This is a genomic window from Meiothermus cerbereus, assembly GCF_051297115.1.
GTDB classification, from domain to species: Bacteria; Deinococcota; Deinococci; order Deinococcales; family Thermaceae; genus Meiothermus; species Meiothermus cerbereus_A.
This window is the reverse complement of sequence record NZ_JBEVAL010000019.1, coordinates 1-45,183: the sequence shown is the minus strand read 5'-3', so window position 1 is coordinate 45,183 and position 45,183 is coordinate 1. Positions and strand designations below refer to the sequence as shown.

Annotated in this window: 45 protein-coding genes and 1 tRNA gene; 25 read left to right on the top strand and 21 right to left on the bottom strand. The window is 59.8% G+C overall.

Translation table 11 applies throughout. The features are described from left to right. Nucleotides 1-137: 137 nt before the first annotated feature. The 6 genes from rpmG (at nt 138) to ABWU19_RS05835 (ending at nt 3,860) form a co-directional block, all read left to right on the top strand. Complete coding sequence (gene rpmG / locus ABWU19_RS05860; protein WP_013013465.1) at nt 138-302, top strand: 50S ribosomal protein L33; 165 nt, start codon at nt 138-140, stop codon at nt 300-302. Nucleotides 303-311: 9 nt separating this feature from the next. After that, a complete protein-coding gene (gene secE / locus ABWU19_RS05855) occupies nt 312-530 on the top strand; it encodes a preprotein translocase subunit SecE (protein WP_435900816.1) in 219 nt (72 codons plus the stop codon). A gap of 17 nt (nt 531-547) precedes the next feature. Continuing rightward, complete coding sequence (nusG, locus tag ABWU19_RS05850; RefSeq protein WP_027877191.1) at nt 548-1,105, top strand: transcription termination/antitermination protein NusG; 558 nt, start codon at nt 548-550, stop codon at nt 1,103-1,105. A 150-nt stretch (nt 1,106-1,255) separates the two neighbouring features. After that, a complete protein-coding gene (gene rplK, locus ABWU19_RS05845) occupies nt 1,256-1,690 on the top strand; it encodes a 50S ribosomal protein L11 (protein ID WP_314136818.1) in 435 nt (144 codons plus the stop codon). After that, nucleotides 1,683-2,384 carry a 50S ribosomal protein L1 gene (gene rplA / locus ABWU19_RS05840; protein ID WP_435900815.1) on the top strand — a complete coding sequence of 234 codons (702 nt, stop codon included), beginning with the start codon at nt 1,683-1,685 and terminating at the stop codon, nt 2,382-2,384. Before rplK ends, rplA begins: the two co-directional genes overlap by 8 nt. A gap of 573 nt (nt 2,385-2,957) precedes the next feature. After that, nucleotides 2,958-3,860: a cation diffusion facilitator family transporter gene (locus ABWU19_RS05835; protein WP_435900814.1), complete on the top strand. Its 903-nt coding sequence runs from the start codon at nt 2,958-2,960 to the stop codon at nt 3,858-3,860. 204 nt (nt 3,861-4,064) lie between these two features. On the opposite strand, the gene ABWU19_RS05830 is transcribed toward ABWU19_RS05835, so the two are convergent. Continuing rightward, the gene (locus ABWU19_RS05830) at nt 4,065-4,832 is read right to left on the bottom strand and encodes a TatD family hydrolase (protein ID WP_435900813.1); all 768 of its coding nucleotides are present in this window, start codon (nt 4,830-4,832) and stop codon (nt 4,065-4,067) included. Between the two features lie 74 nt (nt 4,833-4,906). Between ABWU19_RS05830 and ABWU19_RS05825 the strand changes: the two genes are divergently transcribed. Then, the gene (locus ABWU19_RS05825; RefSeq protein WP_435900812.1) at nt 4,907-5,977 is read left to right on the top strand and encodes a lipocalin family protein; all 1,071 of its coding nucleotides are present in this window, start codon (nt 4,907-4,909) and stop codon (nt 5,975-5,977) included. 47 nt (nt 5,978-6,024) lie between these two features. Here ABWU19_RS05825 and rplL read toward each other — a convergent pair whose 3' ends face one another. Next, complete coding sequence (gene rplL, locus ABWU19_RS05820) at nt 6,025-6,402, bottom strand: 50S ribosomal protein L7/L12 (protein ID WP_435900811.1); 378 nt, start codon at nt 6,400-6,402, stop codon at nt 6,025-6,027. 19 nt (nt 6,403-6,421) lie between these two features. Then, on the bottom strand, nt 6,422-6,946 hold the full coding sequence (rplJ, locus tag ABWU19_RS05815) for a 50S ribosomal protein L10 (protein ID WP_435900810.1): 525 nt from the start codon (nt 6,944-6,946) through the stop codon (nt 6,422-6,424). A 301-nt stretch (nt 6,947-7,247) separates the two neighbouring features. On the opposite strand from rplJ, the gene ABWU19_RS05810 reads away from it, so the two are divergent. The 4 genes from ABWU19_RS05810 to ABWU19_RS05795 all read left to right on the top strand — a co-directional run bounded on the left by ABWU19_RS05810 (nt 7,248) and on the right by ABWU19_RS05795 (nt 10,624). Continuing rightward, nucleotides 7,248-7,916 carry a Rad52/Rad22 family DNA repair protein gene (locus ABWU19_RS05810; protein WP_435900809.1) on the top strand — a complete coding sequence of 223 codons (669 nt, stop codon included), beginning with the start codon at nt 7,248-7,250 and terminating at the stop codon, nt 7,914-7,916. A gap of 16 nt (nt 7,917-7,932) precedes the next feature. Further along, nucleotides 7,933-8,694, top strand: coding sequence for a metallophosphoesterase (locus ABWU19_RS05805; RefSeq protein WP_435900817.1), 762 nt, complete (start codon nt 7,933-7,935; stop codon nt 8,692-8,694). A 90-nt stretch (nt 8,695-8,784) separates the two neighbouring features. Further along, nucleotides 8,785-9,591 (top strand): 16S rRNA (adenine(1518)-N(6)/adenine(1519)-N(6))-dimethyltransferase RsmA, encoded by an 807-nt coding sequence (rsmA, locus tag ABWU19_RS05800; protein ID WP_435900808.1) that lies wholly within the window; start codon nt 8,785-8,787, stop codon nt 9,589-9,591. 115 nt (nt 9,592-9,706) lie between these two features. Further along, nucleotides 9,707-10,624 (top strand): carbohydrate kinase family protein, encoded by a 918-nt coding sequence (locus tag ABWU19_RS05795; protein ID WP_435900807.1) that lies wholly within the window; start codon nt 9,707-9,709, stop codon nt 10,622-10,624. A 142-nt stretch (nt 10,625-10,766) separates the two neighbouring features. On the opposite strand, the gene hisH is transcribed toward ABWU19_RS05795, so the two are convergent. From hisH to ABWU19_RS05780, 3 genes are read right to left on the bottom strand one after another with little or no spacing between them, the layout of a single operon-like run. After that, entirely contained in the window at nt 10,767-11,366 is a 600-nt protein-coding gene (gene hisH / locus ABWU19_RS05790; protein ID WP_435900806.1) for an imidazole glycerol phosphate synthase subunit HisH, read from the bottom strand. Between the two features lie 4 nt (nt 11,367-11,370). Next, nucleotides 11,371-11,955 carry an imidazoleglycerol-phosphate dehydratase HisB gene (gene hisB / locus ABWU19_RS05785; protein ID WP_435900805.1) on the bottom strand — a complete coding sequence of 195 codons (585 nt, stop codon included), beginning with the start codon at nt 11,953-11,955 and terminating at the stop codon, nt 11,371-11,373. Further along, nucleotides 11,948-13,006, bottom strand: a complete 1,059-nt coding sequence (locus ABWU19_RS05780; RefSeq protein ID WP_435900804.1) for a pyridoxal phosphate-dependent aminotransferase — start codon at nt 13,004-13,006, stop codon at nt 11,948-11,950. The genes hisB and ABWU19_RS05780 overlap by 8 nt, the downstream gene beginning before the upstream one ends. Before the next feature lie 143 nt (nt 13,007-13,149). Between ABWU19_RS05780 and bshA the strand changes: the two genes are divergently transcribed. From bshA to ABWU19_RS05755, 5 genes are all read left to right on the top strand, one after another. After that, on the top strand, nt 13,150-14,256 hold the full coding sequence (gene bshA, locus ABWU19_RS05775; protein WP_435900803.1) for an N-acetyl-alpha-D-glucosaminyl L-malate synthase BshA: 1,107 nt from the start codon (nt 13,150-13,152) through the stop codon (nt 14,254-14,256). Nucleotides 14,257-14,363: 107 nt separating this feature from the next. Next, entirely contained in the window at nt 14,364-14,732 is a 369-nt protein-coding gene (gene mscL, locus ABWU19_RS05770) for a large conductance mechanosensitive channel protein MscL (RefSeq protein ID WP_435900802.1), read from the top strand. Nucleotides 14,733-15,196: 464 nt separating this feature from the next. Beyond that, nucleotides 15,197-15,988: a rod shape-determining protein MreC gene (gene mreC / locus ABWU19_RS05765; protein ID WP_435900801.1), complete on the top strand. Its 792-nt coding sequence runs from the start codon at nt 15,197-15,199 to the stop codon at nt 15,986-15,988. A 94-nt stretch (nt 15,989-16,082) separates the two neighbouring features. Beyond that, entirely contained in the window at nt 16,083-16,559 is a 477-nt protein-coding gene (mreD, locus tag ABWU19_RS05760; protein WP_435900800.1) for a rod shape-determining protein MreD, read from the top strand. Between the two features lie 9 nt (nt 16,560-16,568). Continuing rightward, entirely contained in the window at nt 16,569-18,326 is a 1,758-nt protein-coding gene (locus ABWU19_RS05755; protein WP_435900799.1) for a penicillin-binding transpeptidase domain-containing protein, read from the top strand. An 89-nt stretch (nt 18,327-18,415) separates the two neighbouring features. Here the strand turns inward: ABWU19_RS05755 and ABWU19_RS05750 are convergent, their stop codons facing one another. From ABWU19_RS05750 to ABWU19_RS05735, 4 genes are all read right to left on the bottom strand, one after another. Then, the gene (locus tag ABWU19_RS05750; protein ID WP_435900798.1) at nt 18,416-18,913 is read right to left on the bottom strand and encodes a peroxiredoxin; all 498 of its coding nucleotides are present in this window, start codon (nt 18,911-18,913) and stop codon (nt 18,416-18,418) included. Nucleotides 18,914-18,959: 46 nt separating this feature from the next. Beyond that, nucleotides 18,960-19,463 carry a peroxiredoxin gene (locus ABWU19_RS05745; protein WP_435900797.1) on the bottom strand — a complete coding sequence of 168 codons (504 nt, stop codon included), beginning with the start codon at nt 19,461-19,463 and terminating at the stop codon, nt 18,960-18,962. Between the two features lie 148 nt (nt 19,464-19,611). Next, nucleotides 19,612-21,633, bottom strand: a complete 2,022-nt coding sequence (locus ABWU19_RS05740; protein WP_435900796.1) for a protein kinase domain-containing protein — start codon at nt 21,631-21,633, stop codon at nt 19,612-19,614. Further along, a complete protein-coding gene (locus tag ABWU19_RS05735) occupies nt 21,630-22,388 on the bottom strand; it encodes a PP2C family protein-serine/threonine phosphatase (protein WP_027877170.1) in 759 nt (252 codons plus the stop codon). The genes ABWU19_RS05740 and ABWU19_RS05735 overlap by 4 nt, the downstream gene beginning before the upstream one ends. Nucleotides 22,389-22,410: 22 nt before the next feature. Here ABWU19_RS05735 and ABWU19_RS05730 point away from each other — a divergent pair, with 22 nt between their 5' ends. The 7 genes from ABWU19_RS05730 to ABWU19_RS05700 all read left to right on the top strand — a co-directional run bounded on the left by ABWU19_RS05730 (nt 22,411) and on the right by ABWU19_RS05700 (nt 27,680). Further along, on the top strand, nt 22,411-24,207 hold the full coding sequence (locus ABWU19_RS05730) for a hypothetical protein (protein WP_435900795.1): 1,797 nt from the start codon (nt 22,411-22,413) through the stop codon (nt 24,205-24,207). Nucleotides 24,208-24,371: 164 nt separating this feature from the next. Next, nucleotides 24,372-25,571, top strand: coding sequence for an MFS transporter (locus tag ABWU19_RS05725; RefSeq protein WP_435900794.1), 1,200 nt, complete (start codon nt 24,372-24,374; stop codon nt 25,569-25,571). Nucleotides 25,572-25,623: 52 nt separating this feature from the next. Further along, a complete protein-coding gene (locus tag ABWU19_RS05720) occupies nt 25,624-25,938 on the top strand; it encodes a YbaB/EbfC family nucleoid-associated protein (RefSeq protein WP_027877167.1) in 315 nt (104 codons plus the stop codon). Nucleotides 25,939-25,988: 50 nt separating this feature from the next. Beyond that, on the top strand, nt 25,989-26,576 hold the full coding sequence (gene recR / locus ABWU19_RS05715) for a recombination mediator RecR (RefSeq protein WP_314133493.1): 588 nt from the start codon (nt 25,989-25,991) through the stop codon (nt 26,574-26,576). Nucleotides 26,577-26,693: 117 nt separating this feature from the next. Then, nucleotides 26,694-27,026, top strand: coding sequence for a roadblock/LC7 domain-containing protein (locus ABWU19_RS05710; protein WP_027877165.1), 333 nt, complete (start codon nt 26,694-26,696; stop codon nt 27,024-27,026). Nucleotides 27,027-27,036: 10 nt separating this feature from the next. Continuing rightward, the gene (locus tag ABWU19_RS05705) at nt 27,037-27,390 is read left to right on the top strand and encodes a roadblock/LC7 domain-containing protein (RefSeq protein WP_027877164.1); all 354 of its coding nucleotides are present in this window, start codon (nt 27,037-27,039) and stop codon (nt 27,388-27,390) included. A 14-nt stretch (nt 27,391-27,404) separates the two neighbouring features. Next, on the top strand, nt 27,405-27,680 hold the full coding sequence (locus ABWU19_RS05700) for a DUF3467 domain-containing protein (protein ID WP_027877163.1): 276 nt from the start codon (nt 27,405-27,407) through the stop codon (nt 27,678-27,680). 253 nt (nt 27,681-27,933) lie between these two features. On the opposite strand, the gene ABWU19_RS05695 is transcribed toward ABWU19_RS05700, so the two are convergent. From ABWU19_RS05695 to lnt, 10 genes are all read right to left on the bottom strand, one after another. Continuing rightward, complete coding sequence (locus ABWU19_RS05695) at nt 27,934-29,784, bottom strand: S9 family peptidase (RefSeq protein ID WP_435900793.1); 1,851 nt, start codon at nt 29,782-29,784, stop codon at nt 27,934-27,936. 73 nt (nt 29,785-29,857) lie between these two features. Next, nucleotides 29,858-31,084: a DUF4139 domain-containing protein gene (locus ABWU19_RS05690; protein WP_435900792.1), complete on the bottom strand. Its 1,227-nt coding sequence runs from the start codon at nt 31,082-31,084 to the stop codon at nt 29,858-29,860. Between the two features lie 261 nt (nt 31,085-31,345). Further along, complete coding sequence (locus ABWU19_RS05685; RefSeq protein ID WP_027877160.1) at nt 31,346-32,356, bottom strand: ABC transporter ATP-binding protein; 1,011 nt, start codon at nt 32,354-32,356, stop codon at nt 31,346-31,348. Then, entirely contained in the window at nt 32,353-33,381 is a 1,029-nt protein-coding gene (locus tag ABWU19_RS05680; RefSeq protein WP_027877159.1) for an ABC transporter ATP-binding protein, read from the bottom strand. Before ABWU19_RS05680 ends, ABWU19_RS05685 begins: the two co-directional genes overlap by 4 nt. A gap of 156 nt (nt 33,382-33,537) precedes the next feature. Continuing rightward, nucleotides 33,538-35,109 carry an ABC transporter permease gene (locus tag ABWU19_RS05675; RefSeq protein WP_333659676.1) on the bottom strand — a complete coding sequence of 524 codons (1,572 nt, stop codon included), beginning with the start codon at nt 35,107-35,109 and terminating at the stop codon, nt 33,538-33,540. A 10-nt stretch (nt 35,110-35,119) separates the two neighbouring features. Next, nucleotides 35,120-36,316 (bottom strand): ABC transporter permease, encoded by a 1,197-nt coding sequence (locus ABWU19_RS05670; RefSeq protein WP_435900791.1) that lies wholly within the window; start codon nt 36,314-36,316, stop codon nt 35,120-35,122. A 55-nt stretch (nt 36,317-36,371) separates the two neighbouring features. Then, nucleotides 36,372-38,105: an ABC transporter substrate-binding protein gene (locus ABWU19_RS05665; protein WP_435900790.1), complete on the bottom strand. Its 1,734-nt coding sequence runs from the start codon at nt 38,103-38,105 to the stop codon at nt 36,372-36,374. Between the two features lie 481 nt (nt 38,106-38,586). After that, nucleotides 38,587-38,814, bottom strand: coding sequence for a preprotein translocase subunit SecG (secG, locus tag ABWU19_RS05660; protein WP_027877155.1), 228 nt, complete (start codon nt 38,812-38,814; stop codon nt 38,587-38,589). Between the two features lie 29 nt (nt 38,815-38,843). Next, a tRNA-Leu gene (locus tag ABWU19_RS05655) sits at nt 38,844-38,929 on the bottom strand. A gap of 35 nt (nt 38,930-38,964) precedes the next feature. Next, nucleotides 38,965-40,362 (bottom strand): apolipoprotein N-acyltransferase, encoded by a 1,398-nt coding sequence (lnt, locus tag ABWU19_RS05650; RefSeq protein ID WP_435900789.1) that lies wholly within the window; start codon nt 40,360-40,362, stop codon nt 38,965-38,967. Nucleotides 40,363-40,449: 87 nt separating this feature from the next. Between lnt and ABWU19_RS05645 the strand changes: the two genes are divergently transcribed. After that, a complete protein-coding gene (locus tag ABWU19_RS05645) occupies nt 40,450-41,160 on the top strand; it encodes a metallophosphoesterase family protein (RefSeq protein ID WP_314133526.1) in 711 nt (236 codons plus the stop codon). A 15-nt stretch (nt 41,161-41,175) separates the two neighbouring features. On the opposite strand, the gene queG is transcribed toward ABWU19_RS05645, so the two are convergent. Further along, nucleotides 41,176-42,276, bottom strand: a complete 1,101-nt coding sequence (gene queG, locus ABWU19_RS05640) for a tRNA epoxyqueuosine(34) reductase QueG (protein WP_435900788.1) — start codon at nt 42,274-42,276, stop codon at nt 41,176-41,178. A gap of 130 nt (nt 42,277-42,406) precedes the next feature. On the opposite strand from queG, the gene ABWU19_RS05635 reads away from it, so the two are divergent. Next, a partial coding sequence (locus ABWU19_RS05635; RefSeq protein WP_435900787.1) for a homocysteine S-methyltransferase family protein occupies nt 42,407-45,183 on the top strand: 2,777 nt, incomplete at its 3' end.

The following is a 45,183-nucleotide window of genomic DNA, read 5'->3' as shown; positions in this document are numbered from 1 at the left end:
GCCATCCGTGAAGGCGGTCGCACCGTGGGCGCTGGTGTGGTGGCTAAGATCATCGAGTAAAGTGCTACACTAATAGCTTGCTGGCCCGGTCAGGCACTTAAAGGTCTGGCTGGGCCGGAGGCTGAAAGAGGATCAACATGGCAAGCGACGTACGAATCAAGCTACTCCTGGAGTGCACCGAGTGTAAGCGGCGCAACTACGCGACGGAGAAAAACCGCCGCAATACCACTGCCAAGCTCGAGCTCAAGAAGTTCTGCCCCTGGTGCAATAAGCACCTGCCCCACAAGGAAGTAAAGGTTTAAGGCGGACATATGGCCCAAGAGCAGAATGCCGCCCCCCGGCGCCCGCTTGGTGCGCGGATTATTAACTACTTCCGCGAAGCCCGGGCCGAGCTGTCCCGTGTCACCTGGCCTACCCGTCAAGAGGTCATCGAGTCCACCCAGGTTATCCTGGTATTCGCCACCGTAGCGATGATCGTACTGGGCCTGATTGACACCATCTTCCGCTTCATCACGGTGCGCCTACCCTGAATGTATTGGTGCAAGCTATGAGCATTGAATGGTATGCCGTCCACACCTATGTTGGCCACGAGGAGAAGGTCAAACAGAACCTCGAGCAACGGGTAAAAGCCCTCGGGATGCAGGACAAGATTTTCCAGGTCTTGATTCCAACCGAGGAGGTTGTGGAGCACCGCGAGGGGGGCAAAAAAGAAGTGGTGCGCCGTAAACTCTACCCCGGCTATATCTATGTGCTGGTGGATCTAGGCGATACCCCCGGCGAGGTTAACGAAGCCTGGGAAGTGGTGCGCAACACCCCTGGCGTGACGGGCTTTGTGGGCACCGCAACCCATCCAGTACCCCTCACACCAGACGAGGTGCAGCACCTGCTGGAAATCTCCGGACTGGCCGGGAAGAAGGAAGCCCCCAAGCCTCAGGTTACCTTCAAGGAAGGCGACGTGGTGCGGGTTGCCTCAGGCCCCTTCGCCGACTTTACCGGCGTGGTGAGCGAGGTCAACCTCGAGCGCCAGAAAGTCAAGGTACTGGTGTCCATTTTCGGACGCGAAACCCCAGTCGAGCTGGAGTTTTCGCAGGTCGTTCGCGCATAGCGCAAAGGCTTATTGACAGCGGCTGATTGCTGATAGCAAAACCTAAAGCCCCTGGCTAGTTGCTGTCAGCTGTAAGCAAGGCGATACCACCACGAAGTTCGTGGGAGCCAACCCCCGCAATTTGCGGGTTAATGCAAAGGAGGAAAAATAATGAAAAAGATCAACGCTGTGGTCAAGCTGCAGCTTCCGGCCGGTAAGGCCACGCCTGCACCCCCAGTAGGCCCGGCACTGGGTCAACACGGTGCCAACATCATGGAGTTCGTCAAGCAGTTTAACGCGGCCACGGCCAACATGGGCGACGCCATTGTACCCGTGGAGATCACCATCTTCTCCGACCGCTCTTTTACCTTCATCACCAAGACTCCCCCCGCCTCTTACCTGATTCGCAAAGCTGCCGGTATCGAGAAAGGCTCGGGCAAGAGTGGGCGTGAGAAAGTGGGCAAGCTCACCTGGGAGCAGTGCCTGCAGATTGCCAAGCAAAAGATGCCAGATATGAACGCCGGAGATGTAGAGGCGGCAGCCCGCCAGATTGCAGGTTCGGCCCGCTCCATGGGCGTGGAAGTAACGGGGGTGCCCAATGCCTAAGCATGGAAAGCGCTATCGGGCTTTGCTGGAAAAAGTAGACCTGAATAAGGTTTACTCGGTCGAAGAGGCCGCCGCCCTGATTCCTCAGATTAAAAGCGCCAAGTTTGACGAGACCGTAGAGGTGCATGTCAAGCTGGGCATCGACCCCAAAAAGTCGGATCAAAACGTGCGCTCTACGGTAGCCCTGCCACATGGAACGGGCCGCAGCGTGCGCGTGCTGGCGATTGCTAAAGGCGAAAAAATCGCCGAGGCCCAGGCCGCTGGCGCCGACATCGCCGCCGGAGAGGAAATTATCCAGGAAATCCTGGATGGCCGCTCCGACTTCGATGCGGTTGTCGCCACCCCTGACGTAATGGGTGCAGTGGGCTCGAAGCTCGGTCGTATCCTGGGTCCCAAGGGCATGTTGCCCAACCCCAAAGCCGGTACAGTTGGCTTTAACATCGGTGATATGGTGCGCGAAATCAAAGCGGGTCGTATCGAGTTCCGCAACGACAAAACCGGTGTGGTGCATGGCCCTGTGGGCAAGGCCAGCTTTGCTCCCGAGAAAATCGCCGAGAATGTACGGGCTTTTATCAAAGCCGTTGAGAGCGCCAAGCCCGACAGCGCCAAGGGCACCTACCTGCGCTCGATCTACCTCACCACAACCATGGGGCCCAGCATCAAGGTTAGCACCAGCACCGCCCAGCAGTCGTAAGTTAGAGTGCTCTTCACCAATATTGAGCTGCCCACAACTTGGTTGCTTTGTTCTGCACAGCACAGTTGCCTCCCCTCCGGGAGGCAACGTCTGTAAAGACGTGCGATAGAGCGCTCTAGAGAATGGTACAGCCCCGCCTATAAAGAGGGCTGTCTCGGGCTTATTTTTGCAGCTGCAAAAAGGCGAAGGCCGCGATAATCTCGCGCAAAAAGCTCCCCGCAACGGGGGCTTTTTTGTGTGGCTTTCCAACATGCTACCCGCAACCACACTTGAAACCAGCAAGGACTGTCCTGTGCAGGAGGCAGCAATAATGTTGGTAAGAGGTTCAAGGAGTATGAAGAACGCTCTAGTGCAATGGAACTACTATCTTTGTAACGGTATGCGTTTGCTCGAGCAACCCCACCAGCTATACCAGCTTCACAAAGATAGCCTTCACACCCATCAGGGGAAACCCAGTGGCCTCCCGTTGTTCAACAGCCCCTTTAGCGATCTTTCCCGAAGGAGATTGTCCCTGCGGTCGGGAACTGTAGCCTCCCGATGGGAGACTTTTTACCCAAACTTGGTATTGGCCCTATGACCCCAACGTTAGCCCTCACCCTGAGCCTGGTTGTGGCGGTAATCGTATTTGGCTTGAAGTGGCTGGCCTACGCCCTCACCGGTTCGGTAGCCCTGTACTCCGATGCGCTGGAGTCTATTGTAAACATTGTGGCGGCTGGGGCAGCTTTAATTGCGGTGTCGGTCTCGCGGCGCCCAGCTGACAGCAGACATCCGTACGGGCACACCAAGGCCGAATACTTTTCGGCGGTGCTGGAAGGGGTGCTGATTGTGCTGGCCGCCCTGGCCATAGTGCGCGAAGCCTGGCCCAGACTGCTCATGCCAGAACCTATTGCAGGATTGAGCACGGGGCTATTGATTTCGCTGGGGGCTTCGGCAATAAACACCGCACTGGGTTGGTTTCTGATTCGCAGCGGGCGCAAAAGGCGTTCACCTGCGGTTATAGCGGATGGGCAGCACATTCTGACCGACGTGCTAACTTCGGTTGGGGTACTGCTGGGTATCGGGCTGGCCTGGCTAAGCGGTTGGTGGGTGCTCGACCCCTTGCTGGCTATTGCGGTAGCGTTCAATATCTTGTGGGTTGGCTGGCGGCTGGTGCGCGACTCTGTGGGGGGTCTGATGGACGAATCGGTTTCGGAGGCCGAGCTGGCTGACATTCGCAACACACTCAACCATACCCTCGAGGGTCTGGCATCCGAAGGCCGGGTACTGGAAATCCACGACCTGCGTACCCGACGGGCTGGGCCGCGCACCTTTGTGGAGTTTCACCTGGTGGTACCCGGGCATACCTCGGTGGAGCAGGCCCATCAGATCTGTGACCGGCTCGAGAACGCCTTACAGGCCAGCATGGATGGCGTCGCTGCCACCATCCATGTGGAACCCGACCACAAGGCCAAGCATTCAACCTTCAGGATTGGGTAGCGCCCTGGTCGTGTGGCGTAAGAAACCCCTACCCGGACTTCGCTTCTCTCGAGCACCGTGATGCCAAGTTGCGCCAGGGCAGATTGGCAAAACCAGCGGAATGAGTCAATGCATACCTGGCGCAATTCCTAAAGCGAACTTTCGGTACGGCATCTTGCATTTCGCTTATGGAGACACTCCAGAGCTGCGGTAGGTGTGCCTGATTTAGCGGTTGAAGGCAAAACAGGCCTGGGCATTTTGGTCGGTTATCTGCTCCATCTGCTCCAGGCTCAGCCCGCGGATTTCGGCCAGTTTAGCCAGGGTAAACCTAACCAGGGCCGGGTGGTTGCGCTGGCCCCGGTAAGGCTCGGGGGGCAAAAAAGGCGCATCGGTTTCGAGCAGTAATCGTTCAAGGGGAATCTGCCGGGCTGCTTCTCGCAAGGCTGCATTTTTTTTGTAGGTTAGGGGCCCAGCGAAGCCAAAATAGGCCCCAAGCTCCAACCCCACATCTAATAGCCTGGGGTGCCCCCCAAAAGCATGAAGGACAACCCTCGAGGGACGGTTTTGCAGCAGCCACTCCGCAATCTCTTGTTCTGCCCGATCGCTTTCCTTGCTGCGCACGTGAAAAATAAGCGGCAAACCCAGCGATGCCGCTAGCTGGTGCTGAAAGTCCAGCGCCCGGTACTGGGCCTGGCGGGTCTCGGGTGTCCAGTAAAAGTCCAGCCCGGTTTCGCCAACGGCGCGTACCCTCGGGTGCTGGGCCAGATACTTCAGGTCGGCCTCCAGCTCCGGTGAAAGCAGCGGGGCTTCGGTAGGGTGTAGACCTACGGCTGCCCAGATATGGGGGTGCGCTTCCGCTAAGGCCAGTGCATTGCGGTTGCGCACTGGGTTTGTGCCGATGGTTAGGATGGCTTTAAACTCCCTCGAGGCCTGAATAGCAGCCTGGGTCTCTTCGGGTTCCATAAAGTCGAGGTGGCAATGGGTATCGGTCATGCTAAATCCCGCTGAGCTTTAGTTTACGCCCCAGACTACAGCCCAAATAGCCATCGCGTGCATACACTAGCCCTATGCGCTACTGGCTCATGGTACTTTTGCTGGCTCTTACTGGTTGTTTACCCTCACTGCAAGCCGTAGACCCCGACCGCTTGCCCACCCCCGACAACTGGGGACCCAACAATGCCCCTTTGGAGTGGTGGTATGTGTCTGGTTACCTGCCTGAGGAAGGGCTGGCCTTTCACTGGGCGCTGTTCAAAGCCTATGCGCCACAAAACTGGCAGATTGGCTTTATTAACCCGGCCATCTTTTTTCCTGGCCCATACCACGCCTCACACATCGCCGTTACCGACCTTCGTGCCAACCAAAAGTTCTTCGAAGAGCGTTTCGACTTCCGCACTGACCGCCCCCGCGGCGATGCCTTGGTGTTGTTTCCACCTTTGCGTATCGAGCAAGGCGACTGGAAGCTAATCCAGGATGGCAGCAGCTATCAGCTTTCCGCAGGCCCCATCCAGGTGCGCCTGACCCCACTCAAGCCCGCTGTGGTGCACCCGCCAGGGTACTCGGGCACCACCGAAACCGGACGAATGTACTACGTGTCTTTTACCCGCCTGGCCCTGGAAGGCGTCATCGCTGGGCGACCGGTGCGGGGCGAGGCCTGGATGGACCACCAGTGGGGTGACCAGATCGGAAGCCAGGGCGGTAGCTCCACAGCCTTGGGGGCCCTCTGGGACTGGTTTGGGCTGCACCTTTCCAACGGGGTAGACCTGATGCTTTATCGCGTTAAAAATGCCAGAGGCGAGGTTGTACAGCTCGCAGCCACAGCAATTGACCCCCAGGGTCAGGTTCGAGAACTCAAAAACCCGCAGATGACACCGCTTGAAAGCTGGACATCCCCCAGTGGGCGCAACTACAACCTGGTCTGGCAGGTCGAAGCCGAGGGGTTAAGTCTTCGCCTCGAGCCCTTGCGCAAAGACCAGGAGCTTCTGACCTCCTCCACCCGCGTGGCCTACTGGGAAGGCCCGGTGGTGGGCAGTGGAACCTGGCAAGGGCAGGGCGTTTCGGCCAAAGGCATGGGTGAGTTTGTGGCCGGCCCCTACAACCCTCCGGGCAGCACTGGCCCCTTCCCTGCACAGGGGCGATAGGAAGAAAAAACCCCAGCCGCAGGGCTGGGGTTTTCATAGGGACAAGGTTACTTGAGTTCAACCTTGGCGCCCGCATCCTCGAGCTGCTTCTTGATCTTCTCGGCTTCCTCTTTGGAAACGCCTTCCTTGACCACACCGCCCTGCTCGGCCAGGTCTTTGGCTTCTTTGAGGCCCAGACCCGTAATGGCGCGGAGTTCCTTAATGACGTTGAGCTTCTGGGCGCCAGCGTCTTTGAGCACCACGTCAAACTCGGTCTTCTCTTCGACAGCAGGTGCAGCAGCAGCGGCAGCACCGGGCATGGCCACGGCCACCGGAGCAGCAGCAGTTACGCCCCACTCTTCTTTGAGTTCGTCGATGAGTTGCTTGAGTTCCAGCACGGTTGCGCCAGAAAGTTGAGCCTTGATAGAAGCGATATCCAGAGCCATTCTTTTCCTCCTACTTGGCCTAAGCGGCCTCTAGTTTCTGAACCTGGGCATCCAAGATGCCGACGAATTCCTGAGCCTTTGCTCCCAGCACACCCACGAAGTTGGACATGGTAGCCGACAGCACTCCGACGAGTTCGGCCTGCAGTTCCTTCTGGCTGGGAAGGTCGGCCAGGACCTCCACCTGTTGGCCGGTAAGGGCCTGTCCCGAGAGCACGCCCGCTTTAAGAGCAGGAATGCCTTTATCGTTCGTCTTGGCGAACTCCTTAAGGGCTTTGGCAACAGCGGCGGGGTCAGAGAAGACCACCACCGCCGAAGGGCCGCTGAGGCCCTCGATTTCCGGCAGCCCCAGGTCGCTCATGGCTTTGCGGATGAGGGTATTTTTGGCAACGATAATCTCGCCGCCCTTTTCCCGCACCACTTTGCGCAGCTTCCCGGTGGGACCCGCCGCCAACCCTTGGTAGTTCACCACGAAGAACGAGCCTGCCGCTCCTTTCAGGGTAGCGGTAAGCGCCTCGAGGTTTTCGATGTTGCGCTTGCTAGGCAAAGTTCCTCCTGGTTGGGGCTTGTAACGCGGCGTCTGGCGACAGCCAACCCGCATTAACCCCAGCTTGACTTGGGATTAGGGAATTCCCAACGCTTTACCACGAAAACGCTTCCCTACGAGCGCCTCGGCGACATGATTAAGGCCATATGGCCCGTCGCTGTCTTTGGCTGCCTTCACGGTCAATTGCGCGACCGGGGAAGGACACCAAGCAGGAAGTATACAAAAGAACCTGGCCTATTACAAGGTGGTTTTTGGCGGCGCCAGGCATTGAAGCTTTGCCAGGCTGATAGAATGGGGCCCAATGAACGACATCTGGGATATGTTGCATGAGCCCTTTCCACCAGAAGAATTGCAGTGGCGGGTGGAAGCCCTGTCTAAAGACAAGCGAAGGGCCCTGGTAGCTCCTTATGTAAGCCACAAAGCCGTGCTGGATCGGCTTGACGAGGTGGTGGGGGTACAGGGCTGGCAAGACAGCTACGAGGTGCTTCAGACCCCAGCCCAACCAGCCGGCCTTTATGCCGTAAAGTGCAGGCTGACCATAATGGACATTTGCAAAGAAGATGTGGGCGAGGGGGATAGCCTCAAAGCTGCTTTTGCCGAAGCGCTTGTGCGAGCAGCGGTTAAGTTTGGCGTGGGCCGCTTCCTGATTCAGCTCGAGCAACAGTGGGTCGAGCACGACCCTGTTAGTGGAAAGTTCACCCCACCCGTCCTCGGTATGGCTGAGGGCTACATTGAGCCCGCCACCGAAACAAAGCCCTTACAGCGAAGCGCGAGCTCCCCTATTCCCAGCGAGGTTAAGCCTGAGCCACAGGAGCTTATAGACCGTTTGATCGAGCGCCTTAAGCATGCGGGTTTGGGTAAGCAAGCTGCGCTGATCGTGATGAAATATGGGGGGTATGGCAAACATCCCGAGGAAACCCGTAAACTCTACGGCGAGCTTCGGGCTTTGCTGAAAGGTCAGGCCTCTTGAGCGAAGGATACCTGTGATCAAGGTTATTGCGATTGGAGACTTGCACGCCGACTTTCCTAAGATGTGGCGGGCTTTGAGGAATTCCTATGCCGTGGGGGAGGATTGGCTGCCCACCGACCCCTTGAAGCGAGGCACCTACCGCGTGGTTTTGATGGGCGACCTGGTTCATCCGAAGCTCCTGGCCGACTACCGTCGCCTGACTGGCCTCGAGGATTACGACCCCAACAACCCAGACCACCTGCGCACGGCTGCCAGGGCGCAGATTCGCGAATTGGTGCGTATCAAGCGTTTTCAGGAAGCAGCTCCCGACCACATCACCATCCTGATGGGCAACCACGACTATGCTGCTATTTCGGGCGATTTGGTGCTGGGCAACGCCCACCTCGAGCACAAAGAGTTCCACCCCGAGCTTGGCGGGGTAGAGCTGCCCGAAGAGATAAAAAACTGGATACAAACTTTTCCTGCTCAAATCAATCTCTATGGGGTCAATTTTGCCCACGTGGGGCCGGTGCCCTGGCTACAAACCTACGATGAAATGTTTTACAACGGGCGTGAAGCCAAGGAGTGGTGGCTCAGCAATGCCGACTATGTCGAGCGAATGGGTTACCGCTTTGGCGTATACGGGCACACCGTGATGAAAAACGGCATTCTGATCAAGGATAAGCTGGCCCTGATCGATGCGCTCGACCATAATCAGTACCTAGAACTTATTCTCGATGAGAACAGGCTGGACTGGGAAATAGTAGAGATTCCTCCAGTAGGAGCAAGCATCTTTTAGCCAGCCAGCAAATGGCAGAATTACCCGCATGAACAGACAAACATTGCATCTCCCTACCATCCACCGCACCTGTCCTGCTTTACCCAAACCGTGAACCTCACATCGCCCAAGGTTGTTCGGGAATTGCTGGGTCGCTATGGCCTGAGCGCAGATAAACGCTTTGGACAGAACTTCCTGGTCGAGCGGGGCTATTTGCAGAAAATTGTCGGAGCGGTTGGGCTACAGCCTGGCGACACCGTTTATGAGGTGGGGCCTGGACTGGGAACCCTAACCAGGGCTTTAGCAGAGGCTGGCGCAAAGGTAATCAGCATCGAGATGGATCGTCGGCTCGAGGCCGTCTACGCCGAAACCCTGGCCGGTTTGCCAGTACAGATCATCTGGGGCGATGCGCTTGTTTTCGACTGGGCCAGCCTGCCACCACAGAGCTTGTTTGCCGCCAACTTGCCCTACAACATTGCCACGCCTCTTATAACCAGGCTCTTGCTTTCGGGTCGGTTTCGGCGGATTGTTGCGCTCGTGCAAAAAGAGGTGGCACTGCGCATGACCGCCCGGCCCGCCACGCCCGAGTACGGTTTGCTTTCGCTAAGGGTGCAGTACCACGCCCTGGCCCAGCGGATTGTGGATGTGCCCCCGGGCGCTTTCTTTCCCCCGCCCAAGGTAACGAGCTCTGTGGTCTGTTTGGAGCCCAATGGCAGGCCCGACCACCCAGCCCTCTTCCACTTAGCCGAAGCTGCTTTTGCCCAACGGCGCAAAACCCTGGTGAATGCCCTAAAAGCCGCTGGCTATGCGCCAGAAAGGGTGACAAACGCCCTGGAAATGCTTGGCCTTCCCTTGACTGTGCGTGGCGAGGCCCTCAGTTTGCAGCAGTTTGAACGGCTGGTAGATCGCATTGGGTAGCCTCGGCTTGTTAGAGATTTCTCATGGGTCTGGGGTAGCCTAGTACACATCAGTTCAGGATGCCGGTAGACTGTGGTAAATCCTGTAAGTAGGGAGATAAGGCTGGGAGGCCGGAATGCGATTTTTTGTCGTAGGAGATGTATCGGTTGACCTCATCTACTTTCTCGAGCGAATCCCTGAGCCGGGCGAGGAAATTCCCGCTCAACGCGCCGTGATGAAGCCTGGAGGCGCAGGAGGCACCCTGGCGGCCCATCTGGCCAGCTTGGGCAACAAGGTGTACCTGGCCAGCCGGGTAGGGGATGACCCCTTCCGCAGCGTAGCCCTATCGCAGCTCGAAAAAGTAAAGGTTGACCTCAAATATCTGCAAGTAGACCCGGAGCAAACCACCTCTTCGATTCTGATTCTGCTGGTTCCGGGTGGTGAACGCTCCATGATTTCTGCTGGGGGCGCCAGCCGCTTCCTGGATGCAGCCGAGTTTAAGCCCAAAATGCTAGACCAGGTGGACGCAGTTGTTTTCTCAGCCTATGCCTTCGTGGGAGGCCCCCAACGACAATACGCCATCAATGCCCTGGATGCGGCCCGCAAGCGCGAGTTGCCCATCTTTGTCGACCTGGGCACTGGCGCGGTACGGGCTGCTGGAAAAGAACTACTGGACATCCTGCGCGGGGTTCCCTATCTGCTGATGAACCAGGTAGAGTTGCAGGCGCTGACGGGTACTTCCTCTATAAGTGATGGGGTTGCTGAGTTAAAGGGTTGGGGCCACGAAACGGTGGCGGTAAAGGTTGGGGCGATGGGCTCCATCGTGATTACGCCAACCCGCCAGGAACTGATAGAACCCTATCCCCTGGAGGAAGTGGTAGATACCACCGGCTCCGGCGATGCATTCACAGCCACCTTCGCCCATGCCATCCTGCAAGGCAAGGATCCCTTCATCGCCGCCCGTCTGGGGAATCTGGCTGGCTCGCTGGCCGCCACGGCAATTGGCGGACAAGGGCGGCTGATTACCGAGGAAGACCTTATGCAAGCTAGGTAGGCCTTATACCGAGTTTGGATGAACAGCCACTCGAGCGAAGGGACGATCCCCCTCTTCAGGACAGACCGGTGGCGCGGCTGTTCACCTGGAAGTGCATCAGGCTTGACAGGGATGTACCTCATTGAAGAGTTTGAAGCGGGTATTACGGCCCGCAAGTGAAATACTGCCGGATGGCCTCGAGCAACAAAAGCCCCACCGCGCCACTTTTTTCCGGGTGGAACTGTGGGGCCACCATGTTGTCCCACGCGTAAAGCGCAGTAAAGCGGGTTCCACCGTACTCGGTGATGCCAATGCTCCCCTCAACCAAGGGGGCAAAGTAGGAGTGCACAAAATAGAAGTAGCGGCCCGACAGGTGCTCGAAGTGGTCGCTGTACTCCACCGTGTTCCAGCCCACCTGCGGCACCCGCGCGGCCTGGAAGCGGGCCAGCCGACCCCGCACCAGCCCCAGCCCGGCGGTTTCGGGCGCTTCCTCGGAGCCTTCGAATAGGATTTGCATCCCCACGCAAATTCCCAAAAAGGGCTTGCCCATAGCAATGTGCTGCCGCACCCCCTCCTCGAAGCCCGAGGCCTGGAAGGAGCGCATGACCTGGCCAAAGTGGCCCTGTCCGGGCAAAACCAGCAGGTCGTAACGCCCTACCTGGCGGGGGTCGTCCGAGAGCGTAACCTGGTAGCCCGTGGCTTGCAGGGCCTTGGCGGCGCTGTGCAGGTTGCCCGAGCCGTAGTCGATCAGGAGGGTTTTCATGGCGTTACAGAACTTCCTTGGTGCTGGGCAGGTCGGGCCGGCTGAGGCGGGTGGCCTGGTAGAGGGCCCGGGCCAGGGCCTTGAAGGTGGCCTCGAGCACATGGTGGGCTTCGCGCCCCGCCAAGACCCGCACGTGCAGGGTCAGGCCGGCATGGTTGCAAAGCCCCCGCAAAAACTCGCGCAGGTGGTAGGCATTCAGGCCCCCGGCACTCCCTTCAATGTTCAGCGTTTCGGGCACAAAAGCCAGGTGGCTGCGCCCGGACAGATCCAGCACCACCTGCACCAGGGTTTCGTCCATGGGCACGGTGGCCTCGCCGTAGCGCTCGAGGCCCCTGCCCTCCCCCACCGCCTGCCGCAGGGCCATACCCAGCACGATGCCCACGTCTTCCACCAGGTGGTGCACATCCACAGCCAGGTCGCCCTTCGCTTCGATGCTCAAGCCAAACCGCCCGTGCCGCTCTAGGGCCAATAGCATGTGATCGAGAAACCCCAGGCCGGTCGAGATCTGGCCGCCCGGCGCCGCATCGAGGCTCAGGCTCAGTTTGATCTGGGTCTCGGCGGTGTTGCGCTCGATGAAGGCGCTACGCATGGGGCACCTCGGCCAGGGCGAAGGCAGCCTGCAAAAAGCACTGGTTTTCCTGGGGCGTGCCCAGCGAGACCCGGATACACCCCTCCAGGCCAGGGTAATGGTCCTGCCGCCGCACCAGGATGCCCTGGCGCAGAAGCCCGCTGTAGGCGGCGGCGGCATCCGGGGTGCGGATCAGAAGAAAGTTGGTCTGGCTTGGGTACACCTGCCAGGTAGGGTGCTTTTGCAGGGCCTGAAAGAGCTTTTCCCGTTCTGCCACCAGGCTTTGCACAATGTCCTGGACATAGCCGGGCGACTCCAGCAGCGTGAGCAAAATCTGGGCGGTGTGGGCCGGCAGGCCAAAGGGTGGTACAAAGTTCTGCACCACACCCGCCACTTCTGGCGAAGCCAGCAAGTAGCCCGCCCGGATACCCCCCAGACCCCAGGCTTTGGAGAAGGTACGCAGGATAGCCACCTGAGGGTTGGCTCGAGCCAGCGGCGAATGGTCGGTTCCGGAAAACTGATGGTAGGCTTCGTCTAAGACCAGCAACCAGCCCGTTTGCGCAGCTTTTTCGGCCAAAAGGTAAATATCCGCATCAGCAAAAAGCCGGGCCGTGGGCGCGTGGGGGTTGGGCAGAAACAGCACCCCTGGCTCGGCCTCCATGGCCTCGAGCAAAGCCCCGGTCGGTAGGTCAAAGCCAGGGCCCAGGGAAATGGCCCGATAAGGCGTGTCCGCCAGTTTTGCACTGAGCGCGTAGTGAGGAAAAGAAGGCGCAGTATCCAGCACCCGCCCAGCCGCCAGGGCCAGGGCTTGAATGAGCAGGTTGGAGCCCGGAGAAACCACCAGCCCTTCCATGGGCCAGCCCAGATGCGCCGATAGCCTTTCCCGCACATCATCGGCGTGTAGGTGAGGGTAGCGGTTGAAATCCAACGCTTGCAGGCGCTGTAAAACCCGCTCTTTTAGCTCGGCGGGGAGGTCGTAGGGGCTTTCGTTCTGATCAAGCTTGATGGGCGCTTCTACCTTTTTGTAAGGGTAGCTGGGCAGTCCATGTAGGTGGGGCTTAAAGGCCTTCACTCCCCGATTGTCGGCAGTAGCAGGCCGTGCGTCAAGGGTAGCGGCGCAAAGGCTAAAACTGTAGATGCAAAAAAACCCAGGCGAGTCCCCCAACCGTGAACCCCGCACCAATGCAGGCACGGCAGGTTCTTTAGGCTAAGGCCATGCGAATCGGAATGGTGTGTTATCCGGGCCTGGGGGGCAGCGGAATTGTGGCCTCGGAGCTGGCCGATCGGCTGGCCCAGAGGGGTCATACGGTTTATCTGTTTGCCACCGAGCTTCCCATGCGCTTGCCCGCTGGGAGTCCGGTGCGGTTTGTACCGGTGGAGGTGCCTAATTATCCGGTGTTTCCGGCCCCTCTTTACACCCTGGCATTGGCGGGGGCGCTCGAGCGGGCCATTCGTGAAGAACACCTGGAAATACTCCACACCCACTACGCCATCCCCCACGCTGTAGCCGCCGAGCTGGCCGCGGAAGGCCGCATTCCCCTGGTGCACACCCTGCACGGCACCGACGTAACCCTCCTGGGCATAGACCCGGCCTATCAGACTCTGACCGCCAGAGCCCTGCAAAAAGCCGCTGCCGTAACGGCGGTCTCGCATAACCTGGCCCAGCAGGCCCAGCGCACCTTTGGGGTAAGCCCGCAGGTCATTTACAACGCCGTAGATACCGAACGCTTTCGACCCAACCCCCAGGCCAAACGCTTCTATGCAGCCCAGGACGAGTTCCTGCTGGTACACGCCTCCAACTTCCGGGCGGTCAAACGGGTGGGCGATATCGTGCATGTCTTCGCCAAAGTTCGCCAGAAGATAAAGGCCCGGCTGGTTCTGGTGGGCAGCGGGCCCGAGCGGGCCGAGGCCCTCTCGATTGCCCATAACCTGGGGGTAGACGACAGCGTAACATCGCTCGCCACTGCCAAAAACCCCGAAGAGGTCATCGGGGCGGCGGATGTGTTCTTACTGGCCTCGGAGTACGAAGGGTTCGGTCAGTCGGGCCTCGAGGCCCTGGCCTGTGGGGTTCCGGTAGTGGCGACCCGGGTTGGCGGTATTCCGGAATGGCTCACCCCGGAAGTGGGCCGCCTGGTGGAGTTTGGCGACCTCGAGGCCTTCGCACAAGCGGTAGTAGAACTGCTTACATCCCCCAACCTGGCCCAGATGCGCGAGGCAGCCCGAAGCTATGCCCAGGCCCATTTCAACCCCGAACACATCACCCATCAGTATGAGCAGGTTTATCGGCTGGCTAAAACCCTCGAGCCAGAATCCTCGGTTTGATGACCTCCAGGTTTTCCCAGATTTGGCCTTACAAAAGGCTTTCACATCCCTGGTGTAGGCTCATCACCAAACGGTGTGCTGGCCTGGCACCAAACAAGGAGGTTGGTATGCTGGAAGGGTTCAAAAAGTTCATCATGCGTGGAAATGTACTCGACCTGGCGGTTGGTGTGATTATTGGGGGTGCCTTTGGGGCCATTGTCAACTCACTGGTTGCGGATATCATTACCCCCTTAATTGGCATGATTTTTGGTGCACCCGACTTCTCGGCCCTCAAGCTGGGGGCGTTGAACATCGGCAAGTTTATGAATGCCGTGGTGAGCTTTCTGATGGTGGCCTTTGCTCTTTATTTCTTTGTGGTCACCCCCATGAACAAGCTACAGGAGATGTCCAGAAGAAAAGAGCCCGAGGCTGCTCCTGCGGCCCCACCCGAGGAAGTTGTCCTGCTGCGCGAAATCCGCGATGCCCTGAAGAAATAAGACTGTTGCCAGCACGCACAATACCGAGTTTGGTAACTGTTCACCCCGACCGAAGGGAGTGTACTGGGCTTCACCTGGGCACAGCAGTTCTGTCAAACACCCGTCTGGCTGGCGGGTGTTTTTTGGGGTGATTATTAGCACACGCCGTTGGGCCTGCCAAAGCTCTTGGGCGCCATGCTCCATCCTGGTGTAATGGGGAAGCACCCAGAACCCATGTGTGCACTGTTGCACCAGGCAAAGCCTTTCTCAAAGTTTGGAGCGCTCTTCACAGAGGGCTGTCTCAGGCCTATTTTTGCCGCTGCTCCCAGGGGTAAAAAAAGCAAAGGCCGCGATAACGTAATATATTCCTGCCCGGTATAGAGCCGGGTGGCCTAAGGTAGGCTAGACTCTTGTTTGGGAGTTGGGTTGTTGAGAGGTTTAATGGCAAGCCACATTCAATTGCATGGCCTCGAGGGTGGTAGGTCGTGAGCGATACCTTATTGCGTCGGGGTTTGTTGGCAGGACTACTGCTGCTGGGTATACTTCTGGCAACCATCACCCGCCAATCGGCCCCCACCCTGCCGGGGGAGTTTGCCGCGAGCATTGCACCTTTGTTTGGTTTTTCCTTTCGCTTAGGCCAAAATACCAGGGCTAGCCTGGCTGCTATTTTTGACCGGCGTGATCTGCGGGCTGAACAGCGGCGCATGCAGGCAGAGTTGCAGCTATTGCGACAAGAAAACCAGCGCTTAACCCTGGAAAACCGTCGTCTGCAGGCCACCTTGCGGGTACAGGCGGTTCAGGGTCTGGGGGTAGTTGCAGTGGCGCCGGTCATTGACGACGACCCCTCGGGGCTGTACCGGCGGCTTTTCTTGGGTGCTGGTGCGGCCCAGGGGCTGCGGGTGGGAATGCCTGTAACCTCTGCCAATGGGCTGGTAGGCATTATTACCGAGGTTACAGCCAACAACGCCGTCGTGCGAACCATCCTCGACCCCGAGTCGAGGGTGGGGGTTCGGCTGGCAGGCGCGCCTGGTCGAGGTATTGCCTATGGCGCTCCCCCGCGGATGTTGCGGGTTGAAATTGCACCCGAAGCCAGTGTCAAACCCGGCGATAAGGTGGTTTCGGGTGCCCTGCAGGGGCTTTACCCTGCCGGAATTACGGTGGGTACGGTCGAGCAGGTACTGCCTGTATCACCAGGAGCTTTGAAAAAGGTTTTGCTGGTACGGCCGGCTGTGCAGCTCTCGCTGCTGGAGGAAGTGCAGGTACTAAGGCCACTATGATTCCGGGTCGGCAAAAAACACACATCCCTGAAAAGCCCCCTGTGCCTTTCTGCCGCATCCGGTTTTTTATCGCGCTGAACGCTCCTACCCACCTATGCGACTGATTCTGCTTATCGTTTTAGCGTTTATTCTCCAGGGTTTTTTTTCCGGGCTGTTGGGTGACACCATCCCACCACCCGATCTAATTTATCTGGCTACCTTGCTGGCGGTCGCTGCTTTATCGCCTTTTTTAGGCTTGCCCCTGGCCTTCTCGATAGGGCTTTTGCAAGACCTGCTCTCGGCCGGATACCCCGGGCTACATGCGGTGGGGCTGCTGCTGGCCGCGTACGCCTACTACCGGCTTTCGCGCCTGGTGCACTGGGATGAGCTGGCCGGGCAAATGGTTATTCTGGGGGGAAGCTTTGTGGCCAAGTGGCTCGGGATCATGCTGGTGGCCCTCTGGCTACGGCTGGGACAGTTCAACCCTCTCACCCTTTGGTCGGTTATGGTACCGGAGATGCTGCTAACCCTATTGATTGCGCCTCTGGCGTTTTGGCTTTATCAGCAGCTTTATGCAGGTCGCAGCAAGTAGGAGCACCCTGTGAACAGCCGTGTCTGGATCCTGCTGGGGATTTTTTACCTGATGCTGGTGCTGTTTGCAGCACGGCTATGGCAGCTCCAGGTGGTGCAGTACGAGCAGTACGCCACCCGCAGCCAGGGCAATTACCTGCGCACCGAGACCACCCTAGCCCCCCGGGGGAGAATATTTGACCGCAACGGCCGGGTAATCGCAACCAACCGGCTGGCAGTAGATTTGCTTTACATGGGGGGCGAGGTGCAGTTCAAGGATCGGCTTCTGGCCCTGACCGGACTCAAAGCCCTACCCGAGGCAGGGCGTGAGCCAGTGGAACTGATGGTCAACGTCCCCGAAGCCCTTGTCCCCACCCTGGCCGAGCTGGCTGCAGGCGAGCCGAACCTGAAGCTTCTCGAGCGAATCGAGCGCATCTATCCCAATCCAATTGCGGGGCCAGTTATCGGTTACACGGCCCTACCCAGCCAGGAGCAGCTCAAGGAAGGCTACGAGCCAGAGGAGCTGGTGGGCGCTTCGGGCCTCGAGGCCGCCCTGGAGCCTCAGCTCAGGGGTGTCAAAGGGGTGGTGCTGGCTGAGGTAAATGCCAGAGGCCAGCGGGTGCGCTTTGAGGAAATCAAAGAACCCCAGGCTGGCACCGACGTCTACCTCACCCTGGATCTGAACTTGCAACAGGCCGCCGAGCAGGCCTTGCAGGAGGCCGTAGCCGACATTAATCGCATCCGTCAGCGCTATGGTCTTCCTCTGGTCAGCCGCGCCAAGGGTGCCATCGTGGCGCTGGATCCGCGCAGTGGCGAGGTTTTGGCTATGGCCACAGCACCCGCCTTCGACCCCAACTTGTTTGGCCGCAGGCCACGTCCTAACGATAAAATCCGCGAGCTTTTCGCCGACAAGGACCGCCCTACCCTGAACCGTGCCGTTAACGCCTATCCACCCGGCTCCACCTACAAGCTGGCAAGCTCGAGCATGGCTTTAGAAAGCGGCTACGTAACGGCCAACACTGCGTTCCGCTGCAGCCCCTACATCGTTTTTGGTGGCATACGGCGCAACTGGGCTAAGGTGGATATGGGCATGATGACCGTCAAGGAAGCCATCGCGCAAAGCTGCAACACCTGGTACTACCAGGTCGCCATGCTCGATCCAATCGGCATGATAAATAAGCTGCACAAGCGGGCCCTCGAGCTCGGCGTGGGGCGGCCTACAGGCCTGGAAATCGGCGAACAAGCCGGGATTGTGCCCACCCTGCAGTGGAAGAAGCAGAACATCCCCAAAGACCCCCGCTGGTGGCCGGGCGAGACCCTCTCGATCATGATTGGGCAGGGGTACAATAAGGCCACGCCGGTGCAGATTGCCCGAATGCTGACCACCATCGCCCAGAACGGTCAGCAGCCCGAGCTGCATCTGGTTCGTCGAATTGGCAACCAGGAAATAAAGCGGCCCACCACCTTGGTGAGCGGCCGTTATTGGCGCGAGTTGCAAGAAGGCATGCGAAAAACCGTAACCTGGGGTACCGCCCGGCACATACTGGGTGATTTTCCGGTAGCCACCGCAGGTAAGACCGGAACGGCCCAGAACGAAACCCTCACCCCAGGCCTCGAGCACGCCTGGTACATGGGCTACGGGCCGACAGACCCCGCCGACCCACGCCCCCCTTTGGTGGTGGTGGCTTTCTTTGAAAACGGCGGCGAGGGCAGCGGCGTGGCGCTTCCGGCAGTCAAAAAAGTTATGGCCGCGTATTGGAAAGTCGGGCAGCCTGTGGCGCAGCGCTAAGGCCAGGCCGCTCGAGCAAGTTGCTCCCCGCCCATCGCCATCGTCTGGCCTGCCAGCCTCAAAACGAAAGCCTGCGGAAGCCCATTCCCCTACTTTTTCAGCTCGCGCACATAGGCCAGCACTGTGTCAGCATCGCGAAAGGGATTCACGTTGCGCCATATGCGCTCAATACGGCCTTTGGGGTTGACCAGAACGGTGTCGCGGTTGTAGAAGCCCAAAAAGCCACCCACCTTGAACAGCCGGGCCAGGGCGCCGTCTTTATCGGGCAGCATGGCGCCCTTGAGGGCCATCTGCTCGATAAAGGCACACTGCTCGGCGGCAGGGTCGGCGCTTACGCCAAAAATTTCCACCCCAAGCCTATCGAACTCGCCGGAAAGCTCTGCATAGCGCTTGCCCTGGGCGGTGCAGCCGGGCGAGCTGGCCTTGGGATAAAACCAAAACAGCAGATACCTTCCCTCCTTAGCTATGGCCGCCAGGTCTACAGGCCTGCCATAGGAATCCTGTACCTTGGGCAAGGCCACCGGGTCACCAGGAGCCAGTGCCAGCACCGGGGCCAGTACCAGAAGCATCCACCACAAGCGCCGCATGACTAAAGTTTGATGGCAAAGTTCATCATCGGCTGTAGGCCAGGCTTCATCTTGAAGCGGCCTCGAGCTGCCCAGCGGCTTTCATCTTCGACTCCAGGTACTCCAGCACCACCTGGGCATCGCGGAAGGGGTTGACGTTGCGCCAGACCTGCTCGACCTTGCCCTGGGGGCTAATCAGGATGGTGTCGCGGTTATACAAACCCAGTAAAGCGCCCAGTCCCAAAAAACCCCCAACCCCAAACGCACGCCCCAACAGGCCCGACTGATCGGGAATCATACCGCCCCCCAGCGCCAGCTTATCGATAAAATCACACTGGGCCGAGGCAGGGTCCCGGCTCACCCCGAACACCTCCGCACCAAGCTGCTGGAAAGCGTCGCGCAGCTCGGCGTACTGCCTGGCCTGGGCCGTACAACCGGGCGAGCTGGCTTTAGGATAAAACCACAGCACAATGTAGCGCCCCTGCCGCACCAGCTCGGCCAGGTCTACGGCTCGGCCCAGCGCGTCCTGTACCCGAATCAGCGGGGCGGGGTCGCCGGGTTTGAGTTTCATATTTTCAGTATGAAGGTTTTACGCTACCCTGGCCGTAAGGCAGCACAACATTGGGCTCGAGGGGTTCGCTAATGGCTTTGTACTGGACGATCCGCTTTGGCACAGACCACTGGCGCCCAGCAGAAGGGATCCGGTGGCAGCCGCGGAATCAAACACCCTGGGCCGAGCGGCTGATAGGTGCCTCAGTTTTGTTATGCAGGGTGTTGTGCCAGATGGCAATGCCACGCAATGGGGCGTATACCTCGAGGCTAGGCAGGGCCTGGCCGTCCAGCTTGATGCGGTGAATTTTGCTGCCGCCTCGGCGGATAGCGTAGATGGTATCGTCCAGCACCACCATATCCACCTGGCTGTTGGGGTCTTCGCCCTCGGCCACGGGCAGCGGCAGCGAGAGCAGTACCTCGCCCTCGAGGGAAAGTTTGCGAATTTTCTGGCTGTCCACATCGTAGATTAAAAGCTCTTCCTGAGGGGTCAGGCCCAGCCCCCCCAGCAGCCGCAGCTCTTGCGACTCCCGGCTCTTGCGGAAGGCATAGCGTGAAACATACTGGCCTTTGTGGTCGAGGCGCTGCACCTGGCGGTTGCCGTAATCGAGCACAAAGATATAGTTCTGGCTGGCCAGCAGTACCCTCGGCGACTCAAAGGTTCCCCGGCCCGGCCCGGCTCCACCAAAGCGGGTTACGGGGTTGCCCGCAAGGTCAAAGCGGGTGATGGTGCAGGCCTCACCGTCCAGCACCAGCAGGCCATTTGGCAAAGCCGCCAACGAGACCGGGTACAAGAGCTCGCCCAGCTTCATGCCGTAAGGTGCAATCGAGTGGGTAATCTCGCCTTCGGCATCAAAGCGGTGCACCAGGCGCACTGCCCCACCGCCATACTCAAATAAGCTGATCCAAAAGCCCCCGTCCCTGTCAACAGCCAGCGCCAGCGGGGGGGATGGGAACATACCCCGTCCACTGCCCACCCCGCTCCACATCCGCATTAAGGTGCCGCTCAGGTCCATCAGCCGCAGGGTGCCCTTTTTGGTCTCGACCGCCAGGGCCAGGTAGGAAGGCGCGGTCAGGCCCGGGTCTTCTTCCCACTTACCGCGCAACACCTCCAGCACCGTTTCTAAACCTGGGCGCTTTTCCGGGTCTTTCTCCAGCATCCGGTAAATCAGGTCGGAGAGCACCTGGGGAATCTCGGGGTTGACCTGCTTGGGAGGGGCCGGCATCTGGGTAATCTGCTGGTGGATGACCGCCTCATAGGCGCCCTGGAAAGGGGGCTGTCCGCACAGGGCCTCATAGAACACCACCCCAAAGCTGTAGATGTCCGATTTGTGGTCGATGCGCTGGCCCTTGGCCTGTTCTGGGCTCATGTAGACCGGGGTTCCAATGCGGGCGCCGGTGATGGTCAGGCGGGTCAGCACCTTGCCGGCGGCAATGCCAAAGTCCATCAGGCGCACCCCACGTGGGTCTACACTGCCGTCCTCGCGCAGCGCATTTTTAAGCACCATGATGTTTCCGGGCTTGATGTCACGGTGAATGATGCCCTGGGCGTGGATGTGCTGCAGGGCCTCGGCCACTCGACTCATTATCTGCACTATGCTCTTGATGGACAGGCGCTTGCTTTCGATAAGCCGGTCAAGTCCCTCGCCATCGAGAAACTCCATCGCGATGTAGTGGGTATCGCCCTGGTTGCCATGGTCGTACACCTTGACGATACCGGGGTGATCGAGGTGGGCCAGCAGCTCGGCCTCACGGTGGAAACGCCGCACAAAGCGCGGGTCGCCAACGTATTTTTCCTGGGGGATTTTTAGGGCTATGAGGCGTCCGTCTTTTTTGCTACGGCCCTTGTAAACGGTAGCCATGCCCCCAATGCCAACTTTTTCCTGGATTTCGTACAGGGCCTCGAGGCCCGTAACGCTGTTCGAGGCCGAAACTTTTGGGTTGTTTTTGCCTTTGGCAGTTTGGGGGGTCGGTTTAGGGCGAGGCTTGAAGGCCACGCGGGTAGTCCTGGGAACCCAGATAGCCCCCAGCCCCAACAAAAAAGCAGCAGCCAGCAGCCAGGGTTCGGCCCCCAACACCACCAGGCCCCCCAGCATGAGGGCCAGCAAGGCCAGCATAGGCCAGCTACGCCCTAAGCGCAGGATCAGGGCCGTGGAAATAGCAACCAACAATAAAGCCAGCAGGTAACTCATCTGAACCTCGCTGCTACAACCGTGATGTTGTCGGTGCCGCCCCGCACCAAGGCCTTTGCCACCCAGCTCTCGAGGGCCGATTGAAGGTCGCCGCCAATACTCCATTCCTCCGGGGGCACCAGCCCATACAGGCCATCGGTGGCCAGCACCAGCACTTCGCCGGGCGCAAAACTTACCGAGATGATGTCGTGCTTAACATCGGAGAGCCCCAGGGCCTGGGTAAGCATGTGCTTCCAGGGATGATCTTCGGCCTGTTCTGCGCTTAGCACGCCCTGGCGTACCTGCTGGGCCACCCAGGAGTGATCCTGGGTCAAAAGCGTCCATCGGCCCGATGAGTATCGGTAGGCGCGGGTATCACCCACATGTCCGATTACGGCTTGTCGGTTCCACTCGGTGAGTATTACCGCAGTCAGCGTGGTGCCCATGCCTTTACGCGAGGGCACCCGCTCCCCTTCCTGTAAAATGCGCCGTTGGGAGAGCTTAAAGGCCTTATCCATGACCAGGTTGAGCCCCACGCCCGGGCGGCCTGTTGCGGCGTGCTCGGCATAAGATTTGACTGCCGAGCTAACCCCTTCAATAGCCAGCTTGCTGGCCAGCTCACCCGCCTCGGCCCCCCCCATACCATCGGCCACAGCCAGCAGTACCAGGTTTCCGGCTGGGGTCGGATGCACTGCTACACGGTGAAAGTCCTCGTTGTTCCGACGACGCCGGCCAATGTTGGATTCTGTGGCAATTTCGAGCCGTGCCAATCGCATGACACCTTATAATACCGTCTGAATGAAAGCAGGCCTGGTTGAATTACTTGAGTTATATGAGTACAAGGTAGATGACCTTGTGGCAGGCAACGAACCCAAAGGGGGAATGGCCGGCCTCACCCGTTTGCGCCAAATTTTGATTCAGTCCAACCTGCCGGGTCCTTTGGCCAAGAAGTTTCGGGACATTGATGGGCGCTTCAAGGCCCACCGCCCGGGGTACAAAACCACCGTGGACGAAAGCAGCGCCCCTGACCTAAGCGCAATTGTGATTGAAGATGAGCAGGCCTCGTTTAGCCCTGAGCGGGAAGCCCTGGGCAAACTGGCCGAGGCGGTGTACTGGAGCCGTCTCGACCGCGACCTGCTTCGCACGGCGAAAGTTCTCAACCAGGGTAAGCGCGATGAGCTGCGCATGGCCTTTGCCATTCTGCAAAACCTCGAGGCCTATTCCAAAAGCCCCCATTTTTCGCAGGACTATAACCTTTCGCGCTTCACGCTTGCCCATCCCATTCCCAGCGTTTCAGACCCCAGGGTTCACCTCGACAACCTCACCATCGCCAAAAACCTGCTATTAGAGCTGTTTCGTGAGGCTTTTGCCCTCTCCCCCAAACTCAAGCTCCCACCCGAAGAAACCGTGCCTTATATAAGGCGGTTTGCCCGGCGGATACTCGAAAGCGAGGGCTCGCTACGAACCAGCTCGCGCGGGCCTAGCCTCGAGGCCCTGCACCGGGCACTCGAGGAAGCCCGACGGCAAAACCTTAGCCTAGGCGAGATTCGGGCCTTAGAAGAACGCCTGCAAAATGCCGCCGCCGAAGAACGGCGCATGTCGCTGGTCATTGAAGAAGACCGGGCGCGATTCTCGGCTGCCATTGAGCGCCTTACCAGCCTGCTCACCCGCTACCTACCCAGTCCGATGGGCGAAGCCAGCTGGCCGCAAATACCTCAAAAAATCCTGGGAAGCCAGAACCCCGAATACGCCCTCGAGGCCATTCCACGCGAGGCCAAAGCGCTTACCCTGCGCCTGATGCCCCAGCGCTTCTATTTCTGGAATCACGAGGTAGGTATTTCGCAGGCAGGAAAAGTCTTTGGCATAAGCGTAGCCGAACAGGAGCGGATTATCGAGGAAGAGGCGGCCTTCAGTCTGACCCTGCCCGACGCCGAGCTGCATGTTATTCGCTACAAAGATTATCTGCACCTGCGTATCGGGCCACGCGAAGCGGCCAGCCTGGCCAGTCTTCTGGCCGAAGGTCGGGTGCTCGCTTATCTGATGTGGCCGGAAAATCACTTTGCCTACCTGCGCTTACTGCGGGCCCTCTCGGCACGCCTGAAGGGCGATATCAACTACGGCCAGTTTGGCCCGGAGTCGGCCAGCAAGTACAGCGAGGCTCCGGTAGACAATCTCCAGGACTTTGCCCGCAAGGGCCTCGAGGTGGTCAGGGGCCGCATCGAACGAAACCCCCAGTGGACAGCCCGCCTGGCCGAAATTGCGCGAATGCTGGGGCTTGAGGGCTATGCCCAGGTACTGCACCTCGAGCTCTCCGAATGGCTCGGGTTTAACCCACCCTCCCGCGACACTTTAGGGGGCGATGTGGGCTCGACCACGGTCGGTGATAGCCCCAGTACCATTAAAGCGGGCAGTGCGGTTCTTTCGCTGCGCTATCAGGACGACAGCGTCTACGTTTCGGCCACCGGTCTGATACCCCGTAAACTACAAGACCTCCTGGTCTGGCTGGTACCCGAAGGCGGGCTGGTGCTGGCTCGAGAAGGCGCGCGGGTGGCCCACAGGCTGGTCAGCATACACCCCCTGGAGGCAAAACTTTGAGGTGTACACGGGGTTTTTGCCCTTTTTACCTGGCGGCAAGCCAGAATACTGGCTTCGGCATGGCCCATATTTCCAGCCCCGGTGGCCCGTGATGCTCATACTGCCTTATCTAAACCCGGTCTAACTTTACCACCGACCATTGACTCATTATGATAGGTCAACCTATGTGGAGCGCATTAAAACATCAAGCATTCCGATGGCTGTTTTTCTCTACACTGGTTTCCCTTATCGGAAGCAAAATTCACCGCGTAGCCCTGCTATTTGTGGCCTACCAGGAGACCCAGAATGCCGTCTGGGTATCGCTCATACTGGGGGCCCAGTTTCTGGCCAAAGCAGTGTTAGGGCCGCTGCTGGGACCGCTGGCCGACCGCTACGACCGCAAAACCCTGATGGTTATCTCCAACCTGGTTCGGGCCTTTCTGGTCGCCTGCATTCCCCTGTTTGCCATGGGCTCGATGCCCCTGCTCATGGTGCTGGCCTTCCTGATGGCGGTCTTTGAGTCCATTTACTACTCCGCCAGCAACAGCGCCATACCCGATTTGGTGTCCAAGTCGGAGCTGGATAGCGCAAACAGCCTCATCACCTTTGTGGATCGCTTTGCCGATGTGAGCTTTGTGGCCCTGGCAGGCGTGCTGGTGGCCGGTGTGGGACCTGCACCCGCTTTTTGGATTGATGTGGTCTCGTACCTTATAACCGCCGCATTTCTGGTTTTTTTGCCTACGCTGCCGGGCAAGGCCGGTAAAGGCAACTATTTCGCGGCAGTGGCCGAGGGGCTGCGTCCGCTGTGGCAAAACCCGGTTCTGCGCCGAACCGTCGGCACCCTGGCTTTAGCCGCAGCTTTCGGCTCGGTGGAAGCGGCGCTGGGCATCGTTTATGCCATAGGGGCCCTGAAGATCGGGGTGCAGGGCTTTGGGGTGCTCGAGGCCCTCATGGCGGCAGGTGCCGTTTTGGGCGCGCTCATCACCCCCTTCCTCATCGGTCGTTTGTCGCGTGAAACCGTGTTCTTGATGGGCCTGGGCATCTGGGGACTATTTCTGGCCTCTACCGGACTATTTCCATTCCCGCTTTGGGCCGGCATTGCCATGGTTGCGATGGGCTTGCTAAACAGCATGTTTATCGTTCCGGCCCGCTCCATTGTCCAGACCGCCGCCCCGCCCGAACTGCGCGGACGCATCCTGGCAGCCTTCGGGAGCACCATGCAAAGTGCAGTTCTCATCGGCACTTTTTTAGCAGGTGTACTCGAGCCCCGCCTGGGGGTACTGGCCGTCCTGATTCTGAGCGGAACAGCCGTTTCTCTGGCAGTTCTGGTGGTTTATGTGCGGGGGGGCATTCCCACTCCCTTGAGCGAAACCAAGGCCAGCTAATGGTGCAGAAGGTTTCTAGGTGCAATAATGTATTGTCGTTTTGGAGGCACGAATGAACATTCAAAAAATCATGAAAGAGGCCCAGAAGGCCCAAAAAAAAGCAGCGGAGGTGCAAGAGCGCCTGGGTCAGATGCTGGTCATCGGTAGCGCTGGCGGGGGGCTGGTAGAGGTCACCTCGAATGGACATGGGCAGATTCAGGCCATTAAGCTCAAGCCCGATGCAGTGGACAAAGACGACCTCGAGGCCCTCGAGGATCTCATTTTGGTAGCCATTCAGGACGCCCAGCGTAAAGCCCACGACCTCTCCGAGAAGGAGATGAGCCGGGAGCTGGGCGGCATCGGCAACATGCTGGGGGGCATGTTCTAAAGCCGATAGCTTGCAGCGAGTGCTACAAGCTATCACTGACTGGCCCGCTTATGCGCTACCCTGAGCGTCTACTCAAACTGGTGCGGGCCCTGGCTGGTTTACCAGGGGTTGGCCCTAAGAGCGCACAAAAGCTTGGGCTTTTCCTGGTGCAGAATCCCGATATGGCCTCGGAACTCCTGGGCAGCCTGCAGGCCGCGCAAGCCCTGCACCCCTGTCCGGTGTGCGGCAACCTGGCCGAAGAGGAGCTATGTCCCATCTGCGCCGACCCAGAGCGCGACCGAAGCGTCATCTGTGTGGTCGAGACCATCTCGGATCTGATGGCTATCGAACGCAGCGGTGAGTACAGCGGCCTTTACCATGTGCTGGGCGGCGCGCTAAACCCACTGGAAGGCATCGGGCCAGAGCAGCTCAACCTGGAAAAGCTGTTCTCCCGCCTGGAGGGCATCGGCGAAGTAATCCTGGCAACCGGGATGACCGTAGAGGGCGAGGCCACAGCAGGTTTTTTGGCCGAACGGCTAAACCAGATGCATATTCGCTCGACCCGCCTGGCCTATGGCTTACCGGTGGGGGGTAGCCTCGAGTACGCCGATGAGGTTACCCTGGCCAGGGCGCTGGAAAACCGCCGGGGCTACCAGTGATGGGAAACAGACCTGGCTGGCCTCACGTAACGGTGTGGTGTGCAATTGCCCAGGTCTTTGGCAGAGGCTATGCTAGGCTAAATCCCGTATGATCTGGAACGATTGCGAGGGCCTGGCATGAAAATGCTCGAGACCCTGGTACCACTTGGTGCGCGCCAGGCTGTTCTGGCCAGTCAGGATGGACTGGTTATCGAAAGCATTGGCAAGGATACGCCCGCACCCGAGCTGCTCGCCGCCGAGCTGGCAAGCCTGGCCAGAGCCAGCCGTACCCTGGCCAAAAGCCTAGGCGGGGAGCTCAGGCGCTTCACCATCGCCACCGAGCAGCGTGAAGTGCTGGTGGTGGTTTTCAGCGGTTACTGTCTGGGCGCTGTGGTCGAGAAGGGCACCGACCGAAAAAGTATCGGCCTCGAGCTTCTGCGTCTGGCTATGCGTTTGGCACAGACCATTTAGGAGTGATTCTATGGTTCAAGAAGTTCTTGGCGAACTGCAAGCAACCAAAGGGGTGGTGGCCTCAGCGCTAATGGCCGAGGACGGCTTTGTGGTGGAAAGCATGCGTACCGAGCAGGCTCCGGACATAGATTTTTTTGGCGGCGCAGCTTCCACAGCGCTGGCGTCTGCACGGGCTTTATCGCAGGAGCTAAAGCGCGGCGAGGTGGAAGAAGTCATGGTAGAGTACCCCGAGGGACCAGTTTTGCTGGTTCCGCTCGAGGGTGGATACCTGCTGGTGGTGCTGATGGACTCCATGCAAAGCCTGGGTCGGGTGCGCTTCCAGCTGAAAAAAAGTGTTCCACGCCTCAAGGAGGCTTTATCGTGAGTGAAGTTTCACAGGTGCCCGAGCTGCGCGTAGACATTGACCGCGAAACCGCCCTTGGCAAGTACGCCAACTTTGCCATTTTCTCGCATCAAAAAAACGAGTTCTACCTCGACTTTGCCCTAATGCAACCCAGCGGGCAACCCAATCAGGTGGTGGCTGTCGTCACCAGCAGGATTATCACCAGCCCCCAGCACGCCAAAGCGCTGCTGCGTAGCCTGGCTGAGAACATTCAGCGCTACGAAGAAACCTACGGGGTTATCCCCGAAGCTATGGACACTTCCAAGGCCTAGACAATATTAGGCCGCTCAAAACCTGATTTCTTTGTCCTGCACAGCACAGTTGCCTCCCGGATGGGAGGCAACGTCTTTGAAGAAGGCGATAGGGCGGTCTTCCGAGGGCGTGGTGTAATCAAATTGCATCATAAGAAATGTCTTTGATTTGTTCTTTTTGCTGGGGCCCCCACCTGAAGCTGTGTCAGGAACTGCCCTTGCATCTGGCCGGCTTTGACCTGCCCTAAACAGAAAGCTTCAGGTGGGGTTCATATCACAAATACCGCTTGAACCATTCCAGGTAGGCATTAAGCCTGGCAATACGGCGGTCGGGACGACCCGAGCGGCTGAGTTCGTGCCCTTCTTCGGGAACCCTGAAAAACCGGCTAGGCACGCCCTTTTGCAACAGAACGGTGTACCAGGTTTCGCCCTGGTCTATGGGGCAGCGGTGGTCTTGCTCGGAGTGCACCACCAGGGTGGGGGTTTGCACCTGATGGGCCAGCGAAAGCGGGCTTTTTTGCCAGAGCAGCTCGGGGTTGTCCCAGGGTCTGGCGCCTAGCTGAAGGAAGGTAAAGCGCGGGCCAATGTCGGAAGCACCATAAAAGCTTGTCCAGTTACAGATGCTTCGGTCGGTTACAGCCGCCTTGAAGCGGTCTGGGTGGCGGGCGGTAAGCCAGTTGGTCATGTAGCCCCCGTATGAACCCCCTGCCACCGCCACCCGGCTCGGATCCAGGGGAAAGCGGGTCAGCACCTCATCCAAAAAGCCCAGCAGGTCTTTCTCGTCAATGTCCCCCCAGCGCTGCCCCAGGTCGGTGAAGTCCTGCCCGTAGCCTGTTGAACCCCGCGGGTTACAGAAGGCCACAGCAAAGCCTGCATCCCGAAACAATTGCAGCTGAAGCATCAGGGCATTGCCAAAAGCAGTGTGTGGCCCGCCATGAATGTACAGAATTACCGGGTGGGGGCCTTCGCCCTCTGGAAGCAGTACCCAGCCCTGCACGGTATGGCCTTCGGGGGCCTGGTGGCGTACCTCCTGCGGGGTGGGCAGCTCGGGCAGTATCCCGGCGTTGGGGTCATACAGCACCTCTTCACCACGGGCCAGGCAAGCCCCACGGGTAAAGTTTTCCGAAAGGGTGTAGAGCTCGTTGTTGCAGAAGGCAAAGCCCAGGGTGCTGGAGCCTGCCGAGTTAACAAACTGGGCCTGCCCCTCGAGCGTAACCGCCAGCAGGCGGGCCGAGCCCTCGAGGGTAACCACCACATATACCCGACCATCGGGCCCCAGCCTGGGGGTTTGGAGGCCGCTGCCGATGCGCATATCCGAGTTCAGGGAATTCAGGAAAGAGCCCTCGGCCAACAGCCGGATGGCCCCGTCCAGTCCTCGGTAATAAAGCCTGGGCTGTGTACCCCCGCCCCGCTCCCAGGCATGCGCCAGGTAGACCAGGCCGCCATCCGGGGTGGGCTCGAGGCCGCCCACAGGCCCCACCCCGCCAAATAGCTCCTCCACCCGACCATCCAGACCCACCTGGTAGGCCCGCTGGACCCAGGCCCAGCGCTCCTGCGGTGTGGCTGAAGCAGTAAAGAAGAGCCCGTCGCCCGGTGTGTTCCAGGCCACCTCTTCGATGTCTTGCGAAAACTTGACCAGGGGTCTGGCTTCTTTGTCTTCCCAGAGCCAGATTTCCCTGGGCTGATCGGGCAACAAGCCCCTGGCATCAAACTTTACCGGCCAGGTCTGGTAGGTGCGGGGCTCATCTGGCCTGGGCGGCTCGTAATCACCCCGGGTCAATAGGGCAATGCGGCTTCCATCAGGGCTCACCTTGTAGCCTTCGACCCCCGACTTGAACTGGGTGAGCTGCTCGGCCTCGCCGCCCGCCAGGGGCAAGCGAAAGAGCTGGTTGGCTTTATCTACCTTGCGGGTGAAGTAAATGTAATTGCCGCGCCAGAAGGGTGCTTTGGCCTCGCCCTGGGTCAAAAACCGCACAGCCCCATCCCAGATGGCTAAGCGGCTTCGGTAGCGGGGTGGGTCTTTCTCGGGCCGCTCGATATCGCTGTAGACAAACAGCGGCTTACCCGTTGGGCCTTCGGTCAGATCGGACAGGAAGCGGAGTTGATACAACAGGTCGGTGTTCACCCCTATACTTTACCTGACCGCCGGGTCAGCAGGGGAAGCCGGAGAGGCACGTGGGCGAGGGGTACTTCCCTACTCAGCGCTGTTGCAAGCTAAGGGTATAGGTATACGCGCGGCCCTGGCCCGGGGCCAGGGTAAAGCGAACGCGGTAGCCTTCTGGGGTGCGCTCGAGGCCCTCCCCCTCCAGGGTGAAGGGCTGGGGCATCATCTCCTGTATTTCAACCTCTACCGGATAGGTCTTGGGGTTCTGCACCCGGGTGGTCACGCGGAAGCGGTTGCGGGCTTGTTGCTCAATCTGCCGGCTGGCCCGGCCCTCGGGGTCGGGGCCCAGCATCAGGATAACGTTGTTCCCTTTGGCGGTATCGCCTGCAGCGGCCTGCCCCACAAACACCCCCTGCTCGCGGATGCTGACCACACCCGCGGCCAGGTTTTCTGGTGCAGCAAAGCGAAAGCCCCGCACAAAAGCAAGCTCGCGTTCCGTGCTAAAGCCGGTCTGCAAGCGCCAGAGGTAGACCGGTTGTACACGGGAACGGATAAAGGGCAGCTCGGTAAGACCGGGCTCGAGCGTCACCTCCCCCGGTAAGCGGTAGCGGTAGGTGCCCCCTGCCTCCCCCACGAACTCCGCCTCAGATACGTCCGCTGCGGCAGGCGCTTTCTGTAGCATCCGGGTTTCGGGGCGCAAAGCCGGTACTTCAAAGCCCCCTTCCAGCAAAGGCACGCTCCCGGCCACCAGTTCGGTGCGGCCCAGCCGCAAGGGCAGGCCCAGTCTGTTGGACAGGGTAGCCCAGCCCGTGAGCTCGCCATCCTCGAGCGTGTAGCGCAGACTCCAGGACAGACCTCGAGTCAGATAAGCCAGGGTACCCGCACCACCCCCCTGGTAACGGAAGACCACCTTAGGGCCAGGCACAGAAGAAAATCCGCTGGGGTCGGGGTAGGCCACCGTTCCCGGAAGCCCCACCAGATAGCGGCCCTCATACAGGAATAGATTGCGCTCAGCACTCACCAGCGTGGCCTTGCGCCACTGGCCTTCCCAGTAAAACTGCACCTCCTTGCCCACATAGGCAGTGAGGGGGTTCTGCGGGGCCGCCACCTGCACCCGGCGCGATTGTTCAGTCACCCCAATCAGGCGCAGGGTGCCGGGCACCAGGCTCTGAAACAAAGCCTCGCCCGGCTCCCAGACCCATTCGTTTGGCGGCAGGGTCTGTGGTTGTCTAAGCTCAGCAAAACCCCGATAAATGACCGCCTCTTGAGCCTCTACTACCCCCAAAAGCAGCACTATCCATAACAAAATTAGCTTTGGCATAGGTTCAGTAAATCACCTTGTCTGCCAAGCAGGGTGAGAGAGCGCTGATCAAGCCTTGAAGGTGGGTGTGCCAGTTGCGTCAGGGTAGATTGGCAAAACCCGCGGAATGAGTCTATGCGTACCTGGCGCAATTCCTAAAGCGAACTTTCGGAACAGCATCTTGCATTTCAATTCTGGAGACACTTGCCCGCCAAAAAAGCTTGGGCGCCTGAGCCAAACCAAAAAGCGCCTCCCGGGAGGCGCTTTTTGAATAAAGGCAGGCTAGCTCAAGCCACGGATGTCGTCGCGGATGCAGGCCTTGAAGTGTCCAGGGGCCACTTCTTTTAGTTCGGGCACGGTATGGGCGCACTCGGCTATGGCATAGCGGCAGCGGGTGCGGAAGACACAGCCCGAAGGCGGGTTGATGGGGCTGGGAATGTCCCCTTGCAGCACAATGCGCTCCCGCTTGATGGTGGGGTCTGGGGTGGGAATGGCCGACAACAAAGCCTCGGTGTAGGGGTGGCGCGGTCTCAGGTAGAGGTCGCGCGAAGGGGCCAGCTCCATCACCTTGCCCAGGTACATCACCGCGACGCGGTCGGAGATGTACTCCACTACTGCCAAGTCGTGGGCAATAAACAGTATGGTCAGACCCAGCTGTTCTTTAAGGTCTTGCAGCAGGTTGACCACCTGGGCCTGAATCGAAACGTCCAGGGCCGAGACCGGCTCGTCGGCTACGATAAACTCGGGGCGTACCGCCAGCGCCCGTGCAATGCCAATGCGCTGACGCTGACCGCCGGAAAACTCGTGGGGATAGCGGCGCACATGACCCGGGTTCAGGCCCACCAGCTCAAGCAACTCTGCCACCCGTTCGTAGCGGGCCTGGGCCGAGCCCTCCAGGTTGTGAATGACCAGCGGCTCACCAATGATGTCGCCCACCGTCATACGGGGGTTGAGCGAGGCGAAGGGATCCTGGAAGATAATCTGCATCCTGCGCCGGTAGGCCCGAAGCTGGTTCTTAGGTATATGGGTGATGTCCTCACCGTCAAAGCGAATGGTGCCGTCGGTGGGCTCAATCAGGCGCAGGATGGTGCGGCCCACGGTGGTCTTGCCCGAACCGGACTCCCCCACCAAACCCAGTACTTCACCTTTCTTGACAAAAAAGCTGACATCGTTAACTGCTTTTACGTTGGCGACGACTCGAGAGAGGATTCCCCCACGGATGGGGAACCACTTTTTGAGGTTGGTAACCTCTACCAGGTTGGCGGTCGTGGTTTCGGCAACAGATGCACTCATGCTTCCACCGCCTCTCCTTTTTGAATTTCGGCCCAGCGTACACAGCGCACCATATGGCCATTACCGGCATCTTGCAAGGCCGGGATGTCCTGATCACACAACCCCGGCTTGAAGAATTTACAGCGGGGGTGGAAGGCGCAGCCCGGGGGCAGATTAAGCGGGTTGGGTACGTTGCCCGGAATAGCTTCCAGGCGTTGCTGGTGCGTAGCAGCCAGGTCGAGCCGGGGCACGGAGTTCAAAAGCCCCATGGTGTAGGGGTGCAGGGGCTTTTTGAAGGTGGGCACCACATCGGCCTCTTCAACCGCCCGCCCTGCGTACATCACCACCACCCGGTCGGCCATCTCGGCCACCACGCCCAGGTTGTGGGTGATGAACAAAATGCTCATGCCAATCTCTTCACGAAGCTTGTTCATGAGTTCCAGAATTTGCGCCTGGATGGTCACATCTAGGGCCGTGGTGGGCTCGTCGGCAATTAGCAGCGAGGGGTTGCAGGACAGCGCCATAGCAATCATCACCCGCTGACGCATACCCCCCGACATCTGATGGGGGTAGTTGGCCAGGCGCTTTTTGGGCTCGGGTATGCCCACCAGGTCGAGCATCTCAGCGGCTTGCTCGAGGGCTTCCTTCTTACTTTTACCCTGGTGCAGCACAATCGCTTCGGCAATCTGATCACCCACGGTGTAGACCGGGTTGAGGCTGGTCATGGGCTCCTGGAAAATCATGGCGATGTCGTTGCCACGAATCTTGCGCATGGTGGCTTCGTCTTCTTTAGCCAGGTCGCGCACCTTGCCATCCTTGCCCCGAAACAGCATCTGCCCTGCCACGATTTTGCCCGGCGGGTTTGGAATCAGGCGCATCATAGCCAGGCTCGTAACCGACTTGCCCGAGCCCGACTCCCCTACCACCGCCAGGGTTTCGCCTTTGTCAATGTGGAACGATACCCCATCGACGGCTTTGACCACGCCATCGTCGGTAAAGAAGTGAACCTTGAGATCTTTTACATCCACCAGCCGTTTCTCGTCCATTCCTACTCCTAAGCACTGCAACAGCAGATTGCGACATTATATCGCCAACTGGGTCTGGCCCACCCGAGTACCCTGCTTCTCGATGTGCCCACCTGGGGCACTACGCTTTTGGTGGTTTCGCTTCAAGGGTGCAGCAAACCCAGCCTGGCCCCCAGGCTACACTTTAGTGCGCGGGTCGAGGGCATCGCGCAAGCCGTCACCCATGAAGTTATAGGCCAAAACTGCCAGCAGAATAAACACCCCCGGGATCAGGAGCCAGGGACGCTCGGTAAATGCCGTAATGCCAGTAGCCTGGGCCTTGGAGAGCATCAACCCCCAGGAGGTAGCGGGCTCCTGGATGCCCAGGCCCAGGAAGGAAAGGCCCGACTCGCCCAGGATGAACCCGGGAATAGCCAGCGTGACGGCGACAATCAGGTAGGTATAGGTTCCCGGCAGCACATGGCGAATGATGATGCGGGCATCGCCGGCCCCCAAAGCCTGCGCGGCCTGGGCAAACTCCATCTCGCGCAGTTGCAGCACCTGGCTGCGAATAATACGGGCCAGACCGCCCCAGTTCACAAAGGAAAGAATCGTTACCACCAGCACGAAGCGCACTGCGGGTGGCACTTCCATAGGTATCAGCACCGAGAGAATAATCAGCAAAAAGAGGTCGGGGATGGCCGCCAGCACCTCAACCGTACGCATGATGATGGTGTCGAGGTCGAGCTCAATGCGCGGCCACAGCAGAATGTAGCCGATGGCCCCCAGCAACGCTGCGCCAATCAGGCCCGCCACAATGGCCTCGAGGCCGCGGCTGCTTTGCAAAAAGCCCCATACCGTGATCCAGAGCAGCCAGGCAATGCCAATCCAGGCCGAAAGCCAGAGCAAAGCCCGCACCAGATGGCTGCGCCAGACCAGGCTGTATAACAGCAGGCCCAGCACCACCAGGCCCAGCACCAGGCCCAGCCCCCCCAGGGCCAGGGTGCTCACCCGCTGTAGATCGGGTCGGATGTAGCGCTCGTACCCCTGAAACATGCCCCACAACAAGGCCGCCACCAGGGCCAAGCCCAGAAAGGCCAGCAGGTGATCCGACCATCGGCTGCTACGCACAAAAGCCCAGAAGCGTGGGTTCAAAACCCCGATGCTGAAGGTGACCGGCCGGCCCGCGTAGAAACCAGAGATACTGCCCATGAAGATGCCTATTACCAGGGCCAAAGCCACCGCAAAAATACCGATGGTCAGGCTGATGCGCCCCCCGAACCAGATACGGCCCCAGATGTCGCGGCCAAAGTCGTCAGTTCCCCACAAAAAGAGCTTGGCCTTATCCTCTAGCAGCCACGGTCCACCCATCAAGCGCAGGTCGGCAGGGATCAGCCCCAGGAAGCGGTAGGGCTCGCCCTGTACAAAAAAGTAGATGGGATAGCGGCCTTTCTCGCAATCAGTAATGACCTCGACTTTGAAGGTCTCGAGGTTCCTGCGTCGCTCGGAGGCGCACACATAGGGGCGGGTCAGGCGACCGTTTTCGTCGCGCCAGAAAATCTGGGTGGGCGAGGCAAAGGAGAAATCGCGGAAGCTTTTCTCTTCCGGATAAGGAGCCAGGAAGTCGGCGAATAAGGCCCCCAGATAAAACACCAGCAGCACCACAGCGCCCAAGCGGGCCAGCGGATGCCGCTTGAAGCGAATCCAGGCCTGCTGGAAAAAGCTTCGGTTGGCCGGGGGGGTGGACGTCATTTGCGCTCTTCGTAGCATGTCATACCCCCTAGCTGTAGCGGATGCGCGGGTCTACCCAGGCCAGCAGTAGATCCGAAACCACATTACCGATCATCAGCAGCACCGTGGTGATGGTGATCAGGCCCATAATCACGTAGATGTCGATGGCCGAGATAGCCTCCAGCAGAGCGGGCGTAATGCCCGGCCAGGCCATGGTAACCTCCACCAGCCCAGCACCCCCAATCAGAGCCGGCAGCAACCCTCCGATTCCAGCGATAAAGGGAATCACCGCATTGCGCAGGGCGTGCTTGTAGATCACCACCCGCTCATTCAGGCCCTTTGCGCGCGCCGTGCGAATGTAGTCCTGCGAGAGCACATCCAGCATCTGGCCCCGCATGACCCGCATTAAGCCGGCCAGGCCCGAAGTGCCCACCACGATGACCACCGGGAAGGCGTGCCACAAGACGTTGGTAATCCTGGCCCAGAGGGGCGATTCGGTGTAGGGCAGCCGCTCGGGTAGACCAGGGCCTTGCAACAAAGGGAAAAGCATGAGCAATGTGCTCACGCCAAACATCACCAGCCCCACCCAGACACCAAAGCTTACGGGCTGGCCGTGGTTGCTCTTCCACCAAAAGAGGCCTGCGTACACCAGAGTTCCCAGTAACGCCACCGGGAAGAGCAGCCCTGCGGCGCGGGTCAAGTTACCCAGGTGGATAAACTCGGTGGTCATGCCGCCGATGGGTAGGATGCGCATGTTGGTCAAGTCGTTGAGCCAGACCGCCAAAAACAGCATGATTAGACCAAAGAAGAAGTTCGGGATAGCCAGACCTAAAAAGGCCAGCACCGTGAAGGTGCGGTCGGGCCAGGTGTACTTGCGGATGGCCGAGTACACCCCAATGGGAATGGCAATCAAGTAGATCATCAAGGTAGCCAGCACCACCAGAACCATGGAGTTCAGGATGCGCTGGCCGATCACGTTCCACACGTCGGTTTTATAGGAGAGCGAGAGGCCCAGGTAACCCTGCAGGATGCCCGAGAGCCACTTGGCGTACTGCACCGGCAGGGGCTGGTCCAGGCCCAGTTGCTGGCGCAGGTTGGCAATGGACTCGCGATCCTGGGTGGGGTCGAGCTCGAGCCTGGTCACAAAGTCGCCCGGCGCAAGCTGAATCACCAGAAAGGCCAGCAGGGTAGCCCCAAAAAAGGTGGGGATTAGCTGGAGCAGCCTTCGTACAACGTAGCCAAACATAACACCTCAGCATGAAGGCAGGGGGTGGCGGACCACCCCTTGCCCTCGAAGGCTTTTACTCCTTGGCAAAAATAGTCTCGATGTAGGGGGCCTGTCCGGTGATGGAGTTAATTTGCTCCTTGGGGAACATGCCACCCAGGCGGGTCAGGCGGGCCGGGTTGTAGGCCGGGGCCACGGTGTAGATGAGCGGCAGGTTCTCGGCCACCACCTTCTGGAACTGCACGTAAATCTGGCGGCGCTGGGCCTGGTCAAGGGTGGTAGCCCCGCGGGTCATCAGGGTGTCAATGAGCACCTCAAAGGCCTCCACCTTGGCGGGGTTCTTGCCTCCTACGCCTTGGTTCCAGGCGTGGAGGCTGCCGTTAAGCTGCCACACGTTGCGGAAAAAGGCCGGCTCGATACCACCCGTGAGGCCAATCAAGATGGCGTCAAACTCGCGGGTGCCGTCGGCGGCAGGAGTGGTGAGCTGGCGCACCAGCTCGTTGAAGTCAATGGGCCGGTATTCGACCTTGACCCCCACCTTGCGGGCTTCGTCGCGGAAGATCTGGGCGATGCGCTCACGCACGTTGTTGCCCTGGTTGGTGACCAGGTTGAACTCGAGCACCTTACCCTGGGCGTTCACCAGCCAGCCATCGCGGTTCTTGGTACGGAAGCCCAGTTCGGCCAAGAGCTGCACGGCCTTCTGCGGGCTAAACTCGAACTTGGCTACATCGTCGGTGAAGAAGGCTTTGTTGGGAATGGAAATGGGGCTCCACTGGGGCTGGCCCAGGCCACCCAGGGCCACCTCGATCATGGACTTCTTGTCCATCAGGTGGGCCATGGCCCGGCGGAACTTGACCTGGCGGAAGAGGTTTTCTTTGAAGGGATCCTTGTGGTTCCAGTTGAACACGATGAAGTTGGTGCCCAGGGTTACGTCCACGTTGGGGAAGATCTCGGCCCGCAGACGGTTGGCCCGGATGCGCTCCAGCACCTGGGCCACCTGGTCGGCGTTGGCCGCCGAGAAGGTATCGGCCTCCCCGGCCAGGAACCGCGCGAGCTGGGCGTTCAGGTCGGGCACGATCTGCACGGTGTAGCGCTCGAGGTAGGCCACCGGGTTGTTGCGCTCATCCACGCCCCAGTAGTTGGGGTTGCGCACCAGAACCACCCGCTCGCCCTTGACATAGCTATCCAGCTTGAAGGGACCACCCGAAACCACCTGGGCCGGGGGGGTGTCCAGGTTCCACAGGGCCTGGAGTTGCTGCACTCCAGCGCGATAGGCAGGGCCAAAAATGTGCTCGGGCACGATATACCAGCCCTGGATCAGGGCCGGTGCGTAGGGCTTGGGAAAGTCGGCCCGCACGGTGAACTGGTCTACTTTAGTCCACTTGATGGGCTGACCATCCAGGATGAAGCTGCTGCGGGAGTTGGAGTTAACCCGCTGGTCAGCATGGACGGTGGCGCTGAAAATTACGTCGTCGGCATCAATGGCCTGTCCATCCGACCATTTAGCCCCTTCGCGCAGCTTGAAAATAACGGTCAAGCCGTTGTTGCGCACCTCCCACGACTTCGCCAGACGTCCTTCGGGGGCCTGGGTATAGGGGTCGTAGGTGGTCAGATAAGGCAAAAATAGCGCGATGATGTCGGTGGACGAGGTTTCGCGGGCCACAAAGGGGTTCCAGGTGCGGGGGTCGGAGATGGAGGTAACCCGATACGCACCACCGGCACGGCCTGGCTCAGTGCCCTTGAACACCTTGGGCTGGGCCATAGCCAGTCCAGCCAGGGCAAGCATTCCTAAGACCAACAGTTTCTTCATTCTTAGCCTCCTACTATAGTTTGGACAGTTCACCACCCTCGCTCTTTTGTAAAAAAAGCATCAGAGCCAGATGGACTTGGTACAAAGCTATAAAGCCATCAAGCGGCTGTCAAGGCCTGGAGGTGTAAATGCAGTCGAAATTACATCCACCGAACGGTGGATAAGGCTTAGTCGCAGCGCTTTTGATGTGAGTCAAATAGCGTCCAGAACAATATAATCGGCCCTGGGCAGCGGGCTTGGGATTTAGGGGTTGCCAGCTTTGGGCGGGCAGGCTTCCGCAGATTAAGCTGCGACATTCCACTGGCAAAGCAACTTTATTGCCGGGCCGGCAAGCACACAAAACCGCAGGGAAAGGCGGGTTTTAGCGCCTTATCAAGCACGGTTTCGCGTGACCAGCACAACGGTTTTGGGAAACGCCAGGCCTGCGAGCGCCCGGTACAGAGGCCTCGAGGCTCAAAGCAAGGCCTTCACCAAGCGGCGTTTATCGAGGGAAGAAGCGGAACGAGAAGGCCAGCACCACAAAGAGTATGCCCAGCACTACGGTAATACGGTACAGGCCACCGGTAACCCCACGGGTGCTGAAAAGATCGGTCGAACCGCCAAACATATCGCCTGCGCCCTGTTTGGGTTCCTGGGAAAGCACCAGATAGACCAGGAACCCGGCCACGGCGATGTAGAAGAAAATTAGGACGTTTTGCAAGAACTCCACGTAAGGCCTCCACTGCACTTGGGATTGGTTGGTGCCGGGAATGGGACTCGAACCCACACGGCTGTTAACCGTCCGATTTTGAGTCGGGTGCGTCTACCAATTCCGCCATCCCGGCACGCCCGCACATTTCTGGCATACCTGCCAGCAAGACTAAACTATAGTGCCTTTTGCGCGGTTGCGCAAGCCAATCACACCCAAAAACCCGGCCAAAGCCACTGCCCAGTCTCCAAAGCGCACGTAGGGGGTCTGGTACTGCAGCAGGCCAAAAGCCCCCACCAAGTAGGTGGCTTGCCGCTGCGGTATGCGGGCCGTAACCCGTCCGTAGGGGTCGATGATGGCCGTTACGCCATCGTTGCCAGCGCGCAGCAGCCAGCGCCCGGTTTCCACCGCCCGCAGACGGCCCATCTGAAAGTGTTGCAAGCCCCCAAAGCTGGGGCCATACCAGGCATCGTTGGAGCCGAGTTGCAACACCTCGGCGCCGTTTAGAACAAGCCTGCGGGCTATCGCCGGGAAGACCGACTCATAGCAAATAAACGCACCGTACCGGCCCAGGGGGGTGTGCCCCGTGCCGGGGGTGCGGCTAACCAGGTCGCCGTGAAAACCAAGGGCGCGGAAAAAGAAGCGGTATACGGGGCGCAAGACCTCGGCCCAGGGAAAGTTTTCGCCGAAGGGAACCAGCCGGTTTTTGTCGTAGTAATGGGTAATCTGGCCCCCATACACCCGCACCGCACGATTGGTCAGGCCGGTCTCGAGGCCGCTAATAAGCTCCCGGCTCCCGAGCAAGGCCACTAGTTCGGGCGAGAAGCCAGAAACTGCGGTTTCGGGCCAGACCACCACGGTTGTATCGGGGTGGGCCTGCAATCCCTGGCGGGTAAGTTGCAGGTAGGTTTCTTCGGCCGAGGCACCCTCGAGCTTCCGCAAAGGGTTGATGTTGCCCTGCACCAAAAGGGCTTTCTGGCTTCCCTGTGCAGAAGGAAGCGGCATAACCCACAGCCCCAGCCAAAACAGGCCCAGTCCAAACAGGCCCAAAGCCGGAAGTGAAAAAACCACCGGGTCTTTCCGCAAGCGCTGCCAGGCCGCATACACACAGAGCGCCACCCCCATCACCACCAGCGAAAGCAGGTAAACCCCGCCCAGGCTGGCCAGCAGCCGCCCAGGGGCATCCACCAGAGCATAGCCCACAAAACCCCAGGGAAAGGCAATTTCGCCCAGGGAGGTGAGGTATTCCTGCACCACCCACAACCCAGCCCTGGCCAGCGGCCTGCCCCGGGTCAGGCCAAACACGACCCCCCAGATGGCCGCCTTGATCAAGACCAGCGGCAGGTAGGGCACCGCCCCCCAGGGCGTTTCAAAAAGCACCACAAAGCTAAGGGGTAGCCAGACCAGGTGCATCGCCCAGAAGCCCATTCCGGCCAGCATTCCAAAGCGGAAGCCCCCCCTGGTCAAAAGCCAGACCAGAGGCAATGGGGCCAGAAAGCCCAGCGGGCTGGGGGGTTGAGTAAGCGCTAGGGCCGCACCTAAAAGCAGCGGAAACCAGGTCTGCACCACCCAATCATACGCGGCAGGGCCTTGAGTAAACGAGATTACGGCGAGTGGCCCAGCACCAGCGCCCGAACATGGCAAAATGATGGCAACATGCGACTGGGAATTATCGCCGAAATACATGCCAACCTGCCTGCGCTCGAGGTGGCCCTCGAGGCCCTGCGCAAGGAGGGGGTTGAGCAGGTGCTGGCTGTGGGAGATCTGGTCGGCTATGGTCCCCATCCCCGACAGGTTATTCGCAAGCTCGACCGTGAGGGCATTCCCTGTGTCCCAGGAGCCGCCGACCTTCGGGTAGCCTATGCCCTGCCCTCCCCACCGCGGGAAGGCATCGCCGAGACCACCATCATCTGGACCCGGGAACAGCTGGGCACTCGCGAGATGCAATTTCTACGCAACCTTCGCTCGCGTCACCGCTACGAGACCCCAGGGGGGCGCCTGATGGCCTTCCACGGCTCGCCCGAAGACCCCGAGCACAAAATTGACCTGAACGAAGCCCACCCCCAGGAAATTCTGAAGATGCTCGAGTCCATTCGCTCGCGTTACGCGGTGGTGGCCGGTAAGCACATCCCCTTTCGTAGGGCCGTACACAAAGGGGTGGTTTTCGACCCCGGTTCGGTGGGCTTGAGCCTGGGGGGCGAGCCAGGGGCCGATGTGCTCATTCTGGAAGATGATGTCCACGGCGATGTGCTCCACCGCTTTTTGAAGCTGCCCTACGACTACGGTCAGGTTACCTTCGACCTGGCGGCCTGGGAGCTGCCCGAGGTGTTGGCAGAAGTGGTGCGGCAGGGGCGGTTTCCCCAGTGAGGCTGAGGGTGGGGTTTATACCCGCCCTTCCAGCAACCCCAGCGCCACCTCGGCCACCTGCGGCTCGGGGTCTTGGCGCAGGGGCCACAGGGCTTCCAGGTCGCCCAGTCGGGCCAGGGCTTGGGCGGCGGTGGCCCGCACCACCGGATTCACGTCCTGGGCGGCGTGGCGCACCAGGGGCAGGTAGTCCGGGTTGCCCAGGTTGGCCAGCACCACCAGCGCATTGCGGGCCATACGGGTACGACCCGGTCGCAGGAAGACGGTTCCGGCATATTTGCGTTCGAAGGCCTTGGAGGAAAGGTAAAAATAATCTTCCAGGTTGGGGTAGGCCAGCTCGGGTTCGGGGATAAAGTCCTGCCAGAAAGACCTGGCCTTGCGGTTCCAGGGGCACACCTCCTGGCAGACATCGCAGCCAAACAACCAGTCCCCCATGCCCGCCCATAGTTCAGCAGGAATCAGGCCTCGGTGTTCGATGGTCCAGTAGCTGATACACAAGCGGGAATCCATGGTTCCATCGCCCAGCAAGGCCCCGGTGGGGCACCCCACCACACAGCGGGTACAGGTTCCGCAGCGGTTCGGGTAAGGCGCTTCTAGGCGGGTTGGGGGAAGAGAGGTGAGCAGAACCGCCAGCGTGAGGTAGGTGCCCTCCCCCATCCGCATCAGCATGGCGTTGCGGCCAATCCAGCCCAGGCCCCCCAGGGCGGCATAGGAACGCTCGGACAGGGGACCGGTATCCACATAGCCCTTAGCCTCTAGGCCCAGGCTTTGGGCCAGGCGCTCGAGGGCCTGTAAATGGGGCGCTATCAAGAGGTGGTAATCCCGCACCCAGGCGTAGCGGGCCACCCGGCCCAGGCGAAGGCCACCAGTAGGCTTTGGGGGCGGGGGGTAGGCATGGGGGGCCGCCAGCACCAGCACGCTCTTGGCCCAGGCGAAGCGCTGCGGCGGGTTGAGCCGGATCTCCAGGTTTTGCGCCAGGTAAGCCATCTGGGCCTGCCTGCCCTCGGCTACCCAGTCGCGGTAGCGTTGCTGGGTTTCCTGCGGCAAATCCAGGCCAGCCCACGCCGTCAGAAAGCCCTGCTCTTGCGCTGCCTGCTCGAGGGTTTCGGCCACCTGCACACCCCGATTGTGCGCAGTGGGCCCGATAAATACAAGCCATACTGGCCTGTCCGTCTGGCATAAGCCGCCCGGAGGGCTTGTGCAGCCCGCTACGCATACATTTGGTATACCGTGCTCTACAATAGCCTTTGTGAGTGTGAACGCTCCGCGTGACTTTTTTGCCGAACAGGGCCTCGAGCCCCTTACCGCCCAGGGCTATGCGCTACAGGCCCGCTCCCAGGCCTTCCCCTACCTGAAGGCCCTCTCCGAGCGTGTGCTGGTCTACGACGGGGCCATGGGGACGGAAATCTTCAAGTACAACCTGAGCGACGCCGATTTTGGCGGAGCCCAGTACAGCGGCTGCCCGGAAATCCTGAACCGCACCCGCCCCGATGTGATCGCCGCCATCCACCAGAGCTACCTCGAGGCCGGCGCCGACGTCATCGAGACCAACACCTTCGGCTGCTTGCCCCATGTGCTGATGGAGTATGGCCTGGAGGCCGAGGCCGAAGACCTGGCCTACGAGGCGGCCCGGATCGCCCGTCAGGTTGTAGATAACGGGAAGGACGAAACAACGCGATTTGTAGCCGGCGCGCTGGGGCCGGGCACCAAGCTCATCTCGCTGGGGCAGATTGGCTGGAAGGAGATGTTCGAATCGTACCGCACGGCGGCCCGGGGCCTGGTTCGCGGTGGGGTGGATCTACTCCTGATCGAAACCTGCCAGGACGTTTTGCAGATTCGCTGCGCAGTGCTGGCCTGCCGCCAGGCCATGCGCGACCTGGGACGGGAGGTGCCGCTGCAAGTGCAGGTTACCTTCGAGGCCACCGGAACGATGTTGGTGGGCAGCGACGATGGGGCCGCCCTGACGGTGCTGGAAAGCCTGCCGGTGGATGTGGTGGGCATCAACTGTGCGGTGGGGCCCGATCTGATGGACACCCACATCCGCTACTTCTGCCAGAACAGCACCCGCTGGGTCTCCTGCCTGCCCAACGCCGGCCTTCCCCGCAACGAGGGGGGCCGAGCGGTTTTTGACCTCACCCCTGCCGAGCTGGCCCGCTGGCAGCTCAAGTTTGTGCGGGAGTACGGCCTGAACGCGGTGGGCGGCTGCTGCGGCACCGGGCCTGCACATATCCGGGCGCTGGTGGAGGGGTTGCGGGGGCACAGCCAGGTGCTTCGGGGTAGCCAGCAGAACCCCAAGCCCTCGCCTTTGGGCCAGGTGGCCAGCCTCTACCAGAGCGTGCCGCTGCGGCAGGAGACCGGCCTCCTGATTGTGGGTGAGCGCACCAACGCCACCGGCAGCAAGAAGTTCCGCGAGCTGTTGTTCGCCGGCGACTTCGACGGCATGAACCAACTGGCCAGCGAACAGGTGGACGAAGGGGCCCACGTGCTGGATGTCTCGGTGGCCTGGACCGGGCGCGACGAGGTGCGCGATATGCGCGAGGTGCTGAAACGCTTTGCCACCAGCGTGCCCATCCCCATCATGATTGACACCACCCAGGTAGAGGTGATGGAGGAAGCCCTCAAGCACCTGGGCGGGCGGGCCATTTTGAACTCGGTGAACCTGGAAGACGGCCTGGAGAAGTTCGACCGGGTGGCGGCCCTGGCCAAGCAGCACGGCGCAGCCCTGGTGGCCCTGACCATTGACGAGGACAAAGAAGCCGGCATGGCCAAAACCGTGGAGCGCAAGGTGGAGATTGCCCTGCGCATGTACGAGCGGCTCACACGGGTGCACGGCATCCCAGGCGAGTCCATTTTGTTCGATCTGCTCACCTTTCCCATCACCCAGGGCGACGAGGACACCCGCAAGCTGGCCCGGTGGACCATCGAGGGCATCCGCAAGGTGCGTGAACTGCTGCCCGAGGTGGGCTTCATCCTGGGCGTTTCCAACGTATCGTTTGGGCTCGCGCCGCAGGCCCGGGTGGTGCTTAATTCGGTCTTTTTGGATGAGTGCATCCAGGCCGGCCTGACCGCGGCCATTCTGAACGCCGGCAAAATTCTGCCCATCAACCAGATTCCGCCCGAGCCGTACCGGCTGGCCCTGGATCTGATTTACGACCGGCGGCAGTTCGGGCCGGGCGGCGAGGTGATCCACGACCCGCTTTTTGCCTTTGTGGATTACTTCGCCAAAAACAAGGTCGACAAAACCCTGGCCCACGACCCCCTGGCCGGGCTTTCCTTGGAGGAGCGCCTGAAAAAACGCATCATCGAGGGGCGCAAGGTGGGCCTCGAGGCCGACTTGGAACAGGCCCTGGAAAAGTACAGCCCGGTGGAGATCATCAACCAGATCCTGCTCGAAGGCATGAAGGTGGTGGGCGACCTGTTCGGCACGGGCAAGATGCAGCTGCCCTTCGTGCTGCAAGCCGCCGAGACCATGAAGGCCGCGGTGCGCTACCTCGAGCCGCGCATGGAGAAGCTCGAGGGCGTGCACAAGGGAACCATGGTCATCGCCACGGTCAAGGGCGATGTGCACGACATCGGCAAGAACCTGGTGGACATCATCCTCTCCAACAACGGCTATAAGGTGGTCAACCTGGGCATCAAGAAGCCCATCGAGGAGATCCTGGCCGCGGTGGAGGAGCATAAGCCCGACGCGGTGGGGATGAGCGGGCTTTTGGTCAAGAGCACCGTGGTGATGAAGGAGAACCTCGAGTACATGGCGGCTCGAGGGGTCAGCCTGCCGGTGGTACTGGGCGGAGCCGCCCTCAACCGGCACTACGTGGAAAACGACCTGCGCCAGGTCTACACCACCGGCCCGGTTTATTATGCTTCCGATGCCTTCGACGGGCTGCAGCTGATGGAAGAGTTGACCGGAAATGCCCCACCCCAACTGACCAGCCGCGAGATGAGCGGCCACAAGTACAAAACTGCCTACGAAATTCTGCAGGAGAAACTGATGGCCGGTTCCGAGTACATCCCTTCCAACACCCC

What these genes read in the sequence shown, in the direction of transcription:
- rpmG (WP_013013465.1), top strand. Translation starts at nt 138, where the DNA reads ATGGCAAGCGACGTACGAATCAAGCTACTCCTGGAGTGCACCGAGTGT.
- secE (WP_435900816.1), top strand. Translation starts at nt 312, where the DNA reads ATGGCCCAAGAGCAGAATGCCGCCCCCCGGCGCCCGCTTGGTGCGCGG.
- nusG (WP_027877191.1), top strand. Translation starts at nt 548, where the DNA reads ATGAGCATTGAATGGTATGCCGTCCACACCTATGTTGGCCACGAGGAG.
- rplK (WP_314136818.1), top strand. Translation starts at nt 1,256, where the DNA reads ATGAAAAAGATCAACGCTGTGGTCAAGCTGCAGCTTCCGGCCGGTAAG.
- rplA (WP_435900815.1), top strand. Translation starts at nt 1,683, where the DNA reads ATGCCTAAGCATGGAAAGCGCTATCGGGCTTTGCTGGAAAAAGTAGAC.
- ABWU19_RS05835 (WP_435900814.1), top strand. Translation starts at nt 2,958, where the DNA reads ATGACCCCAACGTTAGCCCTCACCCTGAGCCTGGTTGTGGCGGTAATC.
- ABWU19_RS05830 (WP_435900813.1), bottom strand. Translation starts at nt 4,832, where the DNA reads ATGACCGATACCCATTGCCACCTCGACTTTATGGAACCCGAAGAGACC.
- ABWU19_RS05825 (WP_435900812.1), top strand. Translation starts at nt 4,907, where the DNA reads ATGCGCTACTGGCTCATGGTACTTTTGCTGGCTCTTACTGGTTGTTTA.
- rplL (WP_435900811.1), bottom strand. Translation starts at nt 6,402, where the DNA reads ATGGCTCTGGATATCGCTTCTATCAAGGCTCAACTTTCTGGCGCAACC.
- ABWU19_RS05810 (WP_435900809.1), top strand. Translation starts at nt 7,248, where the DNA reads ATGAACGACATCTGGGATATGTTGCATGAGCCCTTTCCACCAGAAGAA.
- ABWU19_RS05795 (WP_435900807.1), top strand. Translation starts at nt 9,707, where the DNA reads ATGCGATTTTTTGTCGTAGGAGATGTATCGGTTGACCTCATCTACTTT.
- hisH (WP_435900806.1), bottom strand. Translation starts at nt 11,366, where the DNA reads ATGAAAACCCTCCTGATCGACTACGGCTCGGGCAACCTGCACAGCGCC.
- hisB (WP_435900805.1), bottom strand. Translation starts at nt 11,955, where the DNA reads ATGCGTAGCGCCTTCATCGAGCGCAACACCGCCGAGACCCAGATCAAA.
- bshA (WP_435900803.1), top strand. Translation starts at nt 13,150, where the DNA reads ATGCGAATCGGAATGGTGTGTTATCCGGGCCTGGGGGGCAGCGGAATT.
- mscL (WP_435900802.1), top strand. Translation starts at nt 14,364, where the DNA reads ATGCTGGAAGGGTTCAAAAAGTTCATCATGCGTGGAAATGTACTCGAC.
- mreD (WP_435900800.1), top strand. Translation starts at nt 16,083, where the DNA reads ATGCGACTGATTCTGCTTATCGTTTTAGCGTTTATTCTCCAGGGTTTT.
- ABWU19_RS05750 (WP_435900798.1), bottom strand. Translation starts at nt 18,913, where the DNA reads ATGCGGCGCTTGTGGTGGATGCTTCTGGTACTGGCCCCGGTGCTGGCA.
- ABWU19_RS05745 (WP_435900797.1), bottom strand. Translation starts at nt 19,463, where the DNA reads ATGAAACTCAAACCCGGCGACCCCGCCCCGCTGATTCGGGTACAGGAC.
- ABWU19_RS05740 (WP_435900796.1), bottom strand. Translation starts at nt 21,633, where the DNA reads ATGAGTTACCTGCTGGCTTTATTGTTGGTTGCTATTTCCACGGCCCTG.
- ABWU19_RS05735 (WP_027877170.1), bottom strand. Translation starts at nt 22,388, where the DNA reads ATGCGATTGGCACGGCTCGAAATTGCCACAGAATCCAACATTGGCCGG.
- ABWU19_RS05730 (WP_435900795.1), top strand. Translation starts at nt 22,411, where the DNA reads ATGAAAGCAGGCCTGGTTGAATTACTTGAGTTATATGAGTACAAGGTA.
- ABWU19_RS05725 (WP_435900794.1), top strand. Translation starts at nt 24,372, where the DNA reads ATGTGGAGCGCATTAAAACATCAAGCATTCCGATGGCTGTTTTTCTCT.
- ABWU19_RS05720 (WP_027877167.1), top strand. Translation starts at nt 25,624, where the DNA reads ATGAACATTCAAAAAATCATGAAAGAGGCCCAGAAGGCCCAAAAAAAA.
- recR (WP_314133493.1), top strand. Translation starts at nt 25,989, where the DNA reads ATGCGCTACCCTGAGCGTCTACTCAAACTGGTGCGGGCCCTGGCTGGT.
- ABWU19_RS05710 (WP_027877165.1), top strand. Translation starts at nt 26,694, where the DNA reads ATGAAAATGCTCGAGACCCTGGTACCACTTGGTGCGCGCCAGGCTGTT.
- ABWU19_RS05705 (WP_027877164.1), top strand. Translation starts at nt 27,037, where the DNA reads ATGGTTCAAGAAGTTCTTGGCGAACTGCAAGCAACCAAAGGGGTGGTG.
- ABWU19_RS05690 (WP_435900792.1), bottom strand. Translation starts at nt 31,084, where the DNA reads ATGCCAAAGCTAATTTTGTTATGGATAGTGCTGCTTTTGGGGGTAGTA.
- ABWU19_RS05685 (WP_027877160.1), bottom strand. Translation starts at nt 32,356, where the DNA reads ATGAGTGCATCTGTTGCCGAAACCACGACCGCCAACCTGGTAGAGGTT.
- ABWU19_RS05680 (WP_027877159.1), bottom strand. Translation starts at nt 33,381, where the DNA reads ATGGACGAGAAACGGCTGGTGGATGTAAAAGATCTCAAGGTTCACTTC.
- ABWU19_RS05675 (WP_333659676.1), bottom strand. Translation starts at nt 35,109, where the DNA reads ATGCTACGAAGAGCGCAAATGACGTCCACCCCCCCGGCCAACCGAAGC.
- ABWU19_RS05670 (WP_435900791.1), bottom strand. Translation starts at nt 36,316, where the DNA reads ATGTTTGGCTACGTTGTACGAAGGCTGCTCCAGCTAATCCCCACCTTT.
- ABWU19_RS05665 (WP_435900790.1), bottom strand. Translation starts at nt 38,105, where the DNA reads ATGAAGAAACTGTTGGTCTTAGGAATGCTTGCCCTGGCTGGACTGGCT.
- ABWU19_RS05645 (WP_314133526.1), top strand. Translation starts at nt 40,450, where the DNA reads ATGCGACTGGGAATTATCGCCGAAATACATGCCAACCTGCCTGCGCTC.